This is a genomic window from Streptomyces sp. NPDC017943 (assembly GCF_044328425.1).
GTDB lineage: Bacteria > Actinomycetota > Actinomycetes > Streptomycetales > Streptomycetaceae > Streptomyces > Streptomyces djakartensis_A.
Map to the genome: position 1 here is coordinate 157,751 of NZ_JBIRHH010000005.1, position 56,328 is coordinate 214,078.

At 74.0% G+C, this 56,328-nt stretch carries 46 protein-coding genes and 2 pseudogenes (2 of these 48 only partly in view); 16 read left to right on the forward strand and 32 right to left on the reverse strand.

Translation table 11 applies throughout. The features are described from left to right. On the reverse strand, positions 1-1,133 hold the 5' portion of the coding sequence (locus tag ACH4C6_RS17720) for a glycerate kinase (RefSeq protein ID WP_398109491.1). The gene continues 28 nt to the left of window position 1, outside the view; 1,133 of the gene's 1,161 nt are visible here — the first part of the coding sequence; its start codon is at positions 1,131-1,133; the stop codon falls past the left edge of the window. 202 nt (positions 1,134-1,335) lie between these two features. Here ACH4C6_RS17720 and ACH4C6_RS17725 point away from each other — a divergent pair, with 202 nt between their 5' ends. The 3 genes from ACH4C6_RS17725 (at position 1,336) to ACH4C6_RS17735 (ending at position 3,762) form a co-directional block, all read left to right on the forward strand. Further along, entirely contained in the window at positions 1,336-2,406 is a 1,071-nt protein-coding gene (locus ACH4C6_RS17725) for an ADP-ribosylglycohydrolase family protein (RefSeq protein ID WP_398109492.1), read from the forward strand. Positions 2,407-2,450: 44 nt separating this feature from the next. Continuing rightward, the gene (locus tag ACH4C6_RS17730; RefSeq protein ID WP_398109493.1) at positions 2,451-2,945 is read left to right on the forward strand and encodes an NUDIX domain-containing protein; all 495 of its coding nucleotides are present in this window, start codon (positions 2,451-2,453) and stop codon (positions 2,943-2,945) included. Between the two features lie 88 nt (positions 2,946-3,033). Next, complete coding sequence (locus ACH4C6_RS17735) at positions 3,034-3,762, forward strand: SIR2 family NAD-dependent protein deacylase (protein ID WP_398109494.1); 729 nt, start codon at positions 3,034-3,036, stop codon at positions 3,760-3,762. 9 nt (positions 3,763-3,771) lie between these two features. Here the strand turns inward: ACH4C6_RS17735 and ACH4C6_RS17740 are convergent, their stop codons facing one another. Together ACH4C6_RS17740 and ACH4C6_RS17745 are read right to left on the reverse strand one after the other, a co-directional pair. Then, positions 3,772-4,254 (reverse strand): methylated-DNA--[protein]-cysteine S-methyltransferase, encoded by a 483-nt coding sequence (locus tag ACH4C6_RS17740; protein WP_398109495.1) that lies wholly within the window; start codon positions 4,252-4,254, stop codon positions 3,772-3,774. Continuing rightward, entirely contained in the window at positions 4,251-5,732 is a 1,482-nt protein-coding gene (locus tag ACH4C6_RS17745) for an AlkA N-terminal domain-containing protein (protein WP_398109924.1), read from the reverse strand. The genes ACH4C6_RS17740 and ACH4C6_RS17745 overlap by 4 nt, the downstream gene beginning before the upstream one ends. Before the next feature lie 143 nt (positions 5,733-5,875). Here ACH4C6_RS17745 and ACH4C6_RS17750 point away from each other — a divergent pair, with 143 nt between their 5' ends. Next, positions 5,876-6,238 carry an ArsR/SmtB family transcription factor gene (locus ACH4C6_RS17750; protein ID WP_398109496.1) on the forward strand — a complete coding sequence of 121 codons (363 nt, stop codon included), beginning with the start codon at positions 5,876-5,878 and terminating at the stop codon, positions 6,236-6,238. A 27-nt stretch (positions 6,239-6,265) separates the two neighbouring features. Here ACH4C6_RS17750 and ACH4C6_RS17755 read toward each other — a convergent pair whose 3' ends face one another. Beyond that, a complete protein-coding gene (locus tag ACH4C6_RS17755) occupies positions 6,266-10,156 on the reverse strand; it encodes a glycoside hydrolase family 2 TIM barrel-domain containing protein (protein ID WP_398109497.1) in 3,891 nt (1,296 codons plus the stop codon). Between the two features lie 794 nt (positions 10,157-10,950). Here ACH4C6_RS17755 and ACH4C6_RS17760 point away from each other — a divergent pair. After that, positions 10,951-12,996 (forward strand): SpoIIE family protein phosphatase, encoded by a 2,046-nt coding sequence (locus tag ACH4C6_RS17760; protein WP_398109498.1) that lies wholly within the window; start codon positions 10,951-10,953, stop codon positions 12,994-12,996. 95 nt (positions 12,997-13,091) lie between these two features. Here the strand turns inward: ACH4C6_RS17760 and ACH4C6_RS17765 are convergent, their stop codons facing one another. The 3 genes from ACH4C6_RS17765 to ACH4C6_RS17775 form a co-directional block, all read right to left on the reverse strand. Then, entirely contained in the window at positions 13,092-13,508 is a 417-nt protein-coding gene (locus tag ACH4C6_RS17765) for a hypothetical protein (RefSeq protein ID WP_398109499.1), read from the reverse strand. A gap of 33 nt (positions 13,509-13,541) precedes the next feature. Further along, a complete protein-coding gene (locus ACH4C6_RS17770) occupies positions 13,542-14,012 on the reverse strand; it encodes an SHOCT domain-containing protein (protein WP_398109500.1) in 471 nt (156 codons plus the stop codon). A 120-nt stretch (positions 14,013-14,132) separates the two neighbouring features. Further along, complete coding sequence (locus ACH4C6_RS17775; RefSeq protein ID WP_398109501.1) at positions 14,133-14,864, reverse strand: HdeD family acid-resistance protein; 732 nt, start codon at positions 14,862-14,864, stop codon at positions 14,133-14,135. A 231-nt stretch (positions 14,865-15,095) separates the two neighbouring features. Between ACH4C6_RS17775 and ACH4C6_RS17780 the strand changes: the two genes are divergently transcribed. The 3 genes from ACH4C6_RS17780 (at position 15,096) to ACH4C6_RS17790 (ending at position 18,580) form a co-directional block, all read left to right on the forward strand. Continuing rightward, a complete protein-coding gene (locus ACH4C6_RS17780; protein ID WP_398109502.1) occupies positions 15,096-15,743 on the forward strand; it encodes a potassium channel family protein in 648 nt (215 codons plus the stop codon). Then, positions 15,740-17,149 carry a DUF2252 domain-containing protein gene (locus ACH4C6_RS17785; protein ID WP_398109503.1) on the forward strand — a complete coding sequence of 470 codons (1,410 nt, stop codon included), beginning with the start codon at positions 15,740-15,742 and terminating at the stop codon, positions 17,147-17,149. The genes ACH4C6_RS17780 and ACH4C6_RS17785 overlap by 4 nt, the downstream gene beginning before the upstream one ends. 597 nt (positions 17,150-17,746) lie before the next feature. Beyond that, positions 17,747-18,580 carry a class II glutamine amidotransferase gene (locus ACH4C6_RS17790; RefSeq protein ID WP_398109504.1) on the forward strand — a complete coding sequence of 278 codons (834 nt, stop codon included), beginning with the start codon at positions 17,747-17,749 and terminating at the stop codon, positions 18,578-18,580. Positions 18,581-18,598: 18 nt separating this feature from the next. On the opposite strand, the gene ACH4C6_RS17795 is transcribed toward ACH4C6_RS17790, so the two are convergent. From ACH4C6_RS17795 to ACH4C6_RS17810, 4 genes are all read right to left on the reverse strand, one after another. Beyond that, positions 18,599-19,108, reverse strand: a complete 510-nt coding sequence (locus ACH4C6_RS17795) for an O-acetyl-ADP-ribose deacetylase (RefSeq protein WP_398109505.1) — start codon at positions 19,106-19,108, stop codon at positions 18,599-18,601. Then, positions 19,105-20,514: a phytoene desaturase family protein gene (locus tag ACH4C6_RS17800; RefSeq protein WP_398109506.1), complete on the reverse strand. Its 1,410-nt coding sequence runs from the start codon at positions 20,512-20,514 to the stop codon at positions 19,105-19,107. The genes ACH4C6_RS17795 and ACH4C6_RS17800 overlap by 4 nt, the downstream gene beginning before the upstream one ends. Before the next feature lie 238 nt (positions 20,515-20,752). Continuing rightward, a complete protein-coding gene (locus tag ACH4C6_RS17805) occupies positions 20,753-21,598 on the reverse strand; it encodes an inositol monophosphatase family protein (RefSeq protein WP_398109507.1) in 846 nt (281 codons plus the stop codon). A gap of 86 nt (positions 21,599-21,684) precedes the next feature. Next, the gene (locus ACH4C6_RS17810) at positions 21,685-23,511 is read right to left on the reverse strand and encodes a gamma-glutamyltransferase family protein (RefSeq protein ID WP_398109508.1); all 1,827 of its coding nucleotides are present in this window, start codon (positions 23,509-23,511) and stop codon (positions 21,685-21,687) included. Between the two features lie 351 nt (positions 23,512-23,862). Between ACH4C6_RS17810 and ACH4C6_RS17815 the strand changes: the two genes are divergently transcribed. Then, a complete protein-coding gene (locus tag ACH4C6_RS17815) occupies positions 23,863-24,531 on the forward strand; it encodes a hypothetical protein (protein ID WP_398109509.1) in 669 nt (222 codons plus the stop codon). 29 nt (positions 24,532-24,560) lie between these two features. Here the strand turns inward: ACH4C6_RS17815 and ACH4C6_RS17820 are convergent, their stop codons facing one another. The 9 genes from ACH4C6_RS17820 to ACH4C6_RS17860 form a co-directional block, all read right to left on the reverse strand. Further along, positions 24,561-26,087 (reverse strand): NCS1 family nucleobase:cation symporter-1, encoded by a 1,527-nt coding sequence (locus ACH4C6_RS17820; RefSeq protein ID WP_398109510.1) that lies wholly within the window; start codon positions 26,085-26,087, stop codon positions 24,561-24,563. Between the two features lie 130 nt (positions 26,088-26,217). Further along, positions 26,218-27,240 (reverse strand): TIGR03842 family LLM class F420-dependent oxidoreductase, encoded by a 1,023-nt coding sequence (locus tag ACH4C6_RS17825; RefSeq protein WP_398109511.1) that lies wholly within the window; start codon positions 27,238-27,240, stop codon positions 26,218-26,220. Positions 27,241-27,251: 11 nt separating this feature from the next. Then, positions 27,252-28,652 carry a dihydropyrimidinase gene (hydA, locus tag ACH4C6_RS17830; protein ID WP_398109512.1) on the reverse strand — a complete coding sequence of 467 codons (1,401 nt, stop codon included), beginning with the start codon at positions 28,650-28,652 and terminating at the stop codon, positions 27,252-27,254. Between the two features lie 103 nt (positions 28,653-28,755). Further along, the gene (locus tag ACH4C6_RS17835; protein WP_398109513.1) at positions 28,756-29,598 is read right to left on the reverse strand and encodes a nitrilase-related carbon-nitrogen hydrolase; all 843 of its coding nucleotides are present in this window, start codon (positions 29,596-29,598) and stop codon (positions 28,756-28,758) included. 155 nt (positions 29,599-29,753) lie between these two features. Next, positions 29,754-31,352 (reverse strand): PucR family transcriptional regulator, encoded by a 1,599-nt coding sequence (locus ACH4C6_RS17840; protein ID WP_398109514.1) that lies wholly within the window; start codon positions 31,350-31,352, stop codon positions 29,754-29,756. Between the two features lie 29 nt (positions 31,353-31,381). Beyond that, positions 31,382-32,668 carry an aspartate aminotransferase family protein gene (locus ACH4C6_RS17845; protein WP_398109515.1) on the reverse strand — a complete coding sequence of 429 codons (1,287 nt, stop codon included), beginning with the start codon at positions 32,666-32,668 and terminating at the stop codon, positions 31,382-31,384. Then, positions 32,665-33,507, reverse strand: coding sequence for a nitrilase-related carbon-nitrogen hydrolase (locus ACH4C6_RS17850; protein WP_333934262.1), 843 nt, complete (start codon positions 33,505-33,507; stop codon positions 32,665-32,667). Before ACH4C6_RS17850 ends, ACH4C6_RS17845 begins: the two co-directional genes overlap by 4 nt. A gap of 170 nt (positions 33,508-33,677) precedes the next feature. Next, positions 33,678-35,486 carry a hypothetical protein gene (locus tag ACH4C6_RS17855; RefSeq protein ID WP_398109516.1) on the reverse strand — a complete coding sequence of 603 codons (1,809 nt, stop codon included), beginning with the start codon at positions 35,484-35,486 and terminating at the stop codon, positions 33,678-33,680. Positions 35,487-35,595: 109 nt separating this feature from the next. Further along, entirely contained in the window at positions 35,596-35,847 is a 252-nt protein-coding gene (locus tag ACH4C6_RS17860) for a helix-turn-helix domain-containing protein (RefSeq protein ID WP_398109517.1), read from the reverse strand. Between the two features lie 33 nt (positions 35,848-35,880). On the opposite strand from ACH4C6_RS17860, the gene map reads away from it, so the two are divergent. Together map and ACH4C6_RS17870 are read left to right on the forward strand one after the other, a co-directional pair. Further along, positions 35,881-36,648, forward strand: a complete 768-nt coding sequence (gene map / locus ACH4C6_RS17865; protein ID WP_398109518.1) for a type I methionyl aminopeptidase — start codon at positions 35,881-35,883, stop codon at positions 36,646-36,648. A 177-nt stretch (positions 36,649-36,825) separates the two neighbouring features. Beyond that, positions 36,826-39,360, forward strand: coding sequence for an ATP-dependent Clp protease ATP-binding subunit (locus ACH4C6_RS17870; protein ID WP_398109519.1), 2,535 nt, complete (start codon positions 36,826-36,828; stop codon positions 39,358-39,360). 48 nt (positions 39,361-39,408) lie between these two features. Here the strand turns inward: ACH4C6_RS17870 and ggt are convergent, their stop codons facing one another. Next, the gene (gene ggt, locus ACH4C6_RS17875) at positions 39,409-41,208 is read right to left on the reverse strand and encodes a gamma-glutamyltransferase (RefSeq protein ID WP_398109520.1); all 1,800 of its coding nucleotides are present in this window, start codon (positions 41,206-41,208) and stop codon (positions 39,409-39,411) included. A 105-nt stretch (positions 41,209-41,313) separates the two neighbouring features. On the opposite strand from ggt, the gene ACH4C6_RS17880 reads away from it, so the two are divergent. Then, on the forward strand, positions 41,314-42,069 hold the full coding sequence (locus ACH4C6_RS17880) for a hypothetical protein (RefSeq protein ID WP_398109521.1): 756 nt from the start codon (positions 41,314-41,316) through the stop codon (positions 42,067-42,069). 115 nt (positions 42,070-42,184) lie between these two features. Then, on the forward strand, positions 42,185-43,753 hold the full coding sequence (locus tag ACH4C6_RS17885; RefSeq protein WP_398109522.1) for an alpha/beta fold hydrolase: 1,569 nt from the start codon (positions 42,185-42,187) through the stop codon (positions 43,751-43,753). A gap of 220 nt (positions 43,754-43,973) precedes the next feature. Here ACH4C6_RS17885 and ACH4C6_RS17890 read toward each other — a convergent pair whose 3' ends face one another. Further along, on the reverse strand, positions 43,974-44,717 hold the full coding sequence (locus ACH4C6_RS17890; RefSeq protein ID WP_398109523.1) for an amino acid ABC transporter ATP-binding protein: 744 nt from the start codon (positions 44,715-44,717) through the stop codon (positions 43,974-43,976). A gap of 140 nt (positions 44,718-44,857) precedes the next feature. Then, entirely contained in the window at positions 44,858-45,265 is a 408-nt protein-coding gene (locus tag ACH4C6_RS17895; RefSeq protein ID WP_398109524.1) for a DUF6278 family protein, read from the reverse strand. A gap of 220 nt (positions 45,266-45,485) precedes the next feature. Between ACH4C6_RS17895 and ACH4C6_RS17900 the strand changes: the two genes are divergently transcribed. After that, entirely contained in the window at positions 45,486-47,270 is a 1,785-nt protein-coding gene (locus ACH4C6_RS17900) for an SGNH/GDSL hydrolase family protein (RefSeq protein ID WP_398109525.1), read from the forward strand. A 24-nt stretch (positions 47,271-47,294) separates the two neighbouring features. Here ACH4C6_RS17900 and ACH4C6_RS17905 read toward each other — a convergent pair whose 3' ends face one another. The 6 genes and pseudogenes from ACH4C6_RS17905 to ACH4C6_RS17930 all read right to left on the reverse strand — a co-directional run bounded on the left by ACH4C6_RS17905 (position 47,295) and on the right by ACH4C6_RS17930 (position 51,390). Beyond that, on the reverse strand, positions 47,295-48,074 hold the full coding sequence (locus ACH4C6_RS17905) for an exodeoxyribonuclease III (RefSeq protein ID WP_398109526.1): 780 nt from the start codon (positions 48,072-48,074) through the stop codon (positions 47,295-47,297). Positions 48,075-48,119: 45 nt separating this feature from the next. Continuing rightward, positions 48,120-48,755 carry an MBL fold metallo-hydrolase gene (locus ACH4C6_RS17910; RefSeq protein ID WP_398109527.1) on the reverse strand — a complete coding sequence of 212 codons (636 nt, stop codon included), beginning with the start codon at positions 48,753-48,755 and terminating at the stop codon, positions 48,120-48,122. Positions 48,756-48,789: 34 nt separating this feature from the next. Further along, entirely contained in the window at positions 48,790-50,100 is a 1,311-nt protein-coding gene (pcaC, locus tag ACH4C6_RS17915; RefSeq protein WP_398109528.1) for a 4-carboxymuconolactone decarboxylase, read from the reverse strand. A 75-nt stretch (positions 50,101-50,175) separates the two neighbouring features. After that, the gene (locus tag ACH4C6_RS17920; RefSeq protein WP_398109945.1) at positions 50,176-50,304 is read right to left on the reverse strand and encodes a hypothetical protein; all 129 of its coding nucleotides are present in this window, start codon (positions 50,302-50,304) and stop codon (positions 50,176-50,178) included. After that, positions 50,301-50,555 carry a DUF397 domain-containing protein gene (locus ACH4C6_RS17925; RefSeq protein ID WP_398109529.1) on the reverse strand — a complete coding sequence of 85 codons (255 nt, stop codon included), beginning with the start codon at positions 50,553-50,555 and terminating at the stop codon, positions 50,301-50,303. Before ACH4C6_RS17925 ends, ACH4C6_RS17920 begins: the two co-directional genes overlap by 4 nt. Beyond that, positions 50,552-51,390, reverse strand: a pseudogene (locus ACH4C6_RS17930) (Scr1 family TA system antitoxin-like transcriptional regulator). The gene ACH4C6_RS17925 and the pseudogene ACH4C6_RS17930 overlap by 4 nt, the downstream one beginning before the upstream one ends. Positions 51,391-51,541: 151 nt before the next feature. On the opposite strand from ACH4C6_RS17930, the gene ACH4C6_RS17935 reads away from it, so the two are divergent. Together ACH4C6_RS17935 and ACH4C6_RS17940 are read left to right on the forward strand one after the other, a co-directional pair. After that, entirely contained in the window at positions 51,542-52,039 is a 498-nt protein-coding gene (locus ACH4C6_RS17935; RefSeq protein ID WP_398109530.1) for an ATP-binding protein, read from the forward strand. A gap of 102 nt (positions 52,040-52,141) precedes the next feature. Then, positions 52,142-52,307, forward strand: a pseudogene (locus tag ACH4C6_RS17940) (hypothetical protein); the annotation flags it as partial. A gap of 56 nt (positions 52,308-52,363) precedes the next feature. Here the strand turns inward: ACH4C6_RS17940 and ACH4C6_RS17945 are convergent. The 3 genes from ACH4C6_RS17945 to ACH4C6_RS17955 form a co-directional block, all read right to left on the reverse strand. Beyond that, a complete protein-coding gene (locus ACH4C6_RS17945; RefSeq protein ID WP_398109531.1) occupies positions 52,364-53,185 on the reverse strand; it encodes an SDR family NAD(P)-dependent oxidoreductase in 822 nt (273 codons plus the stop codon). A gap of 74 nt (positions 53,186-53,259) precedes the next feature. Next, complete coding sequence (locus ACH4C6_RS17950) at positions 53,260-55,647, reverse strand: SWIM zinc finger family protein (protein ID WP_398109532.1); 2,388 nt, start codon at positions 55,645-55,647, stop codon at positions 53,260-53,262. A gap of 40 nt (positions 55,648-55,687) precedes the next feature. Further along, positions 55,688-56,328, reverse strand: the 3' portion of a protein-coding gene (locus tag ACH4C6_RS17955; RefSeq protein ID WP_398109533.1) for an SNF2-related protein. Its footprint extends 2,197 nt past the window's final position; the window shows 641 of its 2,838 coding nt (coding positions 2,198-2,838); the start codon falls outside the window, past its right edge; its stop codon occupies positions 55,688-55,690.

Genomic DNA, 56,328 nt, shown 5'->3' on the forward strand with positions numbered 1-56,328 from the left:
CGGGCGACGCGCTCCAGGAGGGGGCCCGCCTCGGCGATGCACTTCGCCACGTCCGGCTCCTCGTCCGTCAGGGGGTACGCCCTGCGGATGCCGGCCCGGCCCAGGACCTCCGGGGGGAGGGCGAGGCGGCCGCAGACGGCCACGACGTCCCGGCCGGCGGCGCGGGCCGCCGTGGCGACGCCCGCCGGGGCCTTGCCGTGCAGCGTCTGCTCGTCGAGGGAGCCCTCGCCGGTGATCACCAGATCGGCGCGGTCCAGGGCGGGCGCGAAGCCCAGGACGTCGAGCATGACCTCGATGCCGGGGCGGAACCGGGCGCCCAGGAGCAGGGCGCCGTAACCGATGCCGCCGGCCGCACCCGCACCCGGCGACGCCGCGTACGCGGCCGCCTCCGGGCCGGCCGTCTCCTCCAGCACCTTCGCGAAGTGCGCGAGGGCGGCGTCCAGGGCCGCCACGTCGTCCGGTGAGGCGCCCTTCTGCGGGCCGTAGACCGCGGGCGCGCCCTTCGGGCCGGTCAGCGGGTTGTCGACGTCGCTGGCGAGGACCAGCTCGACGTCGGCCAGCCGCGGGTCGAGACCCGACAGGTCCGCCGTCGCCAGCTCGGCGAGGCCACCGCCCCCCGGGGGGACCGGCCTCCCCTCCGCGTCCAGGAACCGGGCGCCCAGCGCCGCCAGCATCCCGGCGCCGCCGTCGGTGGTGGCGCTGCCGCCCACGCCGAAGACGATGGTGCGGGCCCCGGCATCCAGCGCGGCGCGCAGCAGCTCGCCGGAGCCGCGGGTCGAGGCCGTCAGCGGGGCGAAGACCCCCTCGGGCAGCCGTTGCAGCCCGCTCGCCTCGGCCATCTCCACGACGGCGGTGCCCTCGCGCAGCGCGTACGCCGCCGTCACCTCGTCGCCGAGGGGGCCGGCGACCCGGACCTCCCGGCGCTCGAAACCGGCCGCGACGGCCGCGGCCACGGTGCCGTCGCCGCCGTCGGCCACGGGCAGCGCCTCGACGCGGAGGTCGGGCAGGACATGGCGCAACCCGGCCGTGACCCGCTCGGCGACCTCCACGGCCGTCAGCGACCCCTTGAACTTGTCCGCGGCGACGAGCACCCGCTGTGCCTTCCGGGTTCCGCTCCCTGCAGCGTCCGCCACTTGCACTCCCCTTGCTCTCCGGGCCTTCACGCACGTCAAGGCCAGTCGCGCCGCTGCGACCTTAACCGGAGGAACCGTCCCCCGTCAGCCCGTGCCCACCCCATGGACCCCCGCGGCCGGCCCCGGCGGCACCCCGGCCCCCACCGACACCTCGGCCCGGACCCACCGCAGGCTCCGCTCCCGAAACGGGTAGACCTCCCCCATGACCCCCGCACGCTCGGACACGGACCTCGGCGATCGCATCCTCGGCGGCTGGCAGGGCCGCATCGCGGGCAACATGCTCGGCAAGCCCGTCGAACAGGGCGAGGTCTGGTCGCGCGACCGCATCGACCGCTACCTCAGGCGGGCCGCCGCCCTCCCGCTGACGGACTACCTGCCCGAGCCCGCCGGCGACGAGGCGGGCGCCCTGCGCCCCGAGTGGCGCCAGTGCGTCCGCGGCCGCATCCACGGCAGCTGCCGCGACGACGACGTCGACTACGCGATCCTCGGCCTCGACCTGCTGGAGACCCACGGCTTCGGCTTCAGCACCGAGCAGGTCGGCGACCTGTGGCTGCTGCGGCTGCCGTACCTGCAGACGTTCACCGCCGAGCGGGCCGCTTACCGCAACCTCGCCAACGGGCTGCAGCCGCCGCTCACCGCGACGTACGACAACCCCTACCAGGAGTGGATCGGGGCCCTCATCCGGGCCGACGTGTTCGGCTGGACCTGCCCGGGGGCACCGCGCCGGGCCGCCGCGCTGGCCCGGCGGGACGCCGTGCTGTCGCACACCGGGAACGGGATCTACGGCGCGATGTGGGCGGCGGCGCTGGTCGCGGCGGCGTTCACCGCGCCCACCGTGCGGCGGGCCCTCGACGAGGCCCTGGCCGTGATCCCGGCCGGCAGCCGCCTCGCCCGCACCGTCCGCCGGGTGGCCTCGCTGCACGACACCCGGATGTCCTGGGAGGACACGCTGACCACGGTCGCCGAGGAGACCGCCGGGATGGGGTGGATCCACACGATCCCGAACGCCGCCGTCCTCACGGCGGGTCTGCTGTACGGCGACGGCGACTTCACGCGCACCATCACGCTGACCGTCCGCGGCGGCCTGGACACCGACTCCAACGGCGCGACGGCGGGCTCGGTGGCGGGGGTGCTGGGCGGCGCGGCGGCCATCCCCGCGCAGTGGACGGCGCCGCTGGAGGACACCGTGCGCAGCGCGGTGTTCGGCTTCGACGGGGTCCGCATCAGCGAGCTGGCGGAGCGGACGGTGCGGCTGGCGGAGTCGGAGGGCTGAACCGGCAGGCCGGGGAGGGGCGTCCGGTGGCTACGCTGCCCCTCATGAGCACCTCTCCTGACTACGCCGCCTACATCGCCTCCCTGCCCCGTGTCCTGGCCGCTGCGGCCGTGCTGTTCCGGGACGGCGCCGGCCGAGTGCTGCTGGTCGAGCCCAACTACCGGGAGGGCTGGGCGCTGCCCGGCGGCACCGTCGAGTCCGACGACGGGGAGAGCCCGCGGCAGGGTGCGCGGCGCGAGACGCTGGAGGAGATCGGCCTGGACCGCGAGCCCGGGCGGTTGCTGGCGGTGGACTGGGTGCCCGGCGCGGACCGCCCGCCGCTGGTGGCGTACCTGTACGACGGCGGGGTGCTCGGCGAGGAGGACCTGAAGGCGATCCGCTTGCAGGAGGAGGAGCTGCTGTCCTGGCGTACGGTCCCCCGCGAGGAGCTGACGGCGTACCTGCCCGGCGCCCTCGGCCGGCGCGTCCTGGCCGCCCTCGACGTCCTGGCGGAGGGCTCGGGTCCGGCGGAACTGGAGAACGGCCGGCGGGTCTTCTGACCGGTGACGGCTGCCGCCGCGCCATTTCCGCTCGCCGCCGCGCGATATCCGCTCGCCGCCGCCGGGGATCCGGCCTACTCTCGCCGGCATGGCCAAGCCGCTCGTCGCCCTGCTCACCGGGGCCGGTGTGTCCACCGACTCCGGGATCCCCGACTACCGCGGGCCGAACGGGCTGTGGCGCAGGGATCCCGAGGCCGAGAAGCTCGTGACCTACGCGTACTACATGGGCGATCCGGAGATCCGGCGGCGGTCGTGGCGGATGCGGTGGGAGACCGGGGCCCTCGGCGCCGAGCCGAACGCCGCGCACCGGGCCGTCGCGGAGCTGGAGCGGTCCGGGGTGCCGGTGCGGGTGATCACGCAGAACGTGGACGGGCTGCACCAGCTCGCCGGGATGCCCGCCCGCAAGGTCCTCGAACTGCACGGCACGGCACGGGAGTTCGTGTGCACCGCCTGCCATGCGCGGGGGCCGATGGAGGAGGCCCTGGGCCGGGTCGAGGCCGGGGAGGCCGACCCGCCGTGCGCGCGGTGCGGCGGGATCCTGAAGCCGGCCACGGTGATGTTCGGCGAGCGCCTGGACCCCGTGGTGCTCGGTGAGGCGGCCGCCGTCGCCAAGGCGTGCCAGGTCTTCGTCGCCGCCGGCAGCAGCCTGCAGGTGCAGCCCGCCGCCGGGCTCGCCGGTGTCGCCGCCGACCACGGCGCACGGCTGATCGTCGTCAACGCCGAGCCCACGCCCTACGACGAGCTGGCCGACGAGGTCGTCCGCGACCCCATCGGCACGGCCCTGCCGGCGCTGCTGCGCGGGCTCGCGGCGGGGTAGCGCCGCGGGTCAGAACAGGGCCGCTCCCCGTTCGAAGTCCAGCAGGCGCTGCTTGCGCTCCAGGCCGCCCCCGTAGCCCGTGAGGCTGCCGTCGGCACCGATCACGCGGTGGCAGGGGACGATGATGCCCAGGGGGTTGCGGCCGTTGGCGAGGCCGACCGCGCGGGAGGCGGTGGGGGCGCCCAGGGCCAGGGCCAGTTGCCCGTAGGTGCGCGTCTCGCCGTAGGGGATGCGGCGCAGTGCGTCCCAGACCCGGCGCTGGAACGGGGTGCCGTTCAGCCGCGTCTCGACGGTGAACTCCTGGAGCTCTCCGGCGAAGTAGGCCGTCAGCTCCTCCTCGGCCCGCGCGAAGAGGGTGTCGTCGCGGGTGCCGAAGGTCTCCTGGGGCGGGCGGTGGCGCTGGTCGGTCATGTAGAGGCCGCACAGGACGCCGTCCTCGGCGACGAGGGTGAGGGCTCCGTAGGGGCTGTCGGTCACGGTGTGCTGCTTCATGGACGTCCTTGTGCGGGGAGGAAGTTGATCGGGTGGCTGTCGGTCGCCCAGAGGTACTGGACGGCGTAGGCGCGCCAGGGGCGCCAGGCCGCCGCGCGGGCGGTGAGCGCCGCGGGCGTGGACGGCAGGCCCAGCTCGCGGGCGGCGCGGCGCACGCCGAGGTCGGTGGGGAGGAAGGCGTCGGGGTCGCCGAGGGCGCGCATGGCGATGACGTCGGCCGTCCAGGGGCCGAAGCCGGGCAGGGCGAGGAGCCGGTCGCGGGTCCGCGGCCAGTCGCTCTCCACGCCGAGGCCCAGGTCCTGGCCGGCGAGGGCGCGGACCAGGGTCGTGAGGGTGGTGCGGCGGGCGCGGGGCAGCGCGAGTGTCTCCGGGTCGAGCTCCGCCAGGGCCCGGGGGTCGGGGAAGAGGTGGGTGAGGCCGCCCTCGGGATCGTCGACGGGTTCACCGTGCGCGCCGACCAGCCGGGCGGCGTGGGTGCGGGCGGCGGCGGTGGACACCTGCTGGCCGAGCACGGCCCGGACGGAGAACTCCGCCTCGTCCACCGTGCGGGGGACGCGCCGCCCGGGGGCCTTGTCCACCAGCGGTGCGAGGACCGGGTCGGTGCGCAGCTGGTCGTCGATCGCGACGGGGTCGGCGTCCAGGTCGAGCAGCCGGCGGCAGCGGCTGATGGCGACGGGGAGGTCGCGCAGGTCGCCGAGGGTGAGGCGGCAGGCGATGTGGTCGGGGGCGGGGGCGAGGGCGGCGATGCCGTGGCCGTAGGGCAGGCGCAGGGTGCGGCGGTAGGAGCCGTCGCGCCACTCCTCCACTCCGGGCACGGCCGTGGCGGCGAGATGGCCGAAGAGGTTGTCGGGGTTGAGCGGGGCGCGGAACGGCAGCCGGAGGGACAGCGCCCCCGGGGCGCTCGCGCCCTGCCGCTTCGGGCTGCGGGCGCGCAGGTCGCTCGGTGCGAGGGCGAAGACCTCACGGACCGTGTCGTTGAAGGTGCGGATCGAGGCGAAACCGGCGGCGAAGGCGATCTGCGCCATGGGCAGGGCCGTCGTCTCGATGAGCAGCCGGGCCGTCTGGGCGCGCTGGGCGCGGGCGAGCGCCAGGGGGCCGGCGCCCAGTTCGGCCAGGAGCTGGCGCTCGACCTGCCGGGCGCTGTAGCCGAGGCGGGCGGCGAGGCCGGGTACGCCCTCGCGGTCGACGACGCCGTCGGCGATCAGCCGCATGGCCCGGGCCACGAGGTCGGCCCGCAGGTTCCACTCCGGCGAGCCGGGGCTGGTGTCGGGCCGGCAGCGCTTGCAGGCCCGGAAGCCGGCCTGCTGGCAGGCCGCGGCGCTGGGGTGGAAGACCATGTTCTCGGGCTTGGGCGGCACCACCGGGCAGCTGGGCCGGCAGTAGATGCCGGTGGTCAGGACGGCCGTGAAGAACCAGCCGTCGAAGCGCGCGTCCTTCGACCGCACGGCGCGCACGCAGCGCTCGGTGTCGGTGTGCATCCCCATCCGCATGCCTCCAGCATCCGCCACCGGGGCGGGCGGTCGCTGGCGAGAATCCGACATCGAGGCGCGGACGCGGGCGACCGGAGCGGGACAGATGACGATTCATTCATGTGTTCGTGCGGGGCCGGTACGATGGCGTCATGGGTCATGGAGCCGTCACCCCTGTGCAGGACGCCGGTGAGCGCGTACGCCTCGACGCGGACAACGTCGCGAAGGTCGCCACCACCCTCCAGGCCCTGTCCACGCCCTCCCGGCTGCTGATCCTGGCCCGGCTGCGCGAGGGTCCGCTGCCCGCGACGGAGCTGGCCGCCGAGGTCGGCATGGAGCAGTCGGCCTGTTCGCACCAGCTGCGGCTGCTGCGCAACCTGGGCCTGGTCGTCGGCGAGCGCCGGGGCCGTTCGGTGGTGTACGCGCTGCACGACCACCACGTCGCCGAGCTGCTCGACCAGGCCGTGTACCACGTCGAGCACCTGCGCCTGGGCCTCAGCGACACCGCCGGGTGAGCGGCGCCGCCGGGCCCGGCGGCGGTCCTAGTCGGTGGCGGTGGGCCGACGCGAGAGGCGCGTCGCCTCGTTCGGGCGCGTCAGCGGACGCAGCCGGTAGGTGTAGGCGTAGTCGCGGTCGGCGAACAGCTTGAACTCGTCGTGGGTGTGCGCGCCCCAGCTGTCGTCGCCGCCGACGCCCATCTGGCGGTGGTTGACCCGCAGCACCACCGCGTCCCGGGGCGTGAGCTGGTAGTCGTGGCGGACGCCCACCGAGAGGTCCTCGGGGGTGAAGTGGGAGGCGTTGACCTCCACCAGCGGTTCACCGCACACCAGCAGCCCCCGGCCGCTCCCGTCGGTCAGCGCGGCCCAGCGGACGTCGGTCCTGTTGCCGTTCTCCTGCGGTCGCAGATAGGGCGACCACTGCCCCGGGACGGTGCCCGAGTACAGACCCACGTCGGTGGCGTCGTGGCGGTCCCACATGTTCTCCTCGGGTCCCCGGCCGTAGTAGTGCAGCCGGTCGAGCCGGCGCGGCAGGAACAGCAGGGTGCCGACCTCGGGGATGTAGGGCAGGTCCGGCGAGCCGGGGCGCAGGGTGCTGTCGACCCGGATCTCGCCGTTGCCGAAGACGGTGTACGTCGTGCCGAACGCGGACTCGGTGGCGGTGGGCAGGGTGCCGGTGACGGTGACCTCGACGGCCCGGCCGTCCAGGGTCCGCACCCGGACGTCGGTCACCTTCCGCCGCGCTCCGGCGTCGCGCCAGGTCTGGTTGCGGGTGTGCTGGCCGTTGCCCCGGTCGTTGTCGGTGGGCGCCCGCCAGAAGTTCGGCACGGGCCCGGAGGTGAGGAGCCGTTGCCCGCCCGCCTCGTAGGAGGTGAGGGTGCCGGTGGCCTTGTCGACGGTGAGCGAGAATCCCCGGCCCGTCACCGTGAGGGTCCGCTCCCCGTCCGTGTGCCGCAGGGTGGGCACGCTTCGCAGGGGCACGGGCCGTACGGCCGGGGTGTCCACGTCGAGGGCGAGCTGGCGCTTGGCCACCTCGAACCCGGCCCTCGCCCACGGGGTGCGCTCCCTGAGGGCGAAGGAGAGCCGGAGGAAGTACTCCGTGCCCGGCTCGGGCTTCGCCGGCAGCCGCACCGGCACCGTGACGTCCTTGCTGCTCAGCGGGGCGACGTCCAGCTGCTCGCCGGTCAGCCGCCCCCGCCGCACGACCTCGCCGTCGGCGATCAGCTCCCAACGCCCGTCGAACTCGCGGAGGTTGGTGAATAGGTACTCGTTGGTGAGCGTGACGGCACCGGGACCGCCCCGGGCCTTCTCGACGCCGATCGCCTGGTAGACCTGCTTGACCTCGGCCGACTTGCCGGTGAGGCCGCGGTCGGCGGTGACGATGCCGTCGCCGGAGAACGCACCGTCGTTGGGGTTGTCGCCCCAGTCGCCGCCGTAGGCGTAGAAGGTCTTGTCGCGCGGGCGCTTCTCGGTGAGGCCGGCGGTGGCGGCGTCGAACCAGAACCGCACGCCCTCGTCGTCCGGCGTCCGGGTGTCCGAGGCCAGCTCGGCGGCGCTCAGTGCCCGGGCGTACACGCGGGCCCGCCGGACGGTGCCGCTGAACTCCCGGGTCGGGTTGTCGACGTCGGTGGCCAGGGACAGAGACGCGGTGTTGTTCGCGGGGCGCCGGGTGGTGGTCCTGGTGCCGCGCACCCGGCCGTCGACGTACAGGGTGAGGGTGCCGGCGTCCGCGTCGAAGACTCCGGCGACGTGGTGCTCGCTGCCCGTCCAGTCATCGGGCAGCGCCCAGCTCGCGGTGATCCACTGGCCGCCGCCGTGGATGAAGAACTCCAGGGTCCGGTCCGTCTGTTTGAGGGCGTACTGGGTGTCCCCCTTGGCGAGGACGGGCTGGTGATAGCCCGTCACGTGCGGGGTGATCCACGCCTCCAGCGTCAGGGAGCCGGTGAGGTCCAGGCCGGGATCGCGGGGGAAGACCGTGCCGCCGGACACGCCCTCGGCGCGGTCGAAGGTGCCGGCCGGGGCCATGATCTCGCCGCGCAGGCGGCCCGGGCCGGACTCGGTCAGCAGCTTGCGCGCCGGGGTGGGCCAGCGCAGCGCCTGGTCGACGAAGTCCCAGATCCAGCCACCCTGGAGCACGTCGTGGCGGCGGACGACGTCCCAGTACTTCCTGAAGTTGCCGTTGGAGTTCCCCATGCCGTGGGAGTACTCGATCATCACGTACGGCCGGGTGTCGCTCGGGTCCAGGGCGCGCTGCTCGACGCGCTGCGGGCTGTCGTACATCTCGGAGCGGATGTCGCTGATGCCGGGGCGGTCGTCGCCCTCGTACTGGATGACACGGGTGGGGTCGTAGGAGCGGATCCAGTCGTGCATGGCGTTGAAGGTGGTGCCGCCGCCCGCCTCGTTGCCGAGGGACCAGATGACCACCGAGGCGTGGTTCTTGTCCCGGTGGACCATGTTCTGCGCGCGCACCACGCACGCCTCGGTCCACTCGGGGTGGCCGCTGCCCGGGAACCGGTCGCGGATGCCGTGGGTCTCCAGGTTGGTCTCGCCGACGAGGTACAGGCCGTACTCGTCGGCGAGTTCGAGCCACAGCGGGTTGTTGGGGTAGTGCGAGGTGCGGACGCTGTTGATGTTGAGGCGCTTGATGATCCCGATGTCCTCGACCATCTGGGCGCGGGTGAGCGCCGAGCCGGTGACGGGGTGCATCTCGTGCCGGTTGGTGCCGCGGAAGGAGACCGGCTTGCCGTTGATGCGCATCAGGCCGTCCTTCAGCGCGAACTCGCGCAGGCCGACCCGGTGCGAGAGGGTCTCGATCACCTGCCCGGACGGGTCGCGCAGCCGCAGCACGGCGGTGTAGAGGTAGGGGTGCTCGGCCGACCAGAGCTTCGGTGCCGGGACGGCGCGGGACACCCGCACGGTCGCCTCGTCGCCGTCCGGCACGTCGACGGTCCCGTTCAGGGGCCGGGTCCAGACCGCGTGGCCCCGGGCGTCGTACAGCTGGGTCTCGACGGTGTGGCGGCCGCCGCCCCGGCCGCCGTAGTCGCGCACGTGCGCGGTGAGCTCCAGCCCGGCGGAGGTGTGGTCGTCGCCGAGCGGGGTGTCGAGCTTGAAGTCGCGCAGGTGCACGTCGGGTGTGGAGTACAGGTGGACCGAGCGGAAGATGCCGCTCAGCCGGATCATGTCCTGGTCCTCCAGCCAGTCCGCGTCGGAGTAGCGGTACACCTCGACGGCGATCCGGTTCGTGCCCGGCTGGAGGTGGCGGGTGATGTCGTACTCGGCGGAGGTGTAGGAGTCCTCGTGGTAGCCCACGAGCCGGCCGTTGATCCAGACGTAGTGGGCGGACTTGACCCCCTCGAAGTGCAGGAAGGTGCGCCGGCCGCGCCAGTCGCGGGGCACGGTGAAGGTGCGGCGGTACTGGCCGACGGGGTTGCGGCGGGTGGGGGCGGCGGGCGGCTGGGCGTTCTCGCCGCCGCCGTTGGGACCCCACCAGGGGTAGGTGATGTTGACGTAGATCGGGACGTCGTAGCCGTGCAGCTGCCAGGCGGAGGGCACGGGGACGGTGTCCCAGCCGGAGTCGTCGAGGTCGGTGCGGTGGAAGTCCGGGTCGCGGTCCTCGGGCCGGTCGGCATAGGCGAACTTCCAGGTGCCGTCCAGGCTGAGCCGGTACGGCGAGCGCTCGCGGTCGCCCGCCAGGGCCTGGCCGAGGTCGGCGTAGGGCATCAGCGTGGTGTGCGGCGGTTCGGTGCCGATCCGGTAGGTGGCGAGGGAGTCGTTCCACTCCGGTGGGCCGTCCGCGGCGGGGCTCCGGCCGGCCGCGGACGCCGCGGCCGGTGAAGCGGACAGGGCGAGCGCGCCGAGGACGGCGGCGCCTCCTTCAAGCAGGCGGCGCCGGCTGACGACGGGCCGGTCGGCGGGGGACGGGAGCGGGTGCGGCATGACCGTGGCCTTCCTCGGTGCGACAGGGTGCACGGACTGAGGGCATGTCAGCGGCGGACCCAACTCTCCCTGGGTACGGGGTGTTTCCGTCGGGGCGCGGGCAACTGACGGTGACGGAGCAACTGCTGAGCAGGCACACCCTAGGACTCGAACAGAAACGAAGCAATGACCCCGTCGGACTCTGTTCGGTCCTGGTGGTTCCGCACCGGGCCCGCCCCGCCACCGACCGTGGTGCCGGATGCCGGGGGCCGTGGGCCCGGGGGCCGTGGGGCGGGAGCCCGGGAGCCGTGGGGGCGGAAGCCCGGAGCCGTGGGCTCGGGGGCCGTGGGGCGGGAGCCCGGGAGCCGTGGGGCGGGAGCCCGGGGGCCGTGGGGGCGGGAGCCCGGAGCCGTGAGCTCGGAGGCCGTGGGGCAGGAGCCCTGGAGCCGTGGTGGCGGGAGCCCGGAGCCGTGGGCCCGGGGCCGTGGGGCAGGAGCCCTGGAGCCGTGGGGCGGAAGCCCGGCGCCGTGAGCCCGGGGCCGTGGGGCAGCAGCCCGAGAGCTGTGGGGCGGAAGCCCGGAGCCGTGGGCCCGGGGCCGTGGGGCGGAAGCCCGGAGCCACGGGCCCGGGGGGGGGCCGTGGGGCCGGGGGACCGATCTGCCGGCATGCCACCCGTCGGCTCCCGCGCGAGGCGTCGGCAATTTGTCATTTCGACGCGACAGTGTCACCGCCGCGAACGTAATGTGACCTCATCGGACAGCCTGTGCATCGGATCTTTGGCCGGACCTTTTGCCGCGCCGGAAGGAGCGGCTCGCATGAACGGGTATGCGCCCTCGGATCGCGGTGCCGTCACGGCCGCGCCCGGCGGGCTGCTGGACCTGCTGAAGGTCGCGGCCGTGGTGCTGGACGGCGACGGCTACATCGCCCTGTGGAGCCCCGAGATCGAGCAGCTGCTCGGCTGGACCGCCGCCGAGGCCCTGCGCCGGCGCGCGGACACCCTGCTCGTCGCCCCGGCCGACCGGGCCCGCGGCAGGGAACTGTTCGCCCAGGTCAGCTCGGGCGACCGCTGGGCCGGTGTCTTCCCGCTGCGGCACCGCGACGGCACGGAACGCGCCGTGGAGTTCCGCACGATGCGTCTCTTCGACAGCGAGGGGCGGCCCCACCTGCTGGGCCTGGCCACGGACGCCTCGACCGTACGGCAGGTCGAGCGGGACCTGGCCCTCTCGCACAGTCTCGTCAACCAGACGCCCCTCGGCATCGCGGTCTTCGACAACGAGCTGCGCTGGGTCGGCGTCAATCCCGCCCTGGAGCGGATCAACGGCCTGCCCGAGGAGGCCCTGCTGGGCCGCCGGATCCGCGAGGTGCTGCCCGGCCTGGACGTGGAGACCATCGAGGGGCGGATGCGGCACGTCCTGGAGACCGGCCGGCCCCTGCTCGACCAGCAGACCGTCGGCCGCACCCCGGCGGACACCGAGGACCGGGCCTACTCGGAGTCGTACCACCGCATCGAGGACACCGACGGCCGGGTGCTCGGACTGGCGGTGGCCGTGCTGGACGTGACCGAGCGGCAGCAGGCCGCCGCCGAGGTGGCCCAGGCGCGCCAGCACCTGTCGGTCGTCGCCGACGCGGGCGCGCGGATCGGCACCACCCTCGATCTGCAGCAGACCGCGCGGGAACTGGCCGGTGTCGTCGTGCCGCAGCTGGCGGACCTCGCGGCCGTGGACGTCCTGGAGTCGGTCGTGGCCCACGGCACCATCACCCCCGTGACGGGCGGCGCGCCCGCCGAGTTCCGGGCGCTGGCCGTCGCCGCCGGCTACCCGACCGACGCCATCCACGCCGCCGACCCGGTGGGCGAGCTGGCCACCTACGGCGCCTCGCGGGTCATCACCCAGTGCGTGCGCAGTGCCCGGCCGGTCCTGGTCGAGCACGTGGACGACCGGATGCTCGGCCGTCTCGCCCGCGACGCCGGGGCGGCGCGGGCCCTGCGCGAGGCGGGGGCCCACACCTATCTGGCGCTGCCGCTCGTGGCCCGGGGCAAGGTGCTCGGCACGCTCTCGCTGTACCGCACGGTCAACGAGCGCCCCTTCGACGAGCGCGACCAGGTGCTCGCGTCCGAGCTCGCCGCCCGCGCCGCCATCTGCATCGACAACGCCCGCCTCTACGGCCGGGAGCGCGGCACCGCCCTGACCCTGCAGCGCAGCCTGCTGCCGAGCACGCCCGCGCAGCGCGAGGGCCTCGACATCGCGGCCCGCTACCGCCCGGCCCTCAGCGAGGTCGGCGGCGACTGGTACGACGTGCTGCCGCTCGGGCCCGGGCGCACCGGTCTGGTCGTCGGCGACGTCATGGGCAAGGGCGTGCAGGCCGCCGCGATCATGGGCCAGCTGAGCACGGCGACGCGGGCGCTGGCCCGCCTGGACCTGCCGCCCGCCGAGCTGCTGCGCCACCTCGACGACATCGCCGGCTCGCTCGGCGACGCGATCGCGACCTGCGTGTACGCCGTGTGCGACCTGGAGCGCGGGGTGTGCGAGCTGTCCAGCGCCGGGCACCTGCCGCCGGTGCTCGGCCGGGCGGACGGCCGTGCGGAGCTCCTCGACGTGCCCGGGGGTGTGCCGCTCGGGGTGGGTGGCGTGGACTTCGGCACCCTGGAGGTGGAGCTGGCGCCGGGCTCGCTGCTCGCCCTGTACACCGACGGGCTGGTCGAGAAGCGCGGCGAGCCGATCGACACCGGTCTCGGCACGCTGACGCGTGCGCTGAGCGGCACGGGTCCCAGCCTGCAACGCACCAGCGACGGGCTCCTCGGCGCGCTGAGTCCGGAGCCCGACGACGACGTGGCGCTGCTTCTGGTGCGCAGGCGCGTCTGACACACCCGCCGCGCCGGCGCCCGCACCGGCGTACGGGCTTACGGGAACGCGCGGGCCGTCCCGGCCCGCGCGCCCGCCGGATCACCACCGGGCGGTCAGAAGTCGCTCTTCTTCGTGGTGCACAGGGCCCAGATGACGAACGCCGACATCGCGATCATCACCACGGACCACACCGGGTAGGACGGCAGCGAGACGAAGTTGGCGATGATGACGAGCGCGGCGATGCCGACACCGACCACGCGTGCCCAGGTCGACGCCTGGAACAGCCCGAGGCTGACCAGCACGGCGACCACGCCCAGGATCAGGTGGATCCAGCCCCAGCCGGTGAGGTCGAACGCGAACACGTAGTTGGGGGTCGACACGAACACCTCGTCCTCGGCGATCGCCGCGATGCCGCGCATGATGCCCAGGATCCCGGCGATCATCAGCATCACGGCCGCGAAGACCGTCAGGCCGGCGGCAGCGCCTCGCTTGGCACGCGACGGCGCGTGCGTGGGGTGTGTGGCGGTCATCCTGACTCCTCGTTTCTGCTGGGTCCGGCGCGCTCAGCGGCCGGAGGGGTAGGTGGCGGAGGCCGAGGCCCCCGACGGCCCGGAGCCGCTCAGCACCAGCTCCTTGGCCCGGTCGAACTCCTCGTCGGTGATGTCGCCGCGAGCGCGGATCTCGGACAGCCGGGCGAGCTCGTCGACGCTGCTGCGCCGCTCCCCGCCGCCCCTGGCGGTCTCCCGGATGTAGGTGTCCATGGCCTGCTGCTGCGCGCGGGCCCGGGCCGTCTCCCGGTGGCCCATGCCCTTGCCGCGGGCGATGACGTAGACGAACACGCCCAGGAACGGCAGGAGGATGCAGAACGCAAGCCAGCCGGCCTTCGCCCAGCCGCTCAGGTCGTCGTCCCGGAAGATGTCGAACACGACCCGGAAGAGCAGCACGAACCACATGATCCACAGGAAGACCCAGAGGATCGTCCAGAAGGCGCTGAGCAGTGGGAAGTCGTACGCCAGGTAGGTCTGTGCGGTCATGTCGCTCCTCCGTCCCGGGTGCCGCCGCGCAGCGGCTCCCCTGCGGTACCAGCGTCCGGGTGACGCGGCCCCGGCCGCCTCACCCGGGGAGGGTGATCGTGCGGCCGGAGCGCCACGGTCTCAGCCGCCCGCTGCCGGGCCGCCCGGCACGGCCGCCGCGGCCCGGCGCAGCGCCGCCCGCCAGGCGAGGGCGAGCCCCGCCTCCGCCAGCCCGAGCAGCACCAGCCACAGTCCGAGCAGCCGGGTCAGCGCCCGGGCCGACTCCGCGGGCAGCGCCAGCACCACCACCCCGGCGATCACGGCGAGCACGGCGGCACCCAGGAGGAAGCCCCGGTGGGGCAGGTCCCGCGCCGCGAGGGCGGTGTACAGCGTGAGGATCCCCGACACCAGCCACATCAGCCCGACGATCAGCGAGAGGGCGGTGATGGTCTGGAGCGGGTTGCGCAGGCACAGCACGCCGGCCAGGACGTAGAGCACGGCCAGCAGCAGGCCGGCCACGCGGTGGCCCTGCTCCTGCCGGGCGAAGATCTCCACGAACCGGAACACCCCGGCCGCCAGCAGGTACAGCCCGGCCAGGACCGCCACCACGTGCAGCGTCGCCTCGGGCCAGACCAGGAGCAGGATCCCCGGGACGAGGGTGGCGACCGCGGAGGCGAGGATCCAGGTCCAGGAGCGCCCGACCACCGCGAGCAGGTCGGCGGGGTCGGCCGGGCGGGCGGGCCCGGGTCCGGGGGCTCCCGGCCCAGAGGCTCCCGGCCCAGGGGCAACCGGACCGGGGGCTCCCGCTCCAGGGGCTCCCGCTCCAGGGGCCGCTTCCGGGCCGGTCACCGGGCCTGACGACGACGTGGTCATTGGTTCCTCCTCGGCGGGCCGGACGCACACGGGCCGTCCGGCGGACGGCACCGGCCCCTGCACCCAACCTCGCGCGGGCCGCCGGGCACCGGGTCACCCGCGGCGGGTGATCCCCTGCCGGGACGGCCGAGGTGGGCTGGAAGCGTCCGCCCGTGGATGCGCGTCCGCGCAGCCGCCGGACGGAGGCGCCGCACGAGGGCACCACGGAACGACACGACCGGAAGGGACGAGATGGCGGATTCGGCGCTTCACCGGTCCGGGGCCCGGAGCGGCACGGGGACGGGGGGCGGGGCGACCCGGCCCGGGCCGGACGAGGAGGCCGGGCGGCGCCCGGGGCCCCGGCGGCGCGCTTCGGCCGCCGCCCTCGTGCGGACCGTCCTCATCGCCGCCGGACTCGTCACCGTCTACTACGTGCTCCCCCTGGACGGGCGCAGCTCCCCCGGCGCCTCGGCCGTGCTCGCGTGCGGGCTGCTGCTCGTGGTGCTGGTCTTCTGGTGGGAGGTGCGGGCCATCCTGGAGTCGCCCTACCCGCGGCTGAAGGCCATCGAGGCCCTCGGCACGACGCTGGCGCTGTTCCTCCTGCTCTTCGCGGGTGCCTACTTCCTGCTGGAGCACTCCACGCCGGGCTCGTTCAGCGAGCCGCTGACCAAGACGGACTCCCTGTACTTCACGCTCACCACGTTCACCACCGTCGGCTACGGCGACATCGCCGCCCGCTCCCAGGCCGGGCGGGTCCTGACCATGGTGCAGATGGCGGGCGGACTGCTGCTGGTGGGCGTGGCCGCGAAGATCCTCGCCGGTGCCGTGCAGGCGTCGCTGCGCCGGCAGGGCCGGGAGCCGGCGGACGACTTCCCCCGCGACCGGAGGGCAGAACCGTGACCGTACCGAGCCCGTCCGCCTCCTACGCGACGCCGGCCGAGCGGGCCGCCGAGGGACGCGCCGCACGGCGACGCCGTCCGCGGTCCTCGCACGCCCGGTTCGAGCCCGGGCCCGGGCGGTTCGACCCGGTCGAGGTGGTGGAGCGCCAGTCGGCCACGCGCGTACCCGAGCTGGTGCCGATCCGCTACGGCCGCATGCTCGAGTCGCCCTTCCGCTTCTACCGGGGTGCCGCGGCCGTCATGGCCGCCGACCTCGGCGCGGCACCGGACACCGGGCTGCGCGTGCAGCTGTGCGGGGACGCCCACCTGCTGAACTTCCGGCTGCTGGCCTCGCCGGAGCGCCGTCTGGTCTTCGACATCAACGACTTCGACGAGACGCTGGCCGGGCCCTTCGAATGGGACGTCAAACGGCTCGCCACGAGTTTCGCCATCGCGGGCCGGGCGAACGGCTTCCGGACGAAGGAGCAGGACGGCGTGGTGGCGACGTGCGTGTCCGCCTACCGCGCGCGGATGCGGGAGTTCGCCGGCATGCGCAACCTGGACGTCTGGTACGCCCAGGACGACGCCGACCACGTGCGGGAGCTGCTGGCCGCGTCGATGACCCGGCGGGCCCGGCGCCGCACCGCCGAGGCGGCGGCGAAGGCCCGGACCCGCACCCACCTGCAGGCCTTCGCGAAACTGACCGCCGCCACCCCCGAGGGGCGGGTCATCGCTCCCGACCCGCCGCTGATCACACCGTTGCGGGATCTCGTCGGCGGGTCCTCGCCGCACGAGCAGGAGGAGGAGCTGCGCGCGGTCCTGGAGGGCTACGTCCGCACCCTGTCGTCGGAGCGGCGGCACCTGTTGCGCCGCTACCGGATGGTGGACATCGCCCGCAAGGTGGTGGGGGTCGGCAGTGTCGGCACCCGCTGCTGGATCGTCCTGCTGCTCGGCCGGGACGACGACGACCCGCTGCTGCTCCAGGCCAAGGAGGCACAGGAGTCGGTGCTGGCCGCCCACACCGGCGGGGCCCACTACGACAACGAGGGCCGGCGGGTGGTGGCCGGGCAGCGGCTGATCCAGACCACCAGCGACATCCTGCTCGGCTGGACGCACGCCGTCGGACTCGACGGGCGCGAGCGGGACTTCTACGTACGGCAACTGCGCGACTGGAAGGGCATCGCGCGGCCGGAGACCATGGACCCCGGCCTGCTGCGGCTGTTCGCGCGGCTGTGCGGGGCGAGCCTGGCCCGGGCCCACGCCCGCTCGGGCGACCCCGTCGCCATCGCCGCGTACCTCGGGGGCAGCGACCGTTTCGACCGCGCCCTGACCGCGTTCGCACAGTCCTACGCCGACCGCAACGAGCGGGACTTCGAGGCGCTCGGCGCCGCGGCCCGCTCTGGCCGCATCCGCACGGCGGCGCTCTGACCGCCCGGGCACCGGCGCAGCCGCCCGCTCCCCCCGGCCGTCGCCCACCGGCACGCGGGGCTCGGCGGCGGACAGCAGGTGCCACTGCCGTGCACACGGCTCCTCCACGGGGAGAGCGAGGGCGGCCCAAGGCGACGGTGACGCGTCCGCGCTGCCGTATTGCGGCAGGACTTCGGGCGGGGGCCCGCTCACCGCCCGACCCCGGCGCGGCCCGCTCCGGCCGCATCCGCACGGCGGCACTCTGACCGCCCGGGCACCGGCGCAGCCGCCCGCTCCTCCCGACCGCCGTCCACCGATACACAGGGCTCGGCGGCGAACAGCAGGTCCCGCTGCCGTGCCCACGGCTCCTCCACGGGGCCGACCGAGGGCGGCCCGCGGTGCCGTGTTGCGGCCGGGCCTCCGGCAGGGCGCGCTTCACCCCGCCCCCACGGCCCGGTCCGGCCGCGCAACCACCCGTCACGGGCGATGCGGCCGTGCGCGGGGCCTTGGTTGGCTGGGGTCACGCGCTCGGGCACCCGGCGCGCCGCCGTCGCCATCCGCAGCCGAGGAGCCGCAGACCCGGGAGCGTCCGGGCGGCTCGGAACGGGGGTACCGATCATGTGCCGCTGGCTCGCCTACTCCGGCACTCCCGTGCTGCTCGACGACGTGCTGTACCGGCCGGAGCACTCGCTGATCGACCAGAGCCTGCACGCACGGATGGGCGTGGAGACCACCAACGGCGACGGCTTCGGCGTCGGCTGGTACGCCTCGCACCTGAGCACGCCGGCCGTCATCCGCGACACGGGCCCGGCCTGGAGCAACCGCAACCTGCGGGAGATCTCCGACCACGTCCGCTCCTCGCTGTTCTTCGCCCATGTCCGCGCCTCCACGGGGACCGCGGTGCAGCAGACCAACTGCCACCCCTTCCGCCACGCGCGCTGGATGTGGATGCACAACGGTGCGATCACCGGCTTCTCAGAACTGCGCCGGGATCTCATGATGAGCGTCGACCCGGCCCTGTTCCCGTCATTGGAGGGCACGACCGACTCCGAGGTGATGTTCCACCTGGCCCTCACGCTGGGTCTCGACCGCGATCCCCCGGGCGCGGTGGCCCGGATGACCGGGCTCGTCGAGCGGCTCGGGCGGGAGCACGGCGTGGCGGAGCCGCTGCAGATGACCATCGCGGTCACCGACGGCGAACGCATCTGGTTCTTCCGCTACTCCAGCGGCGGCGACTCCCGTTCCCTGTACTACAGCAGCCGGGTGGAGGACATCCGGGCCCTGCACCCCGATCTGGCGTTCCTGCGCCACCTCTCCGACGAGACGCGGCTGGTCGTCTCGGAGCCGCTGGGCGATCTGCCGGGCGTGTGGAACGCCGTGCCGGAGAGCAGTTACGGCGTCGTCCAGCCCGGGCATCACATGTTGCGGCACTTCGAGCCCCAGCCCGCGTGAGCCGGTGCGGCGGGGCTGTCAGCCCAGTCGCGCGGCGAACGCCGCGTACGCCCGCTCGTCGAAGAGCACGAACTCGACCTTCTCGACGGCCGCGTCGGCAGCTCGCACGGTGTCGACCGCGATGCGGGCGCCGTCGTCCATGGGCCAGCCGTAGATCCCGGTGGAGATGGCAGGGAAGGCCACGCTGCGGGCGCCGAGTTCGTCGGCGACGCGCAGGGACTCGCGGTAGCAGGAGGCGAGCAGGGCGGAACGGTCCTCGGACGCGTCGAAGACGGGCCCGACGGTGTGGATGACCCAGTGCGCGTCCAGGTCGCCGGCGGTGGTGGCGACCGCCTGCCCGGTGGCCAGGCCCCTGCCGTACTGCGAGGCGCGCAGCCTGCGGCAGTCCTCCAGGATCGCCGGGCCGCCGCGGCGGTGGATCGCGCCGTCGACCCCTCCCCCGCCCAGCAGGGAGGAGTTGGCCGCGTTGACGACGGCGTCGACGTGCCGGCGGGTGATGTCCCCCCGGACCAGGGCGATGGTGGTCATGTCTGCCTCAGCCGCTTCCACACGGCCTTGGCCGCGTTGTGCCCCGACATGCCGTGCACACCGGGCCCCGGCGGGGTCGCCGACGAGCAGATGAACACGGCCGGGTGAGGGGTGTGGTACGGGAAGGCCGTGAGCTTCGGGCGCAGCATCAGCTGCAGGCCCGAGGCCGCCCCGGTGGCGATGTCCCCGCCCACGTAGTTGGCGTTGCGGGCGGCGAGTTCGGGCGGTCCGGCGGTGGCGCGGGCCAGCACCCGGTCGCGGAAGCCCGGGGCGAAGCGCTCCAGTTGACGTTCGACGGCGTCGGTGAGGTCCCCGGTCCAGCCGTGCGGGACGTGGCCGTACGCCCAGAAGACGTGCTTGCCCGCGGGAGCCCGGCTCGGGTCGACGACGCTCGGCTGGACGGTGATCAGGAACGGCGCGTCGGGGGCCCGGCCCTCGCGCGACGCGGCGCGCAGCGCCGCGCCGATCTCGGCGCTGCTCGCGCCGACCTGCACGGTGCCGGCGACCCGGGCCTCCGGCGCGGTCCAGGGCACCGGGCCGTCGAGCGCGTAGTCGATCTTGAACACGCCGGGCCCGTACCGGTAACCGGCGTAGTGGTCGCCGAGGCCGGCGATACGGGCCAGGGCCGTGGGCGAGGTGTCGAAGACGTACGCCCGGGCCGGGGGCAGGTCGTCGAGCCGCTTGACCTCGTAGTCGGTGTGGACACTGCCGCCGAGTTCCCTCAGGTGGCCGGCCAGGGCGTCGGAGATCGCCTGGGAACCGCCGCGGGCGACCGGCCAGCCGCGGGCGTGCGCGGCCAGGGCGAAGACCAGGCCGATGGCGCTGGTGGCGAACCCGCCCAGGGGGGCCATGACATGGGCGACGAGCCCGGCGACGAGCGCTCTGGCCGGTTCGTCGCGGAAGCGGCGCATCAGCAGGGTCGACGGGGGCAGTCCCGCGAGGCCGAAGCGGGCGAGGGTGACCGGGTCGCGGGGCAGCGCGGTCAGCGGCAGGGACATGAAGTCCCGGGCGAGCGTGTCCCACTTGGGCAGGAACGGCTCCACCAGCCTGCGGTACGTCCCGGCGTCGCGCGGCCCGAAGGACGCGGCCGTCCGCCCCACCGACCGTGCGAGGACGGCCGCCGTGCCGTCCGGGAAGGGATGCGCCATCGGCAGCTCGGCGTGCAGCCACTCCAGGCCGTGACGCTCCAGGGGCAGGGCGCGGAACGCCGGGGAGTTGACGGCGAGGGGGTGCGCGGCGGCACACGGGTCGTGCCGGAAGCCGGGGAGGGTGAGCTCCTCGGTGCGGGAGCCGCCGCCCACGGTGGAGCGGGCCTCGAAGACGGCGACGGCGAAGCCGCGGCGGGCCAGTTCGACGGCTGCGGTCAGTCCGTTCGGCCCCGCACCCACCACGACGGCATCGAGCATGGACGGCACCTTGGGACCCCTTCGTCAGCCGACGGCCACTGGGGATCAGGATAGGCCCGGGGACGGACGGTCACCGGCGGCGGGGGATCTTCCGGCGGGAAACACGGCCGGGGACGGCCGGAACCGGCGCACGCGCACGCGGCGTGGCCGGGTGGGCGCGGCGCGCGACGGCTCCCGGACAGTCCCTTCCCTCCCCGCACCGGAAGGCGCGGGCGGGTCGGGCGGGCGGCCGCCGCGCTCACCCGCCGCCGGACAGCAGCTCGGCCACCCGGCGGGCGGTGGCCGCGTCCCGGGCCGCCGTGAAGGGCAGGGTGTTGCCGCCCGTGATGCGGAACGGCTCGCCGTCGCGGGTCAGATGGACGCCGCCCGCCTCTTCGACGAGCAGCAGCCCGGCCGCGTGGTCCCAGGCGGCTTCCCAGCTGAACGCCACGGCGTCGAGTTCGCCGCGGGCGACGGCCAGGTACTCCAGGCCCGCCGAGCCGCAGGGGCGCGGTGCCACCCCGTCGGTGCGCAGGGCGAGCAGGGCGTGCTTCTGCTCGTCCGTCGTGTAGTCGGGGTGGGAGGTGGCCACGGCGAGGTCCCGGCCCGGCTCGGGGGGCCCGGCGAACAGGCGCTCCCCGTCGAGCCGGGCGCCTCGGCCGCGGACGGCGGTGGCGAGCACGTCACGGGCGGGGGCGTAGGTCCAGGAGGCGAGCAGGGTGCCGCCGAGCGCCAGCGCGACCAGCGTGCAGAAGCCGGTGTCGCCGTGCACGAACTGCCGTGTCCCGTCGACCGGGTCGACGATCCAGACCGGGGCGTCGCCGCGGATCGCCTCGTAGGACGCGGGGTTGGCGTGGACCGCCTCCTCGCCGACCACGACCGAACCGGGGAGCAGGGCGGCCAGCACGTCGGTCAGGTACAGCTCGGCCCTGCGGTCGGCGTCGGTGACCAGGTCGTGCGGGCCGTTCTTCTGGTCGACCTCGTGCGCGGCGAGGCGGCGCCAGCGCGGCATGATCTCGTCGGCGGCCGCCTTCCGTACGGCCTCCTCCACGTCGGACGCGTGCTGTGCGAGAAACTCTTCGATGGTTTCGGTGCTGTCGATCACTCCCCCATCACAACACGCGGCACTGACAATCCCCACCCGCCCGGTGCACGCGGGGTGGAATCGCGATGAACAACGCGGGCCGCAGGTCAGCGGCCGACGGCGTATCCCTGCATGCCGCGCGGGTTGGCCGCGGCGGACAGCACGCCCGTGTCCGGGTCGCGTGCGACGGCGCACAGCCGGCCCTCGGACCAGGGGCCGCCGACGGTCACCTCGTGGCCGCGGTGCCTCAGTTCCGCGACGACGGCCGGATCGGTCCGGGACTCCACGGTGACGCTGCCCGGGCGCATGCCGCGCGGGAAGAACGAGCCGGGGAAGCTGTCGTTGTGCCAGTTCGGGGCGTCGATGGCGCCCTGGAGGTCGAGGCCGCCGCGCACGGGCGCGCGCAGGGCGACCGCGAGGAAGAAGTGCAGCTGCCATTGGTCCTGCTGGTCCCCGCCGGGCGTGCCGAACGCCATGACGGGCACGCCGTCGCGCAGGGCGAGGGACGGGGTCAGCGTGGTGCGGGGGCGGCGGCCCGGGGTGAGGGAGTTGGGCAGGCCCTCCTCCAGCCAGGTCATCTGCAGGCGGGTGCCGAGCGGGAAGCCCAGTTCGGGCACGACCGGGTTGGACTGGAGCCATCCGCCGCTGGGCGTGGCCGAGACCATGTTGCCCCAGCGGTCGACGACGTCGAGGTGGCAGGTGTCCCCCCGGGTGGTGCCGTCCGTGAGGATCTCCGGCTCGCCCGGCACGGGCGACGCCGGGCTCTTGGCGACGGTCGGTTCGCCGACGCCGAGGGCGTCGTAGCCCTCCTGCGCGGCGGCGGCCACGCGTGCGTGGGCGCACAGGCGCGGGGTGCGGCCGCCGGGGCTGCCGGGCCGCAGGTCGTGGTCGGCCCGTTCGCCGGCCAGCGTGCGGCGGGCCGCGTTGTACGCGTCGGACAGCAGGTCGCCGAGCGGCACGTCGGCGGCGTCCCCGTACCAGGCCTCGCGGTCGGCCATGGCCAGCTTGCAGTTCTCGATCAGCAGGTGGACGTAGTCGGCCGAGCCGTAGGGGGGCAGGGCGGGCGGGAGCAGGGCGAGCTGCTGGAGCAGGACCGGGCCCTGGCTCCAGGGGCCGGGCTTGCACACGGTCCAGCCGTTCCAGTCGTACGTCACGGGGTTCTCGTAGGACGCGGACCAGCCGGCGAGGTCGGCGGCGGTGAGGGTGCCGGTGTGGTGGTCGCCGCTGGTGTCCAGCGTGGGGCGGGCGGCCTGCCGGGCCAGGGCGTCGGCGACGAAGCCCGTGCGCCACACCTCCCGCGCGGCCTCGATGCGCGCCTCGCGGCCGCCGGCTCCGGCGGTCTCGGCGAGCAGCCGCCTCCAGGTGGCGGCGAGGGCGGGATTGCGGAAGAGCTCGCCGGGGCGCGGGGCCCGCCCGCCGGGCAGGTAGACGTCGGCGGACGAGGTCCACTCCGTCTCGAAGAGCTCGCGCACGGTCTCGACGGTCTCGCCCACGCGTTCCACGGGCGCGTGTCCGTGCTCGGCGTAGCCGATGGCGTACGTCAGCACCTCGTCGAGCGGTTTCGTGCCGTGGTCGCGCAGCAGCAGCATCCAGGCGTCGAAGGCGCCCGGCACGGCTGCGGCCAGCGGCCCGGTGCCCGGCACCAGGTCCAGCCCGAGCCCCCGGTAGTGGGCGACGGTGGCCCCGGTGGGGGCGACGCCCTGGCCGCACAGCACGCGCACCTCCCCGCCGGCCGGGGCGAGCAGGATCGGCACCTCGCCGGCCGGGCCGTTGAGGTGCGGCTCGACGACGTGCAGGACGAACGCGCCCGCCACGGCCGCGTCGTAGGCGTTGCCGCCGTCCTCCAGCACGGCCATCGCCGACTGAGAGGCGAGCCAGTGCGTGGAGGCCACCATGCCGAAGGTGCCCTGGAGGGTGGGGCGGGACGTGAACATAGGGCTGCGGTACCTCTCGTCGTCGTGGGCCACCGCTCCCCTGCCCCGCTCGCGCCGCGGCGCAAACCTCGCGGCACCGCGCGGCGCGGAGCCCGGCGCGGTGCCCCACCGGCGCCGATGTCACGGTCAATGGCCGACAGTTGGGGTAAGTCCGGATATGCGTGAAAGGAGGGCGAAGGGGCGCTTTCCGGGCTGCGCAGCGCGACCGGGCCGGTGCGAACCGTGGTGGTCCGGCCCGGGTGCCCGGTCGCCCCTTCCACGCCCCGGGCACTCGTGTGACACTGGCGTCCCCGTCCGCCGTGCGGACCCGTTCCGCACCGTCCGTCCCCCAAGAGAAGGGCGCCGTGCGTCGTGCCTTCCCTCCCCCTGCCTCTGACCCTGACGGCCCGCCTGTCGCCGGTCGTCGTGCTCGCCGCGGCGGGCTGGGCGCTGACCTCCGGGCCGCTCGCCGCCCCGCCGGCCGCCGCGCACAGACCCGTCGAGGACACGGCCCGGACGCAGACCGCCTCCACCCCGTCGACGTCTGCGGAGTCGAGGACGTACACGGCCGCTCCCGCGCCCTGTGACAGCGTTGCCAAGAAGACGGTCTCGTCGCTGGTCCCGGGCGCGAAGGCGGCCGGCAAGGAGATACCGTCCACGGACGCGCAGGTGCGCCGCACCTGTTCCTGGAACGCGCTCAAGGGCTACGACTACCGGTGGCTCGACGTCTCCTTCGAGATCCTGGCGTCGGACGAGGCGGCGGCCGGGTCCTACCGGTCGGCCACCGCCAAGCGCAGCGGCGGCGGGGACGTCCCCGGTCTGGGCGACGGGGCATACTCCGTCGTGAACCTCACCACCGAGGACAAGCAGCAGACCCGTGAGGGCGTCGTCGTCGCCCGCGCCTCCAACGCGCTGGTGACGGTCACCTACAACGGCAGCGACTTCGAGTCGAAGAAGGCGCCCGACACGGACACGATCAACAAGGGCGCCATCAAGGCCGCGAAGGAGGCGGTGGCCGCGCTGGAGGCCGGCCGGGACTGAGCGCAGCGCGCCGGCCCCGGCCGACGTGGTCAGACCGCCGTCCGCCCACGATTCCGCTGCGCCATCAGCAGCAGGTACAGCACCAGCGACGTGCCGAGTCCCACCGCCCAGCCGTAGTCCGCCAGTCCGGCCAGTGCCGGGATCGGACGGCCGTCGGCCAGCGGCTCGAAGCTCGCCCCGCCGACGGCGAGGACACCTCCGGCGGCGAAGGCCACGACGGCCCGCCAGTTCCAGCCGCCGGTGTACCAGTAGCGGCCGCCCGCGCGGTACAGGTCGGCCAGGTCGAGCCGGGAGCGGCGCAGGATCCAGTAGTCGGCGATGAGGATGCCGGCGACCGTGCCGAGCAGGCCGCCGACCAGCCCGAGCCAGGTGAAGATGTAGCCCTGCGGGTCGGAGTACAGCTTCCAGGGCAGGATCAGCACACCGAGGACGCAGGTGGCGAGGGCGCCGGCGCGGAAATTGATCCTGCGGGGCGCGATGTTGGAGAAGTCGAACGCCGGGGAGACCAGGTTGGCCGCGACGTTGACGGAGAGCGTCGCCACCAGGACGGTGACCAGCGCGAAGAGCAGGCCCGCCGTGCTGTCGGTCTTGGCGGCGAGCTGCACCGGGTCCCAGATGGCCTCGCCGTAGACGGCCTGCGAGCCCGAGGTGACCATCACCGACAGGAACGCGAAGAGGGTCATGGTGGTCGGCAGGCCGAGCGCCTGACCCCGGGTCTGCGCCTTCTGGCTCTTGCCGTAGCGGGTGAAGTCCGGGATGTTCAGCGACAGCGTGGACCAGAAGCCGATCATGCCCATCAGGGCGGGCGCGAACAGCTTCCAGAAGTCGGCGCCCCAGCCGAGCTTCGAGGGCTGGTCGAACAGCGGGCCGAAGCCGCCCGCCTTGCCGCTCATCCACCACAGCATCACGAACGCGCCGACGAGCACGAAGGGCGCCGCCCAGTTCTCGAAGCGGCGGATCGTCTCCATGCCCCGGTGGATGATGACGACTTGGAGCGCCCAGAAGATCGCGAACGACAGCCACATGGTCCAGGCGTGGCCGCCGACCTTCGCTGCGTCCGTCCAGCCGGTGCCGATGAGCTTGCCGGCCAGGAAGTAGATCGCCTCGCCGCCGATCCAGGTCTGGATGCCGAACCAGCCGCACGCCACCAGGGCCCGCACGACGGCGGGCAGGTTGGCGCCGCGGACGCCGAAGGAGGCCCGGGCGAAGACCGGGAAGGGGATGCCGTACTTCGGTCCCGCGTGGCCGGTCAGCAGCATCGGTATCAGCACGATGACGTTGGCGAGGGCGATGGTGAACACCGCCTGCTTCCAGTCCATGCCGACGGCGATGAGCCCGGAGGCAAGGGTCCATGAGGCCGTGTTGTGGGCCATGCCGACCCACAGCGCGGAGAAGTTGTACGTGGTCCAGGTGCGCTTCTCGACCGGGACCGGAAGCAGGTCCTCGTTGGCGTAGGGGCCGCTGGGCGCGGGGGTGCCCGGGGCGAACTCCACCCGGCCGTCGGCGAGGGTGAGCTGGGAGGTCGGTGGTGTGGCCGTGGGTGCGGTGTCGGTCATGGGCCAGCCCAATCGGGGAGTGGGTCGGGAGAGGCCGTGCGGGTGGCGCCCATGGGGAGTGCGCTCGGGAGCGCCCGGGCCCCCTTCCCGAGCCGCCGGGAAGGGGGGGTCGAGGGGGTGGTGGAGGTGCTCAGCCGTTGAGGGCCGGGATCACCCGTGATCCGTAGGCGTCGATCACGGATTCCTGCGCGTCGTGCATGTCGTAGACGGCGAACTGGTCCACGCCGAGGGCGCGCAGTGCCTTCAGCTTCTCGATGTGCCGGTCGACCGGGCCGATCAGGCAGAACCGGTCGACGATCTCGTCGGGCACGAACCTGGTGTCCGGGTTGTCGGCGCGCCCGTGGTGGGAGTAGTCGTAGCCCTCGCGGGCCTTGATGTAGTCGGTGAGCTCGTCGGGGACGGCGGCGGAGTGCTCGCCGTACTTGGCCACGAGGTCGGCGACGTGGTTGCCGACCATGCCGCCGAACCACCGGCACTGCTCACGGGCGTGGGCGAGTGCCTCGGGCGAGTCGTCCTCGGTGACGTACGCCGGGGCGGCCACGCAGACGGTCACCTCGGCGGGGTCGCGCCCGGCCGCGACGGCGGCGTCCTTCACGGCCTTGACCATGTACTCGGTGAGGTAGAGGTCGGCCAGCTGGAGGATGAAGCCGTCGGCCTCCTCGCCGGTCATCTTCAGCGCCTTGGGGCCGTACGCGGCCATCCACACGGGCAGTTCGGCATCCGGCTTGATCCACGGGAAGCGGACGACGGTGCCGCCGCCGAGGTCGGCCTCCCGTCCGCCGGCGAGGTCCCGGATGACCTTCATGGCCTCGCTGATCCGGGCCAGGGTGTTGGGCTTGCGGCCGGCCACCCGCATCGCCGAGTCGCCGCGGCCGATGCCGCAGACCGTGCGGTTGCCGAACATGTCGTTGAGCGTGGCGAAGGTGGAGGCGGTGACCTCCCAGGTGCGGGTGCCCGGGTTGGTCACCATCGGGCCGACCTTCAGCTTCGTGGTGTTGGCCAGGATCTGGCTGTAGATCACGAACGGCTCCTGCCACAGCACGGCGGAGTCGAAGGTCCAGCCGTACGAGAAGCCGTTGCGTTCCGCCCGCTTCATCAGGCTGATCACCCGCGAGGCCGGCGGGTCGGCCTGCAGGACGAGTCCGAAGTCCATCCGCACCACTCCTAGTTGAGGTACTGACAGGTGGATCGCGGGGTGAACACGCCGTGCCCGGCACGGCCGGTGTACTCCCGCTCGGTGATGACGGGTTCGCCGCGCGAGAGGACCGTCTCGACCCGGCCGGTGACCCGCCGGCCCTCGTACGCCGAGTAGTCGACGTTCATGTGGTGCGTCTCGGCGGAGACGATCTGCTCGGCGTGCGGGTCGTAGACGACCACGTCGGCGTCGGCGCCCGGCGCGATGGTGCCCTTCTTCGGGTAGAGGCCGAACATCCGGGCCGGGGTCGCGCAGGCGATCTCGATCCAGCGGCGGCGCGAGATGTGCCCGTCGACGACGGCCTGGTGGAGCAGGTCCATGCGGTTCTCCACGCCCGGCAGGCCGTTGGGGATCTTGGAGAAGTCGCCGCGGCCGAGTTCCTTCTGGCCGACGAAGCAGAAGGGGCAGTGGTCGGTGGAGACGACCTGGAGGTCGTTCGTGCGCAGTCCCCGCCACAGGGCCGCCTGGTGCTCCTTCGGCCTGAGGGGCGTGCTGCACACGTACTTGGCGCCCTCGAAGTCCGGCTCGGCGAGGTTGTCGGTGGACAGGAACAGGTACTGGGGGCAGGTCTCGCCGAAGACGTTCAGCCCCTCGTCGCGGGCCCGGGCCAGTTCGGCCACCGCCTCCGTCGCCGAGACGTGCACGACGTACAGCGGCGCGCCGGCGACCTGGGCCAGCCGGATGGCCCGGTGGGTGGCCTCGGCCTCCAGCAGGGCCTTGCGGACCTCGCCGTGGTAACGCGGGTCCGTCTCGCCGCGGGCCAGGGCCTGTTCCACCAGGACGTCGATCGCGATGCCGTTCTCGGCGTGCATCATGATCAGACCGCCGTTGTCGGCGGAGCGCTGCATGGCGCGCAGGATCTGGCCGTCGTCGCTGTAGAAGACGCCCGGGTAGGCCATGAACTGCTTGAAGGAGGTGATGCCCTCCTCGACCAGGTGGTCCATCTCCTTGAGCGTGTGCTCGTTGACGTCGGAGACGATCATGTGGAAGCCGTAGTCGATCGCGCAGTTGCCGTCGGCCTTGGCGTGCCAGGCGTCGAGGCCCTCGCGCAGGCTGTGGCCGACGCTCTGCACGGCGAAGTCGATGATCGTCGTGGTGCCGCCCCAGGCGGCGGCTCGGGTGCCGGTCTCGAAGGTGTCGGAGGCGAAGGTGCCGCCGAAGGGCAGCTCCATGTGGGTGTGGGCGTCGACGCCGCCGGGGATGACGTACTTCCCGGTGGCGTCGATGGTGCGGTCGGCCGTGAAGGCCTCTGCGGCGGGGGTGTGGGAGGTCGCGAGGGCGGCGATTCGGCCGTCCTCGATCAGGACGTCGGCGTGGATCTCGTCGGATGCGGTGACTACCAGGCCGCCGCGAATGACTGTACGGCTCATCGGTCGCTCCTCACGGTGTGCACGTGACGGTTGTTCGTGGCTGGTCGCGCCCGCGCGGCGGCAGCCGCAGATCGAACACGGCCCCGCGCCCCTTGCGGGGCGCTTACGGTGCCGTCAGCGGTCCGTACGCGCCCGGTGCCCGGTCCCGGTAGAACTGCCAGCGGTCGCGGACCTCGCGGAGCGTGGCCATGTCCAGGTCCCGCACCACCAGTTCGGGCTCCTTGTCGCCGGCCACCTCGCCGACGAACCGGGCTTCCGGGTCCACGAAGTACGAGGTGCCGTAGAAGTCGTTGTCGCCGTACTCCTCGGCCCCGACCCGGTTGATCGCGCCGACGAAGTACGCGTTGGCGACGGCGGCCGCCGGCTGCTCCAGCTGCCAGAGGTAGCCGGACAGGCCCCGGGAGGTGGCCGAGGGGTTGAAGACGATCTCCGCGCCCGCGAGTCCCAGCGCGCGCCAGCCCTCGGGGAAGTGGCGGTCGTAGCAGATGTAGACGCCGACCCTGCCCACGGCCGTGTCGAAGACGGGCCAGCCGGAGTTGCCCGGCCGGAAGTAGAACTTCTCCCAGAAGCCCCGCACTTGCGGGATGTGCGTCTTGCGGTACTTGCCGAGGTAGGAGCCGTCCGCATCGAGCACGGCGGCGGTGTTGTACAGGACGCCGGGCTGCTCCTCCTCGTACATCGGCAGCACCAGGACGAGGCCGAGTTCCTTCGCCAGGGCCTGGAAGCGGCGGACGATCGGGCCCTCGGGGATCTGCTCGGCGTACGCGTAGAAGGCCGGGTCCTGCACCTGGCAGAAGTAGGGACCGTAGAACAGCTCCTGGAAGCAGAGGACTTGGGCACCCTGTGCGGCGGCGTCGCGGGCCGCCTGCTCGTGGGCCCGGATCATGGACTCCTTGTCGCCCGTCCAGGCGGTCTGGAAGACGGCGGCACGGATCACTCGGCTCATCGGGACCTCCGGTCGCTCGGTGTGCCGTGAGCCTAGGGAGGCCGGAACGCGTCGTTGAGTTGCACCGTGTCACGTCCCGGGGCGTCCGGCGTGTCACCGTGTCACTGCTTCGTGGATCCATGTTTCACCTCCGTTTCCCCAGGTGGTGGCCCGTTTCACTGCTGTTGCGCGTCGTGCGCGAGGAGCGCGATGTGCACGGAGGCGGCCTGCTCGAAGTCGTCCAGGTCCACCCCGAGGCGCGCCTGTATCGCCTCCAGGCGGCGGTAGAGGGCGGGCCGGGAGACGTGGTGGAGCTGGGCCGTGCGGGACTTGTTGCGGCCGGTGGCGAGGTAGGTCCGCAGCACGGGCAGCAGGTCGTCGTCGCTCGCGCAGAGCAGCCCGTCCAGCTCCCGTTCCGCGAAGGACTGCACGTGCGGGTCGTCGCGCAGGAGGCGGATCAGCCCCCGCAGGTGGACGTCCCGGAGGCGGACGACCGGGGGGAGGTCGAGGGCGGTGGCGGAGTCGGCGACGGCGTCCGCGACGTGCCGCGCCTCGCGCAGTCCGCCGGGCACGTCCTCCCAGGCGGTACGGGGCGCGGCCGCGGCGACGACCAGGCGCTCGGGGCCGGTCTCCGTGCGCAGCCGGGCGGCGAAGTGCGCGGCGAGCGCGGCGGCGTCCTGGTCGCGGGGCAGGCTGAGCAGCACGGCGGTGGCCCCGGCGGCCAGTTCGGCGACCAGTCCGCTCAAGCCGAGCAGCCGCAGCAGCCGTTCGATCCGGGCGGGGTCGCCGCCGGGCACGACCAGCGGCACGAACGTGCGCCGGTTGACCGGCAGTCCGGCCGCCCGCGCCCGGGGCAGCAGCTGCCGCGCCGGTACGGCCCCGCCGGCCAGGTCGGTGAGCAGCCCCCGCGCGGACTGCTCCTCCCAGGAGCATCCGGCTCGGCCGCCGAGCATGCGGTGCAGGACGAGGGCCTCGGCGGCGCGGTCGGCCAGCAGCCGTCCGGTGGCGGTGTCGCCGCGGTAGCCGCACAGCACGATCCGGCCCCAGCGCTCCCCGCGCCCGCCCAGTTCGGCCCGGATCCAGCCGTCGCCGTCGGTGCCCCTGCCCGTGCCCGAGCGGCCGGGGTGGTGCCCCCCTGCCTGGCGGGCGATGCGCTCCCAGTCGCGCAGCACGTCGTCCACCGCGGGCCGCTCCCCCGCCGTGCCGAGGACGCGGTGGGCGAGGTTGGTGACGACGACCGGGCAGGCGCTGTGCCGGGCGACCTCGTCGAGCAGGCGTTGCAGGGGCGCGCCCGCGGTGATCAGGGCGGTGAGTCCGGTGCGCACGGCCTCCGAGAGGCTGACGGCGGCGAACTTGCGCCGCACCAGGCGGGACTGGACCTCCTCGGTCAGTTCGGCGAAGGGGAAGGGCCGGTGCAGGACGACCATCGGCAGTCCGCACCGCTCGGCGGCCCGGCGCATCACGTCGGGGGCCGCGGGGAAGGCCCGGCCCAGGCCGAGGACGACGGCGGCGGCCTCCGCGCGGTGCAGGGAGCGGACGTACTCGGCCTGCCTGTCCTCGTCGCCGGCGAGCAGCACGCCGGTGGTGAGGACCATCTCGCCGCCGCTGAGCATCACACCGACGTCGGCGGCCTCGGCTACGTGCACCCAGCGCACGGGCCGGTCGAGGTGGCCCGCCCCGGCCACCACCTCGGGCTCCCCGGCGAGGATCCGCTCCAGGGCGAGGACCTGCCGGACCGACAGGGCCGGTTCCGGGGCGTCCGAGGTGGTGGTCATGGCGACGGCTCCCCTGGTTCAGTCCATCTCTACCGGATGGTCCGCAGAGCGTTCTCGAGGATCGCGGCGCCCTCCTCGGCCTCCGCGACGTTCAGGGACAGCGGCGGGGCGACGCGCAGCGCGCTGGTGTCGTGGCCGCCTCCCTTGCCGATCAGCAGTCCGCCCTCCCGGGCCGCCTCCAGCACCGCAGCGGCGGCCTTCGGGTCGGCCTCGTCGGTGCCGGGCCGGGTGATCTCGATGCCGATCATCAGGCCGCGCCCGCGCACCTCCCGTACGGCCGGGACCTGGGCGGCGGCCGACCGCAGCCGCTCGACGAGCAGCCCGCCCACCCGCCGGGCGTTGCCCTGGAGGTCGTGCTCCAGCAGGTAGGTGAGGTTGGCGAGGCCCGCCGCCATGGTGATCTGGGTGCCGCCGAAGGTGGAGATGCTGTTGGAGTCCAGGCAGTTCATGATCTCGGAGCGGGCCACGACCCCGCCGACGGACATCCCGTTGCCGATGCCCTTGGCGAAGGTCAGGATGTCGGGCGGCCCGTTCTGCCCGTGCGCCTGCCAGCCCCAGAAGTGCTCGCCCGTGCGGCCCCAGCCGGTCTGCACCTCGTCGGCGATCCACAGGATGCCGCGTTCGTGCAGCACCTCGCGGAAGGCCGCGTAGAGCCCGTCGGGCGGGGAGGTGAAGCCGCCGACGCCCTGGATGGGCTCGGCGATCAGCGCCGCCGGCGCGCGGGTGTGGCCGAGCAGGTCCTTCAGGTCGTCGACGCAGGCGTCGACGAAGTCGGCGTCGTTCAGGGAGGCGTACGGGCCGCGGGTGCGCACCCCGCCGTGGACGTACAGCGTCTGCAACGGGGACAGCGAGGTCGGGGACCAGCCGCGGTTGCCGGTGATGCCCACGGCACTGAAGGAACGGCCGTGGTAGCTGTTGCGCATCGCGAGGATCGTGTTGCTGCGCCGGTAGGCCGTGGCGAGCAGCAGGGCGGTGTCGTTGGCCTCGGTGCCGGAGGTGGTGAAGAAGACCCGGGCGTCCGGGATGCCGCTCAACTGGGCGACGCGCTCGGCCAGTTCCACCATCGGGCGGTTGAGATACAGGGTGGAGGAGTGGACGATCCGCCCGGCCTGCTCGCTCACCGCCTTGGTCACCTCGGGCAGGGCGTGCGCGGTCATGGTGGTGAGGATGCCGCCGAAGAAGTCGAGGTAGCGGTTGCCCTCGGCGTCCCAGACGTGGCGGCCCTCGCCGTGGGTGATCTCGAGGGGCTCCTCGTAGTAGAGGGCGAGCCAGTCCGGGAGCACGGCCCGGTGGCGGCCCAGCAGGTCGTGGGTCACGGCTGCACCAGCCCTTCGTAGGCGTCGGGGCGGCGGTCGCGGTAGAAGGCCCACGTCTGCCGCACCTCTTCGATGAGGTCGAGGTCGATGTCCCGGACCACGAGCTCCTCCGCGCTGTCGCTGGCGACGTCCCCGACGAACTGCCCGCGCGGGTCGACGAAGTAGCTCGTGCCGTAGAAGTCGTTGTCGCCGTACTCCTCCTGGCCGACGCGGTTGATCGCGGCGATGTAGTAGCCGTTGGCGACGGCCGCCGCGGGCTGCTCCAGGCGCCACAGGTGGGAGGAGAGGCTGCGGTGGGTGGCGGAGGGGTTGTAGACCAGCTGGGCTCCGGCCAGGCCGAGTTGGCGCCAGCCCTCCGGGAAGTGCCGGTCGTAGCAGATGTACACCCCGACCTTGCCGGCGGCGGTGTCGAAGACGGGCCAGCCGAGGTTGCCGGGCTTGAAGTAGAACTTCTCGCGGAAGCCCTTGAGCTGCGGGATGTGGTGCTTGCGGTACTTGCCGAGGTAGGTGCCGTCGGCGTCGATCACGGCCGCGGTGTTGTAGTAGAAGCCCGGTTGCTCCGCCTCGAACACCGGCGCGACGATCACCATGCCGGTCTCGCGGGCGAGCGCCCGCATCCGCCGCACCGTCGGCCCGTCGGGGACGGGCTCGGCCCAGCGGTAGTGCTCCGGCTCCTCGACCTGGCAGAAGTAGGGACTGTTGAAGACTTCCTGGAACCCGATGATCTTCGCGCCCCGGCGGGCCGCCTCGCGGGCGTGCTCCTCGTGTTTCGCCACCATGGACTCGGTGTCGCCGGTCCAGGTGGCCTGGACCAGAGCGGCACGTACGACGTTGGCCATGAGCTGCTCCTTCGACGCGACGTGTGCGCCTCTACGCCCGTAGAAGCGGGCCGTAGAGCCACGAACGTAAGCCTCCGGCACGGGCTTGCCAAGACCATCGTCGCCAACCCGCGGGGCGGAGCGCGATTCGCACCCCTGTGGGTGAGTCGCCGGGCCCGGTCCGGCGCCGCTCAGCCGGGTCCTCCGGCGGCCCGCAGGGCGGTCGCGACGGCGCGGCGCCGCTGGTCCGAGACGGCTCCGGCGGCCCGCAGCAGCAGCGGCACGAGACGCTGGGGGGCGGGCTCGGCGCACCGGGCGGCCTCCTCGGGGGTGCGGACCCGGACGTGGGTGTCGAGCAGGGCGCGCGCCTCGCGGTCCCGGCCCGCGTCGAGCAGGCCGAGCACCGCCCGGCCGATCTCGCCCGGTGGGCGTGCGACGCCCTGCCGCAGGACCTGCCGGCCGTCCTCGGCCCGTCCGGCGGCGGTCAGCGCGTCCGCGGCGGCGACCAGCCGCCCGGCGGGCAGGCAGGCGGCCTCCCACAGCAGGGTCTGCCAGTCGGCGTCCAGCCCGGCCCGGTGGAGTTCGTCCGCGAGCAGGGGCAGGCGGGCGGGGTCCGCGCGGGCGGCCTCGGCCAGCAGGGCGTGCGCCTGCCCGCTCCGTCCCTCGCCGCGCAGCCGGGCCAGTGCGGCCACGATCTCCCCGGCCTCCTCCCGCGCACCCGCGGGGACCTCCTCCCTCGCCTCCGCCCCGGGGCCGGCGGGGTCCTCCTCCACCGCCCCGGCGAAGCGCGCCCCACGGGGAGGGCGGGAGGGAGCCCGGCCGGGAACCGGTCCCGGCCCGGCGACGTCCGGCGCGGCGACGGGCTCGCCCTCTTCCCCGGCCATCCCTGCGAAACGCGCACTGCCACGCCGCCGCTTACGGAACCCAGCCCCGCGCCCGCCCCCGGCCGACGGGCCGACCGGGCGCCGAGCACCGTCCCCGTCCCCGGCCTGCGCGACCCGCCCGTGCGCGGGCGCCTCGGCGTCCCCGACGGACTCACCCGCTGCGCGCACAGGCGCCTCGGCCCTCTCGGCGGGCTCCCCCGAGCCCTGCGGCGGTACGAGGTCCCCCGCCCGGGCACCCCGGCCGGACGCTTCCGCTTCGGCACCACCGGCGTGCGGCCACCCCCCGTGGGCCCCGGCCCACGTGTCCCGGCCGTGCGCGTACTCGCCAACGGCCCCGCCCGGCTCACCCCGACCCCGGACATCCACGTCTGCGGGCCTGCCCGACTCGCCCTGCTCGTGCGCACGCACGCCATGGATCCCACCCGGCCCGCCCCGGCCGTACGCATCCGCGTCAGCGGCATGGCCCAGCACACCCTGCTGTTGCGCACGCACACCAGGCATCCCACCGGGGCCACCCAGGCCGTACGCGTACTCGTCTGCGGGCCCGGCCGCCTCGCCCCCGGCCCCCGCAGCCCCCTCGGCCTCTCCGGGCGGCGGCTCGGCTCCGCCGTACACCCCCGCCTCGGCGATGCGTGCGCGCAGCTCCTCGCAGCGGGCGTGGGCGCGTGCGTGGTCGTCCTCGGCCCAGGCCAGGTCCCGGGCGAGGGCGTCGGCCACGTCAGGCGTGGGGGCCGCGGCCAGCCTGCGGGCGAGGGCGGCCCGGCGTGCGGCGGCGGCGCGCTCGGTGCGGAGCAGCACGCCGAGACGGTGCCCGAGCGCGGCCCGGGCGCCGGGAACGCTGTCGCAGGCGCGTAACGCGGCCGCGTGCAGGACACGCAGCCGTGCGCTCTCGCCGGCCGCCGCATCCGGCCCGTACCGTGCGGCCAGGTCCCCCAGCAGCGATTCGACCACGTCCCAGGGAGGCACCTCGCGCCCGTCGAGGCACGCCCTCATGCTCTCGGGGTCGCGCCGCCAGAACACCGCGCACCAGCCGCCGCGGGGATCGAGGCGGCCCAGCAGCCCGTCCAGGTGGTTCGCGAACTCCCACACCGCAAGCGGGAGTTGTTCCGCCGTCATCATCCGACTCCCGCCCGACCGGAGCACTCCGCCCCGTAGGCAACACCAGTCGTGTTACGGCGGCGCTACGGAGAGTTTTCCGCTGCGGGGCGGATCCCCCCGGGGCGGCTCAGACGGACACGGGGGCACACTGCCCGGCCAGTTGGTCCATCGACAGCCCGAGGACCCCGGCCAGGGCGGCCACCGTGAAGAAGGCCGGGGTCGGGGCCCGTCCCGTCTCGATCTTGCGGAGGGTCTCGGCGGAGATCCCGGCGTTCGCCGCGATCTCCGTCATGCTCCGGTCGCCGCGCGCCTCACGCAGCAGCCGGCCCAGCCGCTCGCCGCGTTCGCGCTCTTCGGGGGTGAGAGGGGTGCGCACCATGCCCCCCATTCTAATACCGGTATAGTAATTGGCATGGTGGAGCTGAAGACAGACACATCGATCGACGCCATGTACGAGGCGGGCCAGGTCGTCGCCCGTGCGCTGACGGCCGCGCGGAAGGCCGCCGCCGTGGGCGTGACCCCGCTGGAACTGGACGAGGTGGCGCACGACGTCCTGCGCGAGGCGGGCGCGTCCTCGCCGTTCCTCGGCTACCGGCCGTCCTTCGCGCCGACCCCGTTCCCCGCCGTCCTGTGCGTCTCGGTCAACGACGCGATCGTGCACGGCGTCCCGACCCGCGACCCGCTGCGCGACGGCGACCTCGTGTCCCTCGACTTCGGCGCGGAACTGGACGGCTGGGTCGGCGACTCGGCGCTCAGCTTCGTCGTGGGCACCCCGCGCCCGGCGGACCTGCGCCTCGTCGAGACCGCCGAGCGGGCGCTCGCGGCGGGCATCGAGGCCGCCGTGGTCGGCAACCGCATCGGCGACATCGCGCACGCCGTCGGCACGGTCTGCCGCGCCGCGGGTTACGGCATCCCCGACGGCTTCGGCGGCCACGGCATCGGCCGGCGGATGCACGAGGACCCCGGCGTCCCGAACGAGGGCCGCCCGGGCCGCGGGATGCGCCTGCGGCACGGCATGGTGCTCGCGATCGAGCCCATGGTCGTCGCGGGCGGCACGGACCACTACCACGCGGCCCCCGACGGCTGGACGCTGAAGACGAACGACGGCTCCCGCGCCGCCCACGCGGAGCACACCGTCGCCATCACGGACTCCGGCCCGAGGATCCTGACCGCCCGCTGAACACCCCTCTCACCCCGGTACGTCCCGAAAGGTGCCCCTCGTCGGCGATCGTGCGAAGGTGTTCTACGAGCGCGCCCCAGGTGTAACGGGCTGCCACCCGGGTTACCCGACCCCGGCACGTCGACCAGCGAGGGCGTCCCCCGCCCGGGCGCCGGGGACGCCGGGAACGGAAGGCCTATGAGCAGCGGCTTCAGCAGCCCGGAGGGCTACGGCTCGGACCCCTTCGGAGAATTCCTCGCACGCTTCTTCGGCGGACCGCGTCCGGGGCCCCGGCAGATCGATCTCGGCCGGCTGCTGAGCCAGCCGGCCCGGGAGCTCGTCCGCGGCGCCGCCCAGTACGCCGCCGAGCACGGCAGCCGGGACCTGGACACCCAGCACCTGCTGCGGGCGGCGCTCGCCACCGAGCCCACCCGGACCCTCCTCACCAAGGCCGGCGCCAACCCCGACTCGCTCGCGTCGCAGATCGACGAGCGGTCGGGCCCGGCCCAGCACACCCCGGACGACGCCCCGCCCCCCACGGCGCTGTCCCTCACCCCGGCCGCCAAGCGGGCCCTGCTGGACGCGCACGACATGGCCCGGGCCCGGGGCTACGGCTACATCGGCCCGGAGCACGTGCTCAGCGCCCTGGCCTCGAACCCGGACTCGGCCGCCGGGCACATCCTGAACGCGGCCCGCTTCGCCCCCACCGAGCCCGCCGAGGCGCCGGAGGCGCCCCAGGCCGAGCGGCCCCGGCCCACCAACACGCCGACCCTCGACAAGTACGGCCGCGACCTGACGGAGCTGGCCCGGCAGGGCCGCATCGACCCGGTGATCGGCCGGGACGAGGAGATCGAGCAGACCGTCGAGGTCCTCTCCCGCCGCGGCAAGAACAACCCGGTCCTCATCGGCGACGCGGGCGTCGGCAAGACCGCCATCGTGGAGGGGCTCGCGCAGCGCATCTCCGAGGCGGACGTGCCCGACGTGCTGATCGGGCGCCGGGTGGTCGCCCTGGACCTGACGGGCGTGGTCGCGGGCACCCGCTACCGGGGTGACTTCGAGGAACGGATGAACAACATCGTGGGCGAGATCCGCGCCCACTCCGACCAGTTGATCATCTTCATCGACGAGCTGCACACGGTCGTGGGCGCCGGGGCCGGCGGTGGCGACGGCGGCTCCATGGACGCCGGCAACATCCTCAAGCCCGCGCTGGCCCGGGGCGAACTGCACATCGTGGGCGCCACCACGCTGGAGGAGTACCGCCGCATCGAGAAGGACGCGGCGCTCGCCCGGCGCTTCCAGCCGATCATGGTGCCCGAGCCGACGCCCGCGGACGCCCTGGAGATCCTGCGCGGACTCCAGGACCGGTACGAGGCCCACCACCAGGTCCGCTACACCGACGACGCGCTGGTCGCGGCCGTGGAGCTGTCCGACCGCTATCTCACCGACCGCCGGCTGCCCGACAAGGCCATCGACCTGATCGACCAGGCCGGCGCCCGGGTGCGGCTGCGGGCCCGGACCAAGGGCACGGACGTGCGGACCATGGAGCGGGAGCTGGAGCAGCTGACCCGGGACAAGGACCAGGCCGTCGCGGACGAACAGTACGAGCAGGCCACGCAGTTGCGGGACCGGATCGTCGAGCTGAAGCAGCGCATCACCGAGGCCGGCGGCGACGGCGAGGTCGACGAGGGCCAGGACCTGGTGGTCGGGGCCGAGGCGATCGCCGAGGTCGTGTCGCGGCAGACCGGCATCCCGGTCAGCAGCCTCACCCAGGAGGAGAAGGAACGCCTGCTGGGCCTGGCGGAGCACCTGCACCAGCGCGTGGTCGGCCAGGACGAGGCCGTGCGGGTCGTCGCGGACGCGGTGCTGCGCTCCCGCGCGGGCCTCGCCGCCCCCGACCGACCGATCGGCAGCTTCCTGTTCCTCGGCCCGACCGGCGTCGGCAAGACCGAACTGGCCCGCGCGCTCGCGGAGGCGCTGTTCGGCAGCGAGGACCGCATGGTCCGGCTGGACATGAGCGAGTACCAGGAGCGCCACACCGTCAGCCGGCTGGTCGGCGCCCCGCCCGGATACGTCGGCCACGAGGAGGCCGGCCAGCTCACCGAGGTCGTGCGCCGCCACCCGTACTCGCTGCTGCTGCTCGACGAGGTCGAGAAGGCGCACCCGGACGTCTTCAACATCCTGCTCCAGGTGCTCGACGACGGGCGGCTGACCGACTCCCAGGGCCGCACGGTGGACTTCACCAACACGGTCATCGTGATGACCAGCAACCTCGGTTCGGAGGCGATCACCCGGCGCGGCGCCACCCTGGGCTTCGCCTCGGGCGGCGCCGACGCGGACGAGGAGGCCCGCCGCGAGCAGATCCTGCGTCCGCTGCGCGAGCACTTCCGCCCGGAGTTCCTCAACCGCATCGACGAGATCGTCGTGTTCCGCCAGCTCAGCACGGAGCAACTGCGCCGGATCACCGACCTCCTGCTGGACCGCACCCGCTCCCTCGTGCGGGACAAGGGCGTCACCGTCACCTTCACCGACCGGGCCGTCCAATGGCTGGCCGAGCGCGGCTACCAGCCGGAGTACGGCGCCCGCCCGCTGCGCCGCACGATCCAGCGCGAGGTCGACAACGAGCTGTCACGGCTGCTGCTGGACGGCCGGGTCGACCAGGGCGGTGAGGTGACGGTGGACGTGCTGGACGGCCACTTGGCCTTCGAGACGAAGAGCCCGGCGACGCCGTCCTAGGGGCGCGGGGAGCTGCGCGAGCAGCTCCCCGCGCCCGCACGCGGCGGCTCAGCGCACGGACCGCACCACCATGGCCGACCCGCCGCCCCGTCGCACGGTCTCCGCGGCCGCCAGCCACTTGCCGTCCGGCAGCCGCTGGACGCCCGTGGCGGCGCCGATCTCCGGGTTCGCCTTGAAGGAGTGCCCGATCGCCTCGAGCTGCTTCCTCACCCCGCTGTCGAGCCCCGGTTCCAGCTCGGTCTGCGCCGCGTTGCGCTGACTGGCCCGGGGCGCTGCGATGGCGTCGACGAGCGGCAGCCCCCGGTCGAGGAACCCGGTGAGCGTCTGCAGCACCGTCGTGATGATCGTCGCCCCGCCCGGGGAGCCCAGGGCGACCACGGGCCTGTCGTGCCGGTCGAGGACGATCGTCGGCGACATCGAGGAGCGCGGGCGCTTGCCCGGACCGGGCAGGTTCGGGTCGTGCACGGCGGGGCCGGCCGGGCTGAAGGAGAAGTCCGTCAGCTCGTTGTTGAGGAGGAAGCCCCGCCCCGGCACGGTGATCCCGCTGCCGCCGGTCTGCTCGATGGTGAGGGTGTAGGAGACGACGTTGCCCCACTTGTCGGCCACGGTCAGGTGCGTGGTGCTGTCGCCCTCGTAGGTCGTGGGCGCCGCGGTGCCACCGGCGTCGCATCGCTGCGGCCGGCGCGGATCGCCCGGCGCCACGGGGCTGGTGAGCACCGCGTCGTCCTTGATGAGGCAGCCGCGCGAGTCGGCGAACCGCTGCGAGAGCAGTTCCTTCGTCGGCACGTCCTCGAAGGCGGGATCCCCCACCCAGCGGCCCCGGTCCGCGAACGCGATCCGGCTCGCCTCGATGTAGCGGTGCAGGTACCGCGCCTTGCTCGCCTTCGACAGGTCGGTGCGCTCCAGGATGTTGAGCGCCTCCCCGACCGTCGTGCCCCCGGAGGAGGACGGCGCCATGGAGTAGACGCCGAGCCCGCGGTACGAGGTCCTGCTGGGCGCCTGGAAACGCAGCCGGTACGCCGCCAGGTCCTTGGCGGACAGGTCGCCCGGCCGGGCGTTCCAGCCCGAAGCGGGGTCGACCGGCGGCTTGTTGACCGTCCGGGCGATCTCCCGCCCGAGCCGGCCGTGGTAGAGCGAGCCGACCCCTTTGCGGGCCAGCTCGTCGTACGTGCGGGCCAGGTCCGGGTTCTTGAAGGTGGAGCCCACCACCGGCAGCCGTCCGCCCGGCAGGAACAGCTCGGCGGTGTCCGGGAAGTAGCGGAAGCGCGTCTCGTTGGACGCCGTCTGCGAGCGGAAGGTCTCGTCGACGGTGAATCCGTCGCGGGCGAGCCGCTCGGCCGGCTTCAGGACGGTGGACAGCCGCTTGCTGCCCCACCGGTCGAGGGCCGCCTGCCAGGTGGCGGGCGTGCCGGGCGTGCCGACGCTCAGGCCGCTGCTGACGGCCTCGGCGAAGGGGATCGGCTTGCCGTCCTCGGTGAACAGCTTCTCGTCGGCGCTCAGCGGCGCGGTCTCGCGGCCGTCGATGGTGCGGACGGTGCGGGACTCGGCGTCGTAGTACACGAAGTAGCCGCCCCCGCCGATGCCGGCGGAGTAGGGCTCGGTGACGCCGAGCGCGGCGGCCGTAGCGACGGCCGCGTCGACGGCGTTGCCGCCCTTGCGCAGCACCTCGATGCCGGCGGCGGAGGCGTCCGGGTCGACGCTGGAGACGGCGCCGCCGTACCCCACGGCGAGGGGCGTCTTCTGCTCCCCGGAGCCGTGGGCGGCGGGGGGCGCGGCCGCTCCCAGCGAAGCCACCACGGCGGCCGAGACCGCCAGGACCGTCAGATTCCGTGTGACAGGGCGACGCATCCGCACCTCCAGGCAAAGAACGGTCCGCGCAGCTTAATTCATCGACATGGCCGCGTCAGGCAGGCGTCGAACACCGGTGCGTCGGGCCCGCTACCATGCGCGCCCATGAATGACGACGTGCGCAACATCGTCCTGGGCGTGATAGCGGCCGGCATCAGCGCCGCGCTCGGCTGGGTGGCCCGCACCTACCTGTACAAGCGCCGGCTGCGCCGCAAGCAGCGGTTCTTCGGGCTGCCCGACAACTCCGAGTCCCTGCTGGTGGTCAACCGCAATGCCGGGGGCCCGGAGTTCGCGGTGATGCGCTACGACGTGTTCGCGCTGCTGGAGCTGGCCGCGCTGATCAAGGACTGCAACGCGCACGCCCAGATCCTTCCGCACGACACGGCCCGCCAGGGCTTCGGTGAGCGCACCGAGTTCTGCGTCGGCGGTCCGGCCTCCAACCGCCGCATGGCCGCGCACCTGTCCTCCCTGCTGCCCGGGGTCCGGGTGAACGTGGACGCCGAACCCGGCCCGGACCGCGGCTCGTTCCTGGTGGGGCAGGAGCCCTACCGGATGGACAACGGCCGGGAGGAGTTCGCGCTGCTCGCCCGGCTCACCGCGGAGCGCAGCCAGAACACCCGCCCGGTCTTCCTCTTCTGCGGCCAGAGCGCGATCACCAACCAGGCCACCACGCGGTACCTCGCCCGCAACCACGAGCAGCTGGCCCGCAAGTACGGCGACTCCTCCTACGTGCTGCTGCTCAAGGTGATCAACTCGCAGGCCTACGGGCCGGACGTCGTCGAACTGGTGGCGGACGTGACACGGGCGGCGCAGACACCGCAGCCCGCCGCCGCTCCACACAACAGCCACCGCGCCTCCTGAGGTCCTCCACGTCTCAACAATCGTTACTGGCACGTAACTTACCGACGGGTTACCACTGGTAAGGCACCGAGGTTACCGTTCGGTCACTTTGCACTGACACGAGTGAGGAGTGACCGTGGGACCCCACCGCAAGGCCCTGCGCACCACCGCCGTAGGCGCCGTCTCGGCGACCCTCTTCGCCGGTACCGCCCTCGGATTCGCCCCCACCGCCCAGGCGGCGCCGCAGCCCGTCCGCTTCGTCGACATCGCGGGCGAGGGCGGCACCGTCCTCAAGGCCAACGTCGTGACCCCCTCGCAGGCGGGGGCCACCACCCGGTACCCGCTGCTCGTCATGCCCACCAGCTGGGGCCTGCCGCAGATCGAGTACCTGGCGCAGGCCCAGAAGCTCGCCGACTCCGGCTACGTCGTGGTCACCTACAACGTGCGCGGCTTCTGGCAGTCGGGCGGCGAGATCGAGGTGGCCGGCCCGCCCGACGTCGCCGACGCGTCCAAGGTCATCGACTGGGCCCTCGCCCACACCCCCGCCGACCCCGCGCACGTCGGCATGGCCGGCGTCTCCTACGGCGCCGGCATCAGCCTGCTCACCGCCGCGCACGACGAGCGGGTCAGGGCCGTCGCCTCGCTGAGCGGCTGGGCCGACCTCATCGGCTCCATCTACGCCGGGCGCACGCAGCACCTCCAGGCGGCCGCGCTGCTGGACGGCGCGAGCGTCGTCACGGGCCGTCAGGGCGCCGAACTGCGCACCGTGTTCGACGACTTCTACAGCTCCAACCTCGCGAAGGAACCGGACCTCATCGCCTGGGGGAAGAAACGTTCCGCTGTCACCTACGTCGACCGCATCAACCGCAACGGCGCCGCGATCATGCTGGCCAACGCCTGGGGCGACTCGGTCTTCCCGCCCAACCAGTACGCCGACTTCTACGAGAAGCTCACCGGCCCCAAGCGGCTGGAGATGCGGCCCGGTGACCACGCGACCGCAGAGCTGACCGGCCTGTTCGGGCTTCCCAACGACGTGTGGACGAACACCGCGCGCTGGTTCGACCACTACCTGCGCGGCGAGGACAACGGCATCGACCGCGAGTCGCCCGTGCAGCTCAAGTCCCGCGCGCAGGGCGCCTACGAGGGCTACCCGGACTGGAAGTCGGCGGGCGCCACCGAGCGCAAGATCGCCCTCGCGGACTCCCGGACGATCCGCGCCGGCGTCAACTCCGGTGCAGACGGCGGGGTCGTCTTCCTGTCCAGCATCCTCGACCAGGTGGCCCAGCTGCCCCCGATGGCCTCCATCCCCCTGCTCCCCCGCCGCTGGGCCGCCGTGTGGCAGTCCGAGAAGTACGCCGCGGCGCAACAGGTGCGGGGAACGGCCCGGTTGCACACGACCCTCACCCCGACCAAGGAGAGCGGCACCCTCGTCGCGTACCTGTACGACGTGGGGCCGCTCGGCCTCGGCAAGCTGGTCTCCCACGCGCCGTACACCTTCCACGGGCGCACCCCCGGGAAGCCGTTCGGCGTCGACCTGGAGCTGTACTCCACTGCCTACGACGTCCCGGCCGGGCATCGCCTCGCCCTGGTCGTCGACACGGTCGACCCGCTCTACATCGAGCACAACCCGTCCGGCGCGCAGCTGACCTTCTCCTCGCCTGCGAACGACCCGTCCTACGTGTCGGTCCCGCTGCGCGAGCAGTGATCTCCGGCTGCCGCCGGACGAGCATGGCCGATGTGAACCGCCGCCCCCGTGGCCTGCGGGCCGCGGGGGCCGCACCCGGTGCGGACCCCCGCGGACCGGGCGGGCGGTCCGGTCACCCCCGGACGGGTTCGGCGGCGTTCGAAGTCCCCCTCTCCGGACAGGGATGAAGGGCACATCGTAGTCGAGGTCCCCTGCGGGGGACCGTCCGGTGCCCGCCCGGTCAGTGCTTGAGGATCTTGGACAGGAAGTCCTTGGCGCGGTCGCTGCTGGGGTTCGTGAAGAACTCGTCGGGCGTGCGGTCCTCCACGATGCGGCCGTCGGACATGAAGACGACCCGGTTGGCGGCGGACCGGGCGAAGCCCATCTCGTGCGTGACGACGATCATCGTCATGCCCTCCTGGGCGAGTTGCCGCATGACCTCCAGCACCTCGTTGATCATCTCCGGGTCGAGGGCCGAGGTCGGCTCGTCGAAGAGCATGGCCTTGGGCTCCATGGCCAGGGCACGGGCGATGGCCACGCGCTGCTGCTGACCTCCGGAGAGCTGCGCCGGGTACTTGTCCGCCTGGTCGGCGACGCCGACCCGGTCGAGCAGTTCGTGCGAGCGGCGGTCGGCGTCCTCCTTCTTGCGCCCGCGCACCTTGACCTGCCCCAGGGAGACGTTCTGGAGCACGGTCTTGTGGGCGAAGAGGTTGAACGACTGGAAGACCATGCCGACATCGGCGCGCAGCCGTGCCAGGGGTCTGCCCTCCTCGGGCAGCGGCTGCCCGTCCAGCACGATCTCCCCGGACTCGACGGTCTCCAGGCGGTTGATCGCCCGGCACAGCGTGGACTTGCCCGATCCGGACGGGCCGATGACGACGACGACCTCCCCCCGGCCCACGGTGAGGTTGATGTCCCGCAGGACGTGCAGGTCCCCGAAGTGCTTGTTGACGTCACGCAGCTCGATCAGCGGATCGACGGCCATGCTCAGCCCTACTCACTCTCAGCTGTGTGGTGGTTGCCGCAACGTATCCAGGCCGGATCGGGCGCGCGGGGCGACACGCACCCGTCGATCATTAGCCGTATTTACGCCGGACTTTGGGCCACTGCTCGGGGCCGCGGCGCTCACGACTCGGCGACCTCCGCGTACAGCTGCGACAGCTCGGGCACGCCGTGCGCGGCCCATTCGTGCCCGGAGTCCACCACGTCGAACTCCCGGCCGGAGGCCAGCCGTACGACGGGCTGCCCGTCGGACCGGAACTCCCAGGCGGCCCCCGCCACGCTGCGCACGATGACGGTGCCGAGGTACAGCCCGGCGTCGTTGCCCAGCCAGGACAGGGCCTCCTCGTCGTCCCGCCAGCCCGGGACCAGTTGGTCCAGCGCCTCCAGCGACGCCACCGAGTCGTCCAGCGCGACCCCCGCCCGGGCCGCCTGGTTGCGGAGCAACTCGCACTCGGCAAGCAGCTCCGCGATGCCTGCCGGATCGGGGAATGCGGCCTTCCGGCGCCGGTGGCCCAGGAAAGGGATGTTCATACGTCCAGCGTGTCATTCGTACCGCCGTACGCACCACAGGGCGCGCGGACCCGCTGGTTCCGGCCATGGTCAGGCCCGGTGTGCGTGACGCGCGTTGACGCGTCCCGCGCGTCTCCCTACGTTCACCGTGCGCCTTGCGCCCCGTGCGTCGTTACACCTTCAGTTCGTCCCTGCGTTTCGTCCTGTCGTGTCCTGAGCCGATGAGCGGGAGGTGCCTGCCGTGCGCCGTGCCGTCCGGGGGATCCTGGTGGTCCTCACCCTGTGCGGGACGTCGGTCCCCGCCGTCTCGGCGAGGGCCGCCGAGGCGGGGCGGGTCGCCGAGGCGGGGCGGGTCGTGCCCGTGCCGCTGGAGCGGCTTTTCGACAACCGTGCCGTCAGCGACGACAGCCGGCCCGCGGCGGCCGACTTCGACGGCTCCGGTGCCTCCCTGTCGGCGCGTGACCTGACGGCGGCGGGCTGGTCGCCCGGCCGTTCCCTGACCGTCCAGGGAGCGCGGCTGACCTGGCCGAAGCGGCGGCCCGGCGAGCCGGACAACGTGCGCGCGGCCGGTCAGGACGTCCGGCTCGGCGGCCGGGGCGACGCACTCGCCTTCCTGGTCGCCGGCACGGCCGGCCGGCCGGTGGGCGGGGCGGGCACGGTCGCGTACGCCGACGGCACGCGGTCCGGCTACCGGCTGACCGCGCCCGACTGGCGCACCGGGCCGCTCGCCACGAAGGCGGTGGCCCTGCCGCACATCAACACGCCCGCCGGCCGGCTCACCGAGCGCGCACGGCTGTACGCGGTGACCGTCCCGCTGGTCCCCGGGCGGGCGGTCGCCTCGGTCCGGCTGCCGCGCGCGTCCGGGCTGCACGTCTTCGCGCTGTCGGTCCGGACCGCCACCCTCGGCTGGACCGGCAGCTGGGGCACGTCCACGGGTGGTTACGAAGCCGTCGGACCCTGGACGGACCGCACGCTGCGGCTGGTGGTGCGCACCTCGGCGGGCGGCTCCCGGGTCAGGGTGCGCCTCGACAACACCTTCGCCTCGGCGCCGGTGCGGATCGGCGGGGCGACGGTGGCCGTGCGGGCGTCGGGCGCCGTCCCGCGGGGCACCCCGGCGCGGCTGGCCTTCGGCGGTGCGGCCGGTGTGCGGATCCCCGCCGGGGCACAGGCGTACAGCGATCCGCTGCGGTTCACCGTCCCGGCCGGCGCCGACCTGCTGGTCAGCTTCCACCTGCCGGGCACGGTCACGGCGGCGCCGGTGCACCGGCTCGGGCGGCAGCGGTCGTACGTGAGCGAGCCCGGGGACCACACGGCGGACGGCTCGGCGGGGGCGTACACCTCGGAGATCACCGGCCGGCCGCTGCTGGCGGGGGTGGACGTGGGCGGCGGCCCCGGGTCCGTGGTGCTGCTCGGGGACTCGATCACCGACGGTGAGAAGTCCACGCCGGACGCCAACCGGCGCTGGCCCGACGTGCTGGCCGGCCGGCTGCTGCGCCAGCACGCCGTGCCGCGCTACGGCGTGCTGAACCAGGGCATCTCGGGCAACCGCGTGACCGGCGACCGGTACCCGGGCGACGGGGTGTCCACGGACGCCGCCGGGGTGAGCGCCCTCAACCGCTTCGACCGGGACGTGCTGGCCCAGCCGTCGGTCCGGACGGCCGTCGTCTTCGAGGGCGTGAACGACCTGCGGTGGGGGGCCTCCGCGGAGCAGGTGATCGCGGGGCTGCGCGAGCTCGCGGACCGGGGGCGCGCCCGGGGGGTGCGGATGCTCGCGGCGACGATCCTGCCCTGCGGCGGCGAGGCACGCTGCACGGCCGCCGTGGACGCCGAGCGGCTGGCGGTGAACCGGTGGATCCGCGGCGGCGGCGTCTTCGACGGCGTGCTCGACTTCGACGCCGTCGTGCGCGACCCCGCGCGCCCGTCCCGGCTGCTGCCCGCGTACGACAGCGGGGACCACCTGCATCCCGGCGACACGGGCCTGGCGGCCCTGGCGGACTCCGTCGACCTCGGGCTGCTGCGACCGTAGGGACCGGTCCCGCCCGAGGGGCCCTTACACGTCCAGGTCCACCACGACCGGTGCGTGGTCGGAGGCGCCCTTGCCCTTGCGCTCCTCACGGTCCACGTACGCGTCACCGACGGCCTTGGCGAACGGCGCGTTCGCGTACACCAGGTCGATGCGCATGCCGCGGTTCTTGGGGAAGGCGAGCTGGCGGTAGTCCCAGTACGTGAAGGGCCGGTCGTACTTCAGGGGGCGCGGGACCACGTCCGACAGGCCCGCCTCGCGCAGGGACGCGAGGGCGGCGCGCTCCGCCGGGGTGACGTGGGTGGAGCCCTCGAAGACGGCCCGGTCGAAGACGTCGTCGTCGGTCGGCGCCACGTTGTAGTCGCCCATCACGGCGAAGGGGCGGCTGCCCGCGGCGTCACCGGCGACGGCGGCCTTGAGGGCCTCCAGCCACTGGAGCTTGTAGGCGTAGTGCGGGTGGTCCACCTCGCGGCCGTTCGGCACGTAGACCGACCAGACGCGGACCGGGCCGCAGGTCGCCGCGATCGCCCGGGGTTCCACCGAGCCGTCGAAGCCCTGGTCGCCGGGCAGGCCCTTCACGACGTCCTCGATGCCCACGCGGGAGAGCACCGCCACCCCGTTCCACCGGCCGGTGGCGTGGACCGCCGACTCGTAGCCCAGCTCGCGCAGCTGCTCGGACGGGAACTGCTCCTCGGAGACCTTGGCCTCCTGGAGGCACAGCACGTCCGTGCCGCTGCTCTCCAGCCAGGCCAGGAGCCTCGGCAGGCGGGCGGTGATCGAGTTCACGTTCCAGGTGGCGATGCGCATGCCCCACAACCTACCCGCCGGGTACGACAACGCCGCCCGGCCCCATCAGACCTCGGCCGACTCCCCGGGCGCCAGCCGCAGGTGCTCCGAGCCGCCGAGCCCGCCGATCTGCCGGTCGTAGACGGGGCGGGCCAGGTCGGTGAGCAGGGCGTCGTGGACGTCGTAGGCGCGCTGCGGGCGCACCTCGCGGACGTAGTCGATGACCTCGGAGATCTTGCTCCAGGGGGCCATGACGGGCAGCAGCAGCGTCTCGACCGGCCGGCCGGGCACGGTCAGGGCGTCACCGGGGTGGAAGACCGTGCCGCCGTCGATCAGGTAGCCGACGTTGGTGATGCGCGGGATGTCCGGGTGGATCACGGCGTGCAGCTCGCCGTGCACCTCGACGTCGAACCCGGCGGCGGTGAAGGTGTCGCCGTGGCCGACGGTGTGGACGCGGCCGGGGAACGCCGGGGCGAGCGTGTCCGCGACGGACTTCAGCGTCCAGATCTCGGTGCCGGGGTCTGCCTCCATCGCCGCCCGCAGCCGGGCCTCGTCGAAGTGGTCGGGGTGCTCGTGGGTGACGAGGATCGCGTCCGCGCCGAGTGCCGCGTCCGCCTCGGTGAAGCCTCCGGGGTCCAGGACGAGACTCCGGCCGTCCTTCTCGAGGCGGACGCAGGCGTGTGTCTTCTTCGTGAGCTTCATGCTCTCCATCCTGCCTCCGGACCCCCGCGGGGAGTCACTCCTGGGGGGTGGTCTCCTCGCGGACGACCTGCTGGGCGACCTTGAACGCGCGGTTGGCCGCGGGCACCCCGCAGTAGACGGCCGCCTGGAGCAGCACTTCTTTGATCTCGCCGGGGGTGAGGCCGTTGCGCAGGGCGGCCCGGACGTGGACGGCCAGTTCGTCGAGGTGGCCGCCGGCGACCAGGGCGGTGAGGGTGACGCAGCTGCGGGTGCGGCGGTCCAGACCCGGGCGGTCCCAGACCTCGCCCCAGGCGTAGCGGGTGAGGAGCTCCTGGAAGTCGCCGGAGAACTCGTCCGCCTGTGCCAGCGCCCGGTCGACGTGTGCGTCGCCCAGGACCTCGCGGCGCACCTTGATCCCCGCGTCGTAGGGGTCGGGCCGTCCCCGCTCCTGCGGGGCCGCGGCGGCCGGGGCGATCTCGGCGACGGGGCCGGTCTGCGCAGGCTGCGGCGGAGCGGCGGACACGACCGGGCGGAGGGCGGCGGCCGTGGGCAGGGCCGTCTGCCCGGTGGAGGTCTCGAAGGCGGGCTGCCAGGCGGTGGAGAAGTGCCTGACCAGCAGGTCGGTGACGGCCGCCGGCTGCTCGACCGGCACCAGGTGGGAGGCGCCGGGGACGACGGCGAGACGCGCGTCCGGGATGCCCGCCACCAGGGTGCGGGCCTCGGCGGGCCCGGTGATCCGGTCGTCCGAGCCGACCAGGACGAGCGTGGGCACGCCGATCCGCGCCAGCTCGGGCCGCACGTCGAAGGAGGCGAGCGCCTCGCAGGCGGCGATGTAGCAGCCGGGGTCGGTGGTGCGGACCATCTGCACGGCCCACTCGGTGATCGCGGGCTGCGCGGCGGCGAACCCGCCGGTGAACCAGCGCTCCGGCGCGGTGCGGGCGATGGGGTCGAGGCCGTTGGTGCGCACGATCACGCCCCGCTGCCGGAATTCGTCGGCGGTGCCGAAGCGTGGGGAGGCCGCGATCAGGGCGAGGGAGGCGAGCCGTTCGGGGTGGCGCAGCGCCAGCTCGATGCCGAGGGCGCCGCCGAGCGCGCAGCCCGCGTAGCCGAAGCGCTGCACGCCGAGCCCGTCGAGGGTGGCCAGCAGCCGGGTGGTGAGGTCGCCGACCGAGTCCGCCGGGTACGCCGGTGCGCCGCCGTGCCCCGGCAGGTCGAACCGGACGACCCGCCACTGTCCGGCCAGCTCGGGGATCTGCCGGTCCCACATGTGCCAGGTGGTGCCCAGTGAGGGACCCAGGATCAGGACCGGAGCGTCTTCTGGCCCGTCAATGCGGTATTGCAGGGTGTTCGGGGGTGTCTCACTCACGCCCCAGACCCTCTCACGTCGCACGGACGCCCCTGTAACGCGGGGACGCCTCGCCGAGGAGGGCCGCATTGGCCTCTACACCGGCGCGCTGTCGTCCGTCTCCGGCGTGATCGTCCTCATCGGCAGCTCGGCCACCGGCTCCCTGCTCGACGCGGGGCTTCCGGCGGCCGTGCCGTGGCTGGTCCTGGCCGCCGTACCGGTCATGACGCCGGGGCTGCTGCCGCGAAGGTGACGAAGTCGGCCCAGGCGGCGGGGGCGACGGCGAACCCGGGCCCCTGCCGGTCCTTGGAGTCGCGGATGTGGACGGCGGTGGGGCAGGGGGCGACCTCGACGCAGTCGCCGTCGCCCCCGCTGCTGTAGGTGGACTTCCGCCAGGAGAGGGCGACTTCGACGCAGTCGCCGGAACCGCTGCTGCTGTAGCTGCTCTTGAACCAGGCCAGGTCGGACGTGTTCATGGTTCCCCTCGCATCCGCTGCAACAGACTCACGGAGTCTCTGATGGTGAGAGCCTGCGAACGCATCCTGGCATACCGCCTCTGGAGCACGCTGATCTCTTTCGCGTCGGATACGAGAAGGCCTCCCCGTTGCCCCTCGCAGTACGCGAACCAATGATTCTCCGGGGTCTCCAACAGCTGCATGGGCCCGTCGAGCCCAGCGTGCGTCTCCTGGACCTGCGGCATGATCTGCAACTCGACGTTCCGCAGCGCCGCGATCTCCAGTACGTGGTCGACGAGTTCACGCGTCGCCTCCGTCCCGCCCGTGCGCCGCAGGAACACGCCCTCCTCCAGGATGAACCCGAACGCCGTGTTCGGCCGCTCCCGCAGCAGCCGTTGGCGTTCCGCCCGTGCCGTCCACTGTGCCTCGATCTGCTCGTCGTCCAGCGGCGGGAGCTGGTTGGTGAACAGCGTGCGCGCGTACGCCTCCGTCTGCAACAGCCCCGGCACCAACCGGCATTCGTGGGTGTACAACGTGATCGCGTTCGCCTCCAGCCGCGCCCACTGCGGAACCAGGCCGCAAGACCCGGCTGCCGGGCGACCCGCTTGAGGGTCTTGCTCAGCACTCCCGTGTTCCCGGTCGCCTCCTCCGCCCGCTCCACGAAGGCGACGTCCGGCATCCGCCGCCCCAACTCCACCGACGCCACGGTGTGTTTGGAGAACCGGACGGCCTGCGCGAACTCCTCCCGGCTCAGCCCCGCGTGCTCGCGCAGCGCCTGGAGCGCCGCCCCGAACGTCCGCAGACTGTCCGCCCCGTCCGGCTCCCCGCCACCCCGTACGCACGTGCCCTCGACCACCCTCGCCCCACCTTCCGCTCACACCCCGCTTCCAACTCACCCATGGTTACGGCCTGTCATCGGTACCGTCCAGTCCGTGACCGCGTACTCTCGCGCAGAGTACGCGGCTCCGGCCTGGTGAAAGGGGTACCGGAGAGGCCAGATTGGGCGCATGACAGCTCCGTCCACCCACCAGGGCCCGGTTACCGTACGTGTGTTCACCTCCGTCCGGAGGTTCAGCGCCACCCCGCTGGGCGCCCGCCTCGCACGGCACCACGCCATAGAGCAGATGAGGGCGTGGGGCGTCGGATCCTCGTCCGCTTCCAGGTCGGACGCCGTGGGGACGGTCGCCGCCATCGTCGGCGAGCTGGCGGCGAACGCCGTCACCCACGGGCGGGTGCCGGGCCGGGACTTCGAGGTGCGGCTCTCGCTCGTCACGGGGAGCGTGCGCGTCGAGGTCACCGACACCCGCGCCGAGAGCCTGCCGCCCGCGCCCGGAGCCGTGACGGCTCCGCCGCCTCTCGACGAGTCCGGGCGCGGGCTGTTCCTCGTCGGGGCGCTCGCCGACCGGTGGGAGGTGCTGGAGCGGGAGCCGGGCAAGACCGTCCGGGCGGAGGTCGATCTGCCGGGCCGGCTGCCGCTGGTCGGGCGGGCGGCGCGCAACGGGTGACGGCCGCCGCCGGTCGTTCCGTCCGCCGGTCGAGGCCGTCGGAGTAGACGAGACGGTGCTCGTGGCAGATCCCGCAGGCGAGGCCGATGGCGTACATCCTGGGCGGCGTCCCTGCTGCGCACCGGCCTCAAGGCCATCCCCGCCGAACGGCTCTGGGTCAATCCCGACTGCGGCCTGAAGACCCGCGTCTGACGCGAGACCCGGGCCTCGCTGGAGAAACCTCGGCGCGGCAACCCGAAGCGTCCGGGGTGAGCTCGCCCGGTCCTGACTCGCACATCCCAGGGGCTTCGCGGAACGGCACTGCCCGCTGCGGGACGAACGCGGTCAGCTGCCGGTGCCGGCGCGCGGGGTGAGGGCGTAGTCGAAGGCCAGGGTGCCCGGGTCGAGGGCCGTCGCCCCTCCGTCGACGGTGAGCACGGCGCCGTTGACGTAGGACGCCGCGGGCGAGAGCAACCAGGCGATCGCCCGGGCGACTTCGCGGGGCTCACCGGGGCGGCCGAGGGGTAGGGGCCTCGTCACCTCCCGGTAGGCCGCCTCGATGCCGCCCTCCCCCAGGTCCGCCTCCTCGGCGAAGCGCGCCATACGGCGGTCGGCCATCTCGGTCCTGACCCAGCTCGGGCACACGGTGTTGGCCCGCACACCGTCACGGCCGTGGTCGACGGCGACGGAACGGCACAGTTGCAGCAGGGCCGCCTTGGACACCGCGTACGGGGCGTTGCCCGGCCCGTTGAGCAGGGCCGACACCGAGGCGACGGCGACGACCGCTCCCCGCGACGCCAGCAGGTGCGGGATCGCCGCCCGCAGGAGCAGCAGGGGACCGGTGACGTTGGTGCGCATCACCTCGCCCCAGTCCGCCATCGACAGCTCCCCGACCGTGCCGCCCCGTCCGATGCCCGCGTTCAGCACCAGCCCGTCGACGCGCCCGTGGGCGTCGAGCGCCGCCCGGACGATTCCCTCGGCGGCCTCGGGGTCGCCCACGTCGGACGGGTAGGCCAGCGCGCCCGTCTCCTCGGCGAGGCGCCGCAGCGGTGCGGCCCGGCGTCCGCCGGCCACGACCTCGTGTCCTTCCTCCCGCAGCAGTCGGGCGGTGGCCGCCCCGATGCCGGAACCCGCGCCGGTGACGATCACAACGCGCCTGTCCGTCACAGTCGTTCAGCCCTTCGTCGGCGGGTCGTGGCAGCGGTCCGATCGTAGAGGGGCGGTCGGGTGGCACGCGTACGTCAGACGTCGCCCGGTGCGCCCAGACCGGTCAGGGCCCCCACCGGATCCAGGTCCGGTGTGCCCCTGGGCCACCAGTCCTCGCGGCCCGGCTCGGACTCGTACGCGTACCACAGGCCGTCCCGGCCCAGGCGGAGCTGGAGGTGACCGCGGGGGTGGGTCAGGTGATTGCGCCAGGGGCGGAAGGCGGGCAGGTCCGCGGCGAGGAGCAGCGGCCGGGCCCGGTCGAAGCGGCCGGCCGGTGGGTCCCACGGCTCCTCCAGCACGGCCAGGCCCTCCGGCCCGCCCTGCCGCCAGGCGGCGACCGCGCGGGCCAGGTCGGCGGCGGAGCGGCCGGCCGCCGAGGCCAGCGAGGAGTACAGCGCCCGGCTGCCCGCGGTGAGGCCCGAGCCGGGACGGGCCGCGGCCAGGCGGACCGCGTCCTGCCAGAAGGTCAGCCCCCCGACCGGGTCCCGGCCGGTCGTGAGCAGGGCGTGCGCCCGGGCGGCGGCGTCCGTGGCCAGCTGGTCCAAGGCAAAGGGGTCCGGCCCGCCCGGGGACGCCGGGTACGCCGGGGGCTGCTCCGGGTGCGGGGGCGCGGGCAGCGGGGCGGGAAGGGGCGGGCGGGCGCCGGCCGCCAGGACCTCGGTGGCCCGCACGCCCGGTGCCGGCGCCGGTCCCTTGTCCTGGGCGGCGCGTGCGGCCCGGGTGGCACTCAGCCGGGACAGGGCGTCGAGCAGCTCGCGCTCGCCCCGGCCCCGCAGGAGCAGCAGCACGAACGGGTCCGCGTCGAGCAGCCGGGCCGTCTGGTAGCAGAGGGCGGCGGCGTGCTTGCAAGGGTGGCCGCGGTCGGGGCAGCTGCAGTGCGGCTCCAGGTCGCCGGGGCCGGGCAGCAGGGGGACGCCGCAGTCGGCCAGGGACCGGGGCATCTCCTTGTCGAGCAGCGCCGCGATGTGCCCGGGGCGGTCGGCCGCGGCGTCCAGGAAGCGGTCCCAGCCGGCGTCGCCGAGGGTGCGCAAGCGGACCTGGACGCGGTACGGGCGCGGGCGGCTGCCCTGCACGTACGCCAGCACGAGCCCGGGCGTCACCGTGATGGCGTCCACGTTCCCCTGCTCGGCGTACCCGCGGCCGCGTTCCAGCCGCTTGGTGTCCAGCGCGCCCTGTTCCAGTGCGGTGACCCAGGCGTTGCCCCACCAGCTCGCTGCGAACGTCTCGCCCTCCCGGGGCGGGAAGGGCGGGAAGGTGCGGCGCAGGTCGCTGTCGCGGTGCGGGGCGGCCATCGAGCGGCGGGAGCCCGACCCGGACGGGTCGGAGGGCCGGGCCGCCGGGGCCGCCGGGGTGCTGGGCCGGGTGTGCGGAGTGTGCGGAGTGTCCGAAGCGTGCGGCGGCTCGGGAGCGGTGGGAGCGGCGTGCCCGGGTGAGGGCGGCACAGGGCCGCCCCCCGTGGCGGGGTCTTCCGGAGCGCGAGGGCGGGCGTACGCCGGGGCCGTGGGCGGCACGGGCACGACCTGGTCGTCGGGGTACGGAGCGGAGTGGGTCTCCCGGGGCGCCGAGGCGTTCCCTTCTGCGAGTGCGGTGTCGGCGTCGGCGTCGGCATCCGGCACGTCCGGCGGGCCCGGGTCGTCCGACGGGTCTGATCGATGCGTTCGGCCCGGTCGGCCCGGTCGGTCACTGCGGGGCAGGTCGGGCTCCGGACCGTCCGGCACCTCGGGTCCGCCGGGCAGGTCCGCTACGTCCGACACATCCGGCATCCGGAACGCGTCGGACAGCAGCTCCCGCACGTCGCGCGTGCCCGGTCCGCCGGCGTCCGTCCGGGCGCGGCGCACGGCCGCCACCCTGTCGTCCACGGCGCTCTGCCGGGCCCGGCGCCTGCGGCGGGCGCCCTCGCGCTCCGTCTCCTGCCGGGCCCGTCGGGCGTCGTCCCGCGCGGCCCGCAACGCCTCCCGCGCCACGTCCCCCGCACGCCGCCCCGGCCGAGCCGACTCATCGCCCCGCTCGGAGGAATCCCGCTCGGACGTATCCCGCTCACCCTCCCCGGCCGGCGTCCGCCCCTCGGGCGCGCTCCCCTGCGCCCGCAACGCCTCCCGCGCCACATCCCCCGCACGCCGCCCCGGCCGAGCCGACTCATCGCCCCGCTCGGAGGTATCCCGCTCGGGCGCATCCCGCTCGACTTCCCCGGCCGGCGTCCGCCCCTCGGGCGCGCTCCCCTGCGCCCGCAACGCCTCCCGCGCCACGTTCGCCGGGCCGGGGTGCTCTCCGCCGGTGGCGGGGTCGGTGTCGCCGGGCCCGGACGGGTCCTGGCGGGCGGGCGCGGTGGGGGCCGGGTCCTGGGTCGCCGCGCGGTCCCGGGCCGTGCGTTCCCGGGCCTCCCGCAGGGCCCTGCGCGCCTCGTCGGCCGGGCGGGCGCTCACCGCGTGCTCCCCGGGGCGGTGACGGGCTCGCGGCGGGGCGTCATGGCGTCCTCCGCAGGGACACCAGGTCGGACAGCTCGCGGTCCGTCAGTTCCGTGAGGGCCGACTCGCCCGAGCCGAGGATCGCGTCGGCCAGGGCGCGCTTGGCGTGGAGCATCTCGGCGATGCGGTCCTCGACCGTGCCCTCCGTGATGAGGCGGTGGACCTGGACGGGCTGGGTCTGGCCGATGCGGTAGGCGCGGTCGGTGGCCTGTTCCTCGACGGCCGGGTTCCACCAGCGGTCGAAGTGGACGACATGGCCGGCGCGCGTGAGGTTGAGGCCCGTGCCGGCGGCCTTGAGCGAGAGGACCAGGACCGGGACGGAGCCGCTCTGGAAGCGGTCCACCATCCGTTCCCGCTCAGGGACGGGCGTGCCGCCGTGCAGGAGGTCGACGGGGACCGCGCGGCCGGCCAGGTGCGCGGCGATCAGCCGGGCCATCCCGACGTACTGCGTGAAGACCAGGGCGGAGCCGTCCTCGGCGAGGAGGGTGTCCAGCAGTTCGTCCAGGAGGGCGAGTTTCCCGGAGCGGGCGGCGAGCCGGTCGCCGACGGGGGCGTGCTCCTCCTTGAGGAACAGCGCGGGGTGGTCGCAGATCTGCTTCAGCGAGGTGAGCAGCTTGAGCACCATGCCCCGGCGGGCCA

Bases quoted from the DNA above. Each gene is read 5' to 3' on its own strand.
- ACH4C6_RS17725 (WP_398109492.1), top strand. From the start codon at position 1,336: ATGACCCCCGCACGCTCGGACACGGACCTCGGCGATCGCATCCTCGGC.
- ACH4C6_RS17730 (WP_398109493.1), top strand. From the start codon at position 2,451: ATGAGCACCTCTCCTGACTACGCCGCCTACATCGCCTCCCTGCCCCGT.
- ACH4C6_RS17735 (WP_398109494.1), top strand. From the start codon at position 3,034: ATGGCCAAGCCGCTCGTCGCCCTGCTCACCGGGGCCGGTGTGTCCACC.
- ACH4C6_RS17740 (WP_398109495.1), bottom strand. From the start codon at position 4,254: ATGAAGCAGCACACCGTGACCGACAGCCCCTACGGAGCCCTCACCCTC.
- ACH4C6_RS17745 (WP_398109924.1), bottom strand. From the start codon at position 5,732: ATGCACACCGACACCGAGCGCTGCGTGCGCGCCGTGCGGTCGAAGGAC.
- ACH4C6_RS17750 (WP_398109496.1), top strand. From the start codon at position 5,876: ATGGGTCATGGAGCCGTCACCCCTGTGCAGGACGCCGGTGAGCGCGTA.
- ACH4C6_RS17755 (WP_398109497.1), bottom strand. From the start codon at position 10,156: ATGCCGCACCCGCTCCCGTCCCCCGCCGACCGGCCCGTCGTCAGCCGG.
- ACH4C6_RS17760 (WP_398109498.1), top strand. From the start codon at position 10,951: ATGAACGGGTATGCGCCCTCGGATCGCGGTGCCGTCACGGCCGCGCCC.
- ACH4C6_RS17765 (WP_398109499.1), bottom strand. From the start codon at position 13,508: ATGACCGCCACACACCCCACGCACGCGCCGTCGCGTGCCAAGCGAGGC.
- ACH4C6_RS17770 (WP_398109500.1), bottom strand. From the start codon at position 14,012: ATGACCGCACAGACCTACCTGGCGTACGACTTCCCACTGCTCAGCGCC.
- ACH4C6_RS17775 (WP_398109501.1), bottom strand. From the start codon at position 14,864: ATGACCACGTCGTCGTCAGGCCCGGTGACCGGCCCGGAAGCGGCCCCT.
- ACH4C6_RS17780 (WP_398109502.1), top strand. From the start codon at position 15,096: ATGGCGGATTCGGCGCTTCACCGGTCCGGGGCCCGGAGCGGCACGGGG.
- ACH4C6_RS17790 (WP_398109504.1), top strand. From the start codon at position 17,747: ATGTGCCGCTGGCTCGCCTACTCCGGCACTCCCGTGCTGCTCGACGAC.
- ACH4C6_RS17795 (WP_398109505.1), bottom strand. From the start codon at position 19,108: ATGACCACCATCGCCCTGGTCCGGGGGGACATCACCCGCCGGCACGTC.
- ACH4C6_RS17800 (WP_398109506.1), bottom strand. From the start codon at position 20,514: ATGCTCGATGCCGTCGTGGTGGGTGCGGGGCCGAACGGACTGACCGCA.
- ACH4C6_RS17810 (WP_398109508.1), bottom strand. From the start codon at position 23,511: ATGTTCACGTCCCGCCCCACCCTCCAGGGCACCTTCGGCATGGTGGCC.
- ACH4C6_RS17820 (WP_398109510.1), bottom strand. From the start codon at position 26,087: ATGACCGACACCGCACCCACGGCCACACCACCGACCTCCCAGCTCACC.
- ACH4C6_RS17825 (WP_398109511.1), bottom strand. From the start codon at position 27,240: ATGGACTTCGGACTCGTCCTGCAGGCCGACCCGCCGGCCTCGCGGGTG.
- hydA (WP_398109512.1), bottom strand. From the start codon at position 28,652: ATGAGCCGTACAGTCATTCGCGGCGGCCTGGTAGTCACCGCATCCGAC.
- ACH4C6_RS17835 (WP_398109513.1), bottom strand. From the start codon at position 29,598: ATGAGCCGAGTGATCCGTGCCGCCGTCTTCCAGACCGCCTGGACGGGC.
- ACH4C6_RS17840 (WP_398109514.1), bottom strand. From the start codon at position 31,352: ATGACCACCACCTCGGACGCCCCGGAACCGGCCCTGTCGGTCCGGCAG.
- ACH4C6_RS17850 (WP_333934262.1), bottom strand. From the start codon at position 33,507: ATGGCCAACGTCGTACGTGCCGCTCTGGTCCAGGCCACCTGGACCGGC.
- ACH4C6_RS17855 (WP_398109516.1), bottom strand. From the start codon at position 35,486: ATGACGGCGGAACAACTCCCGCTTGCGGTGTGGGAGTTCGCGAACCAC.
- ACH4C6_RS17860 (WP_398109517.1), bottom strand. From the start codon at position 35,847: ATGGTGCGCACCCCTCTCACCCCCGAAGAGCGCGAACGCGGCGAGCGG.
- map (WP_398109518.1), top strand. From the start codon at position 35,881: ATGGTGGAGCTGAAGACAGACACATCGATCGACGCCATGTACGAGGCG.
- ACH4C6_RS17870 (WP_398109519.1), top strand. From the start codon at position 36,826: ATGAGCAGCGGCTTCAGCAGCCCGGAGGGCTACGGCTCGGACCCCTTC.
- ggt (WP_398109520.1), bottom strand. From the start codon at position 41,208: ATGCGTCGCCCTGTCACACGGAATCTGACGGTCCTGGCGGTCTCGGCC.
- ACH4C6_RS17880 (WP_398109521.1), top strand. From the start codon at position 41,314: ATGAATGACGACGTGCGCAACATCGTCCTGGGCGTGATAGCGGCCGGC.
- ACH4C6_RS17890 (WP_398109523.1), bottom strand. From the start codon at position 44,717: ATGGCCGTCGATCCGCTGATCGAGCTGCGTGACGTCAACAAGCACTTC.
- ACH4C6_RS17895 (WP_398109524.1), bottom strand. From the start codon at position 45,265: ATGAACATCCCTTTCCTGGGCCACCGGCGCCGGAAGGCCGCATTCCCC.
- ACH4C6_RS17905 (WP_398109526.1), bottom strand. From the start codon at position 48,074: ATGCGCATCGCCACCTGGAACGTGAACTCGATCACCGCCCGCCTGCCG.
- ACH4C6_RS17910 (WP_398109527.1), bottom strand. From the start codon at position 48,755: ATGAAGCTCACGAAGAAGACACACGCCTGCGTCCGCCTCGAGAAGGAC.
- ACH4C6_RS17920 (WP_398109945.1), bottom strand. From the start codon at position 50,304: ATGACCGGTACGGCGGCCAGGACCAGCCACGGCACGGCCGCCGGAAGC.
- ACH4C6_RS17925 (WP_398109529.1), bottom strand. From the start codon at position 50,555: ATGAACACGTCCGACCTGGCCTGGTTCAAGAGCAGCTACAGCAGCAGC.
- ACH4C6_RS17935 (WP_398109530.1), top strand. From the start codon at position 51,542: ATGACAGCTCCGTCCACCCACCAGGGCCCGGTTACCGTACGTGTGTTC.